A 54,484-nucleotide genomic window follows, 5' to 3' on the forward strand; every position below is an offset into this window, starting at 1 on the left:
GAGCGCAGCGATACCGCCCATCTCGAGGCGTTCCGGGGAGCGACGGCTCTGCTGGCTCCGTTTTCCCGCATGCTGGAAGCACCCGGCACGCCCGATTGGGTAAGCAAGAAGACCTGCTATTTCCCCGGCATCACCGCCGCGCCTGCCAGTGATGCACCGATGGCGCGCCGCGTTCTGGTCGTCTGCGGACGCGGCGGTGTGCCCGGGGACGGGAAGTGGATTGCCGCTGCGGCCCGCGCATGTCCAGCATGGGAATGGCGCGTGATCGGCCCGGCCCATGCCCGTGCGAATATGCCACCGAACCTGGCTTTCGCCGGATGGAGCGACGTACCCGAGCGCGAGATCGCCCGGGCCGCGATCGTCGTGGGCGCGGGCGGAGATGGCCTGGTCGGCGCGGTGGTGGCAGCCCGCCGGCCCTTCATCTGCATTCCCGAGAGCCGCCCTTTCGGCGAACAGCATGCCACCGCCACCGGCCTCGCCGCGATGCAGGCTGCACTCGTCCTTTCCGAATGGCCCCCCGCCCAACACTGGCCGAACCTCATCGAACAGGCCCTGCGCCTTCCGCCCGAAGCGCAAGGCGCGCTGCACGACGCGGCCGGTGCGCGAAAGGTCGCGTCCTGGCTGGCCGAACTGGCCGCTCCGCTTGAGCGCGCGGCATAGTGGCATCCACCCTCACCTCGTCCGATCCGCAAGGACCGGCAGTGCGGGCGGCGGCGATAGCGCTTCGCCTTGCAGATCTTGGTGCACGCTACGATGCGGCGCCGGTCTTTCCCGCCGGCAGCATGCGCTGCCTAGCCTCGGCAGGATTGCACCGCGATTTTGCATCGCCCGCCAGCGGCGGTAGCCGTTTCACCGATGCACCCGCGCGGCACCGTGCGCTGCTGGACGTCCTGCGAATCGTCGGCCGCGCCGACCTCAGTCTGGGCCGCCTCTACGAAGGCCATGTGAATGCCCTGGCCTTGTTCGAATGGTATGGCTCTCCCACTCAGGCTAAACGGCTAAAACAGGAATTGGAGCAAGGGACATTCTACGGCGTCTGGGCCACAGAACCAGCCCCCGGCGTGGCACTCGTCATCGACAGCGAGGGTGTGCGACGGCTTAGCGGCGCCAAGTCCTTCGCAAGCGGCGCAGGAGGGCTGGAGGCAGCCGTCGTCACGGCACAGCCGCCTGAAGGCCCTCGGCGGCTGGTGACTGTGACCGCCAACGATCCGGACCGCGCCGACTTGTCGGGATGGCGCGTTCGCGGCATGCGGGCCACCAACAGCGGCTTTTACGACCTGACGGGTGTCCGCGTCGAGGAGATCGACCTGCTGGGCCTGCCCGGCGACTACGACCGTGACCCGCGCTTCACCACCGGAGCCTGGCGTTTCACCGCCGTGCAGCTTGGCGGTATCGAGGCATTGCTTACCGAGACCCGGCTCGCCATGTCCGAGGCCGCGCGACGCGACCCGCTGCAACGCGCAAGGTTCGCAGACGGCGTCGCCGCTGCCCGCACCGCTTATCTCTGGGTGCGCGAATGCGCGATGCGCGCGGCTCGGGACGACAAGGACGGCCCGGCCTTCGCCCGCATGACCCGCGGCGTCGTTGAGCGCGCCGCGCTCGACGTGATGGAACTGTCCGCCCGGATCGTCGGCACCCGCAGCGCCATGGACGGGGGGCGGATCGACAAGATCACCCGCGACCTCGCCCTCTACCTTCGCCAGGCCGGTCCGGATCACGCCCGCGACCAGGCGGCGCTTGCCTGGCTCGATCGCGATGCCTGGGGCGACGGTGACGCCTTATGGTAACGCTCTCGCTCGTCGACCGGCCCTGGCGCCACTTGCGCTGGCTGGTTCTCGCGCCGCATGCCGACGATGAAACCCTGGGTGCCGGCGCTTTGATCAGCCAGACCGCAGCCGGCGGCCATTTCGCGGCGCTTGTCTACCTGACCGACGGATCGGGATCGCACGCCGATCGAGCCGGACTTGCGGCACTTCGGAAACGGGAAGCCGCTGCGGCTCTTTGTCTGCTGACAGGAAGCCGCGGTTCCCGGCCCATCCACCTCGGCTGGAAAGACGCCGCGCCCGCGGCGCCCGAAAGCAGAACCTTCGCCCGCACCACCTCGGTGCTCGGTGCCTTGTGCCGCCGCCTGCGGGTCGATGCCATCGCCGTGACCGCCCGGCACGAACCCCACTGCGATCATGCCGCCGCCGCCAGCCTCGCCTATGCCGTGCGTGCCACCGCAAAACGCAGGCTGATCGTGGCGGAGTACTGCGTTTGGGCCGAGATTCCGCAGGGGCGCAATTACCGAAAGCTCGGCACGCGGTCGATGCTCGCCGGAAGACGCCGACAGGCCTTGCGCGCGCATCGCAGCCAACTCACACCTTTTCGAGGTCCGGGCTTTCGCCTGCCCCCCGATCGCCGGCGAATGCCTGCCGCCGACACCCTGTTCCTGCGGAGATTCCCATGATCCGGCCATCCGCCAGCATCACTCCCGAGTATTTCGAAGAGATGTTCCGACAGACCGAAGACCCGTGGGAGCTAGAGACAAGCACCTATGAGCGTGAGAAGTACGCGCATACGATTGGCGTTCTTGCGAGCCGGACTTACGAGAACGCTTTAGAGATCGGCTGCGCCAAGGGCGTCCTCACGCAGATGCTGGCACCCCATTGCGACAAGCTGCTGGCCGTCGATGTCAGCCCTACTGCGCTGCGCGCGGCAAGGGCGCGCTGCGCGGCTCTCGGCCATGTGTCCTTTGCCAGGATGGCGTTCCCCGGACTGGCACCCGCCCCTTCGTTCGATCTCGTCGTGCTATCCGAAATCGCCTATTACTGGTCCGATCCCGACTTGCAGGAGGCGGTCCGGTGGCTGGGCTCGCATGTCGCCCCGAACGGAGAAGTGCTGCTGGTTCACTGGACTGGCGCAACCGACTATCCTCAAAGCGGGGACGAGGCCGTTCTCAAACTACGGACCATGTTGGGCACGCGGGTCGAGGTAATCGCGGCCGATCGCATGCCGCACTATCGGCTCGATCTATGGCGCCTGCTGCCATGACGATCAGCGTCCTGACCCTGGTCAAGGACCGGCCAACCCATCTGGCCCATCTGGTCGAAGGGCTGCGCCGCAGCGCCACCATGCCGGACGAACTTGTCGTCGTGGACATGGGGAGCGCCCCCCCGGTCGCCATGGACGACGTACCCTTTCCGGTGCGAATCCTGCGCTTTGCCCAGACAGGCCTTCCCCTGGCAGCCGCGCGCAATGCGGCGGCGCGGGAAGCAGGCGGAGAAGTGCTGCTGTTTCTCGACGTCGACTGTATTCCCATGCGGGGTCTGGTCGGGGCCATGGCGAAAGTGGTTGGAACGCAAGACGCGCTGGTATGCGCGCAAGTACGCTATCTCGGGCCGGATGACGCGCGGGGAGAGTGGCAGGAGGCCGACCTGCTGTCGCGTTCGTCGGGACATGCGGCGCGCAGTTTTCCCGCCAGCGGGCTGCGTGCGGTGCATGACGCGGGATTATTCTGGTCGCTGGTGTTCGGCATACAGCGCGGCACGTTCCATGACCTCGGCGGTTTCGACGAGGCCTTCACCGGCTATGGCGCGGAAGATACCGATTTTGGATTTCGTACAAGAGAGGCGGGCCTGCCGCTGCTGTTCATGGGAGGCCCCGGAGCTTTCCACCAGTTCCACGATACGTTCGAACCACCGTTCCAGCATTTCGAAGATATTGTGCGCAACGCGCGCGTGTTCCGGGAAAAGTGGGGGAGGTGGCCGATGGAGGGCTGGCTCTCCGCCTTCGATCGCGCGGGATTGATCGCCTGGACCGAGGACAGGATCGTGGTCCACAGAGCGCCTACGGTCACCGAACTCGCGTCAGCCCGGGTGTTCGCGGCGCTCTCCTAACGAGAAGGGCTGGCGGCCAAGCCGCCAGCCCTCTCCTCAAGAAAATGGCATTTAGCGTTCCATCGAATGCTTGATGTCGCGCATCTCATCGTGACCCGCCTTGACCGAGACGTAGCACGTCTCGATCAACTGGCGCACTCCGGGCGAGAGTTCGCGGTCTTCGAGAGCATCTTCGAACTTCGCCTTGATATGATCCTCGCCCGCTTCGACTTCGTTGACGATCGCCTTGTCGTCATGACCGGTCATTGACGCCTTGAGATTGAGGAACATGCGGTGAGCTCCGGCAAGAACAGTACCGTCGTCTTCCGCATTGCCGCCCAGACGCACAACTTCCTGCTGAAGCCGTGAGGCAACTTCTCGGCGTTCGGAAGCGCGGCTGGTGAACAATGATCCGAAGCGACCGGTTTCGCTGTCCTTCGCTGCCTCGGTATAACCGTCCACACTGTCGATTGTGGTCGCGATCAAAGAGTTGAGCGTCGAGATATCGTGGGAAGTCTCAGGCATTTTTCATTCCAATCAAAATGGTCGGAACGACTATCGTCCGGACTGTGGCAAAACGCCGACGCCGGTAAAAAGAAGCAGCCCTCGACCAAAAATTAACCTGAGTCAGTGCGATTTCGTGTTCCCCATTGAAATTCCGGCTCGGGCTCTGGCTAGGCACGGAGAATCTCTTCAACCCTCTCCATCAAGCTGAGCGGCTTCCAGGGTTTGCGAATGAATTGTCCAGGCTGCGGCAAGGCCTCGGTGCTCGGACAATGATCGCCGGATGTCAGCAGAAGCCGTATCAGCGGCCAACGCCAGTGCACGAGTTCAGCCAGTTCGAGCCCGCCCATTGTCCCCCCGATGTCGATATCCGAGAACATCAAACAGATATCTTCTTGATTATCAAGAATTTTTATCGCTTCGACGGCACTTCCGGCCTCGACAACTTCGAACCCAGCCTCGGTGAAGATGTCTGCGGCCAGCATTCGCACCAGAGCGTCATCTTCGACAACCAGCACCGTCATTCCAAAATAGTCACCATGCACGACCGCTCTCCTGCCGGGGAGCTGCCCGGTACCTGATCAATGCCGCTCCTGCGAAGAAGTTCTCGGCATCGGAGAATTTACCCGGCCGTGTTCATTAGTGGCATGGTGAAAGTGAAGCGGGTTTCGCCGTCGTCCGAGCGCACCGCGAGCATGCCGCCATGCGCGCGGGCAATCTCGGAAGCGATATGCAATCCGAGACCTAATCCTTGTCCCCGACCGGCGCCGCGCTGAAAGGGCTGAAACAACCGTGCCATGGTGTCCGCCGCGATGGGTTTTCCGCTGTTGGCGACTTCAATTGTCAGGTTTCCATCCGCCGTTCTTGCCTCCAGCCTGACCGGGGTGCCCGGGAGGCCATGCGTCAAAGCATTTCCGAGCAAGTTCGAAACCAATTGTCCGATGCGGAGGCGGTCGCAGTCGACCGGTTCATCAAGAAAATAGAGGACATCGACCTGCCGTTCCGGTGCGATTGAACGCAGTTCCTCGACCACTTGGCGTAGCACCGTCTCCAGGGGTTCGCGTGCATCGCGTGACAACGTAATGCCTCCGCCCAGGCGACCTCGGGCGAAATCCATGACATTGTCGATCAGCCCGAAAGCCCGCACAGCGCTGCCCTCCATCAAGCGCAGCACCATGCGCCCGCGGTCGCTCAGTTCTTCCTGATCGAGCATACGAATACCGCTGACGATTGAAGCCACCGGATTGCGCAGATCATGTCCGAGCACGGCGATGAACTGTTCGCGCAAATCCGAGTCTGCATGCGCTGCTTTAACTTCGGCCTGGGCTTCGTTGCGCTCGCGTAGCAAGTTGCGTTCGTAAGCGCATCGTTCGGTAGCGACGAATACCGTCAACCGAATGTACCAGATCCGCCCATCCCCATCCCGGCGTTCGATCGCGTCGACCAGGCTGGGGAGGATGCGACCATCGGCGGCGACGATGTCCAGTGCGACTTGGCTGAAGCTGCCTTGCATACGCAATATCGGCGCGAATTGAGTCTCGTAGAAAGTCCTGCATGCAGTTGATAGAAGTTCGGAAAAGCGTTTACCCACCAGATTGTCGGCAGCAATCCCGATCCAGCCGGCAAAGGTACCGTTCGCCCGGGTGATGCGACCGTTCCGATCCGTCGAAAGGTATCCGCAAGGCGCGGTCTCGAAAAGGTCCTCGAAATCAAGCTCTACGCCCGATCCTGGCGCTTCGAGAAGCGGGTTCTCAGACAAAGGCCCTGATCGCCTCGACCGTCGCGCGAGATTCCGGTTCGAAGCGCAGCGCGACATAACCCCATATGTACTGGTCACAGCCGGACCCATGCGCGGATATCACCGTCCGTTCTGGGCTGGCGCCTCTCAGGACGTTAAGCTGGCGCAAAACCTTGGTTTCGCTACCGCCTTCCGGTAAGCTACCGGCTGCTTGCGGGAATGAAGAACTTGACGACATGGTATGGGTACCCAGTGTCCAATGCATGAGGTGTGCGGATCACGTTGCTCCGGACATCATCGAACCGGTTCTACCAGAACATTCCGACCTTTCCTAATTCGGAACGGGGTTCCTGGTTCCATGGGCAGCCTGCCAGCCGGACCGCCGTGGAACTCTGGACTGCGAATATCCGCTATCAGAGCAGAAGCCTCTTGGCCTGGGTAGACAAATCGAGTGAAGAACGCGGGCTCGCTACACATCTCCTACCGCTGAAGAGGACCATTTCGCCGCCTCAACGATGAGCCGCTTGTCATTCTGCCACCCGCGTTGGATATCTCACCGTCCAGCAGGTGCAGACCGTTGGAGCGGCCAGAGCGTTCGAAAAAACCAGCCATTGCCCGGAGCGTCTACCGGGGAAAGCTGCTGTTGAAGCTGAATGACTGGCTCCGGAGCGGGCCGGCACTCGTCACCGCCAAGAAGAACTCCCAGTCGGCAAACCACCTAAACCACATGATCGTCCAAGGCTGGGCAACCCTGTCTCGTAATAGCCAGCGACAAGTTTGCGTCGAGCCGGTCCGCCTGATGCCATGCATCCAGCCAAGCGATGAGCGGTCCGGTGAAGCATGTGGGCTGGACGTGCACAAGAACGCAATAGCTGGACGGTTTGGATCTCAAGCTGAATATCTGGGGCGAGGCCGGGCCATCCCTGATCCCAATCAGCCATGCTGACCGGATTAAAAAGGCGTTCAACCATGGTAATTCGCCGCAAGGCCCCCCAAATAGGGGCTATCGCACTTCCATAGCCTCGGGCTCGGGTGCGGCTGAGAGACAATTCGCGCTCCCGCTCGCTGATGGAGGCGCTCTGTGTCTCTCACTTCCATTCTCGTCGCAATTGGAGAACTTACCCCTTCCGGCCCCGTTTGTCCGGTCGATCACGAATTGATCGCCGCGCGGCGGAGCGCTGTCCGAATCTTGCGCGAGGACAGCTGGGAAAATGAGGGTGGCGGCCTTGGCACAACACGCGTCTTGCCATTGCCTCGCACGTTCCAAGCACTGGAAATAGGCACGATCCACAGGGCAATCGCCCACACCGGAAATGACGCTGCGCGCTCGTGATATTGCCAGCCTGCTGGCAGTAACCGACACTTTCAAGGAAAGACCGATGGAACTCACTTCCACTTTCTGCAGGGAACAGGAAGCGTTTCAGCGCAACCGTGCTGCCAGCGCAGTTCTGGATAATGTCCGCGTGGTCGCCTCGCGCGCTGCCGCAGCATGGGCTTACGAAGCGCTCGCTGCTGACCGGCGCGAGGCAAGCAGGGAGCGCCTGCGCATGATCGCCTGCATCGCGGCTGTCGAGGTCGAGCGTCCTGGGGATCGGGAAGAGGCCGGTCAGAACGAAAACCCGGACCGTGGAGGCGCGGATGCCTGAAACCGGCCTTCACGAATAGCGCGGCGTTTCGCGCTAAAAAGGAAATTGCCATGTCAGAACGAAAGATACAGTTTGCCAGAAGCTCCAATGGAGACCGTTGGTCGCTCCTCGTCCGCCCAGGCATGAAGACGCCCATCGTACTGCACGAACCCAATCCGGCATCAGGCGGAAAAGCCAGCCGGATAGGGATCGAAAGTTTCCTGCAGCGCGATCCCGGCGCACCTCAATCAATTGCATTGATTGAAATGGCGACAGGACTCGTGGCCTCGACGCTCAAGAAGCCAACCGGCCGCACCGCTTTTCTCGAGCACCTCAGGAACATCTCGGAAGACGCAGTCGGGAACGCCTTAACGGGATCCAGGGTCGCTCTTCCCCTGACGACGCCCTACGAAGCCCTGGAATTCTTCAACTGCATGCTCGACACTCTTACAGATCAGCGCGAGGAAGACCTGGCCGCCAATGCGACGCGCATTCCCGCCGGTTTCGGCAGCACCCATCCAGGCGCGCCCCGTAATCCAGCGTCCGATTAACGGCTCCAGGGGGCTACACGCGGCGCACATGCGTCGTCAGGCTCGGCATCCGGTCGCCGCAACATTTGCCAAGGACATCCGCTACCGCCCCGAACCTTTCCTGATTGAACGGGCGATCGTCGCGGGCTGCGAATTTCTCTCCCCCATCGGCCACCTTTGCGATACGCTGGTGTCCGGCCGCAGCGGTACAGGTTGCGCAGCTATGCCCGGCTTGATCTTCCGCTCGCGCTGAGGGGCCGCCTTGATCGGAATCCCGCTGACAATCCGGACCAGGCCAATCCGTTAGCCTGTCGCTGCCGATTGGACCGAAGCGGCGTGCGAGGCAGCGATCGACCTTCACCTGAGGGGTACACAATGCCTCACGACACGCCTCTGATTGCCACGATCGTAACGAGCCTGGCCCTGGCTCTGGTCGGGGGATTCGTCGCCATTCGGCTGAAGCTGCCGCCGCTCGTCGGCTATCTCCTGGCAGGGGTCGCGGTTGGCCCGTTCACCCCGGGTTTCATCGGCGACGCAGGGCTGGCCAACCAGTTGGCCGAGATCGGCATTATCCTGCTCATGTTCGGTGTTGGCCTGCATTTCTCGATCAAGGATCTCATTTCCGTTCAGAAGATCGCCATTCCCGGCGCTTTCGCCCAGATCGTGATTGCGACCATTCTGGGAATGACTCTCGCCTTTTTCTGGGGTTGGACGCCCGGTGCCGGACTGGTCTTCGGACTCGCCCTCTCGGTGGCCTCGACGGTGGTGCTGCTGCGCGCGCTCGAACAGCGTAACGCGCTGGGTTCGAGCAATGGCCGGATCGCGATCGGCTGGCTGATCGTGGAGGATCTGGTCATGGTCCTGGCATTAGTGCTGTTGCCGGCGCTTGCCGGCGTGCTGGGGGGCAAGGGACATGCCGGCGGCGGCGCCGATATCGCCCTTGTCCTGTCGCTTACCCTGGGAAAGGTGGTACTTTTCCTCACCCTGGTGCTGATGATCGGCACTCGAGCGGTTCCGTGGATACTGGGACGGGTTGCGCGCACTGGCTCGCGGGAGCTTTTCACCCTGTCGGTCCTCGCGACAGCGCTCGGTATCGCCTACGGTTCAGCCGCCCTGTTCGGTGTATCCTTTGCCCTCGGGGCATTTTTCGCGGGCGTAGTGCTTAGTGAAAGCGACTTCAGCCATCAGGCGGCGGCCGATTCCCTTCCCCTGCAGGATGCCTTTGCTGTGCTGTTCTTCGTCTCGGTAGGCATGTTGTTCGATCCAGCTATCCTCGTACGGGAGCCCTTGTCGGTACTGGCTGTTCTCGCGGTGGTCCTGATCGGCAAGTCGGTTGCAACCTTCGGGATCGTACTCGCTTTCGGATATCCGGCCTCGACGGCGCTGACGGTTTCGGCGAGCTTGGCGCAAATCGGCGAGTTCTCCTTCATTCTGGTCGGCCTTGGCGCGGGGCTAGGGCTGGTCTCGACCGAAGCGCGAGATCTGGTGCTGGCCGGCGCCCTGCTCTCGATTGCTCTCAATCCGCTGGCCTTCCTCGGCTTCGACGCGCTGGACCGGTGGCTGCGCCGACGACCGGCCCTGCTATCACTGCTCGAGCGCGGCGGCGGACTGGGCTTGTCCACCCTTCCCGACGTGGCCGAGAACGCTCATCACGACCATGCGATCATCGTCGGTTATGGCCGGGTAGGCCGGGTCGTCGGCATGACCCTTGCGCGGGAGAATCTGCCGTTCGTCATAGTGGACAGGGATCGGAGACGGGTCGAGGCACTCCGCTCGCGCCGGGCCCCGGCCATTTATGGAGAAGCCTCGACGGCGGGTATTCTTGAAGCGGCAGGGATAGCCCACGCTCGCGTGCTCGTGATCGCGACGCCCGAAAGCTTCCAGACGCGCCGAATCATCGAAATCGCCCGGGAATGCAATCCAGCGCTCGATATCGCCGTCCGGACGCACAGCGATGCGGAAGTTGCCCGTCTGGAGAGCGAAGGTGTCGGCCTTGCGATCATGGGTGATCGCGAATTGTCGTTCGGCCTGACTGAATATGCATTGCGCGGCCTTGGTCTCTCCACTGAGCGAGCAGCATGGATCGTTCAAAAGGAGAGACTGTCCGGCGACGGCGGTGCGTTCGAGCGGCGGCCCGAAGTCCCTTCGTCGGAAGTGCCGGAACTACGGCACCGTCGCTCGGATGAAGAAGACTTTTGATGTCCGCACCGTCGGCATCTTCTTCGCCGAACGCCTTGTACCGCGTGCCGTTTTTTGCATCGGGATCCTGGCGTTCAGCGCCCACCGCGGCTCCCGGGCGAGATTCGGTAGGTAAACGAGAGAAATCCCGTGGGAAGCGTCTTGTGCCTGACGAGCGGACTGGAAGCTGTTCGGCCCAGCAGTGTCGTGGCGCCGAGCGAGCAGCTTACGCTGACGCGATTGTCGAGGCGATAGATTGCAGTCAGCAGCGCGGAGGCATCCTTGAAACCTGCCTTGCCCCGCCAGGTGCCGAGGCCTTGCCGCCATCCTTCTCGATGTATTTCGTCTGGTTCGCCAGCGCCTGCGCCGGGGTGAGATCCTGCGTGTTATAGGATCCCCAATTGTGCCGCCGGATTCAGAGGCTTCTGCCATCGCTCTATCCGGTTGACCGGAATAACGGGCAGAGCGGGAAATCTGGCTTTGAAGCCGGGCTACTTCCCGCAACGGAATGCCGTTTCGCGCCCGTTGTGGCCTTGCAGCTCAAGCATCCGGCCGTCCGGGGTAACGCCGATTTCCGCATAATCGCGGCGACCGTCCGGCAGGGTGTGGATCACCAGAACTTTCTGTGCGTCGCGGTAACGACGGGAGGGCAAAACCAACCGGCGCCCGGATTGCAGCATCTCCAACGTGAACGAGGAAGGCAGGGGAACGAAGGTCTTCACGACGGTCATCCGCATCCGCCCGAGCATCTCGGTGCCGGCGATCCTCAGAATACCGTCGGGCGGCAGCGCATCGTCCGCTTTGGCAGGGGCCGACGCGCAGAGGTCCTGCTTCCCCACCCATAGGCCGACAAGCGGTTTCGGCACGATCGGCTTGTCGAGCGGGATATAGACCCGCCTGCTGCCGAGCGGTCCGGTGATGAGGGCGCCGTTACCCTCGATCCGGATGCCCTGTATCGCATTGGGATCGCGGCGAGCGGGGGGCTTCGGCTTTTGCGTTGGCGATAGCGGCGGTGTGGGCGGCACGGTCACCGTCATCGGCTCGTCCTGCGCGGCAAGGCCCTGGGATGCCGCAAAGGCCATGGCGCCAGCGAGAGCCGCGGCGATGACGGCGCGGCTCCGGCCCGGCATCATCGCCCTTCGTCCGCGACCGGGAAATAGGTACCCGAAAGCGATCCGTTCAATCCGCAATATTCCGGCGGCATCGGACTCTCCGTGACTGTCAGCAACGGTCCCTCCCGCGTCAGCGCGATGCTGGCCGTGTCCGGGTCGTCGATTGCCACTTTCCAGGTGCTTTGGGCGGCCTGCTTCGCACGGCCCTGCGCTTCACAGACCCAGCGGCCTGTTGTCGGCTCCGCGGCGTTGGCTTCGAAAGTCAGGTTTCCCGAAGGACTGCGCCGGATCACGATCGCACCGGCAACGTTGCGCCAGGTGCCGACGACGCCTGCCGGAACCGATGACCGGATGGCGTTCAGGAACTTCAGGCGATACCGCAAGGTATCGGCAAGATCCCGGATCGTCGGGGCCACCGTGCCGGGATCGTCGCGTCCGGCGATGAACCACTTCTGATCCTGCTTGAGCCGTTCGGCGGCGGAGCCTCCCAACTGCGCGAGCAGAGCCTTGTAGCGCAATGAAATCTGCCGATCGAGCGTGGCCAGCTGCAGATTGGCGCAGATCATCTTCTCGCTTCGCGAGGACGCCTTGCTGCATTCGAAGGACGGCGAAGCCGCTGACGCCGGAGCAACCGATGCCAGCAGTCCCAGAGCCGCAGCAAGCACGCTCCATCCGAAACGAACACTCATGGGCACTCCTTTCACGATTGCGGCTGTCCCGCCGCAGTGGTGCGCAGCAAACCGGATGCCGTTCGCAAGGCTGGTAAAATCAGCAGCATGCTGATGCTCCCCTGCGCCAGACAACCAGTGATCGCTGTTCAATTATAGGATGTCAACCGCGCGCCGCCAAATAAATGATCGATGTAAAATTTAATTTGAACGACGATCATTTCTCGCTAGGGTCGCGCCTTCCCACGCAAGGCGGCGATCCCGGTCAGGAGGAGCATGATGAAACGTTTGGCCCTCACGCTCGCCGCGCTATCGTTTGCTGGCACCTCTTCCACGCATGCCGCGCCAAACAGCTTTGCGCAACGTGATCGATCCGGGCATCTGCTGGCCTATCTAACCGAAGGCGAGGACTTGCCAGACAGTCAGCCGAAAGACATTTTCGGGATTCCGGGAACCGACATCGTCTATTCCGTCCGGAAGGATGACACAGGAGCCCATCTCCGGTTCGGCAAGCCCGGGGAACCGGGACGCGACCTGCCGACAGGCCTGTTGCTGCGCGGCGGGACCACGGTGCGGGCGTGGCCGATGTATGTCGCCGTCAACGCAGTGACGCCCGAGAACGAGCCGGTCTTTCTGCTCGGCGTCGTGACAAGGGAAACCGGAGGCCGCTCCGGGGATGGCGCCAGCGAAGAGAGGCTGCACCTGTTCCGTGTGGACAATCCTGGCACCGACCACGCGCGGGCGGCGGAGATGGTGAGCCTGCCAATCGCCGCAATCCGGCAAATTCCCCTGTGTCATTCGCAGAAGGAAACGCAAGAGCACCCGGATGCCTGCCGGGGCGAACTGTCCTACGAAGCCTTCCTGCATCTCGATACCGAGCGCAACGACGCCTGGCCCGAACTTGTCTACGAAAGCCGGGCAAGTGCCCGCCCGGGCCTGCTGATGGCACAGGACAGTCTGCCGGATGGGCCGCTCGATGCCGCGAAGATGGTCAGGCAGCCGGACACCCAGTGCAGCGTCCAGCGCCCGATACGTTACGATCCGTTGACCCGCCGCTATGAACTGCAGCCGGCAGCCCACCGCCTCGCCGTACCAGCCGATTGCAGCGGCTATTTCCTGCCGCCCGCTCATCCTCTGCAAAGTCTGTGCAGTTCGTTTGCCGCACGTGTCCTCGTCGGCCAGTCCAGGATAAACGACAGGGCTGCCCGGCAGTTCAGTGGTGCCCGGATCATCCGTCAGATCAAGCCGGGCGACACGACGTCGCAGGACAAGCAGGCCGATCGCCTGACGATAGAAACGGAGCCGTCCTCCGGCCGGATCGTGAAGGCCTACTGCGGCTGACGGCATGTTTGCCGGAGATCCCAAGCACAAATTCCTGGGCCAGCCGCCCTGCATGCCAGTCCATCGTCCGGGAAGGTGTGACAAACGCCGGTAGCGGACGGCCTTTGGAAGCTCACCGATAAGGCAAAAGCAAGCCATTCGCCTGATCGTGCCCGCTTCGTGCCCCAACCGAGCCATTGCCGTCATGGCTACGGACAGCCTGCTTCCTTTCGATGGCGAACAACCAAAATCACCGCCGTCTCGCCATTGAGGCGATAAAGAGCGACATAGCCGCTGTGTCCTAAATCTATCAGGTTTTCTCGATAATCGGGATCCATATCTTCCACCGGACGACCGATAGGCGGTGATGCAACCAAGATCTTCACACCTGCCCGGATGGTCGCCGCCGCGCGGGTCGCTGCCTCGGCATCCTAGGGCAAAAGCCGACATGCTCTGGGACGAAACCGCAAAAAGCGGGCCCGACCGGCCTGACGGATGCGGACATCGATTTCCTGCTCGGCTATCAGGCTATGTCGCGATGGACGGTCAGCTTCAGAAGGCCAATGGGCGCAGCAAGGACGCGATGGCGATTCAGAAGAACTGTGAGACTATGGTGAATGCTGCCCGGCCGGAGAGGTGATGCAGGCCGGGCTTGATACCGGCTGGCAGGCGATCCCAATCACCTGCCCCACCGCCGAAGCGGTCACTTGGGTGGGCACGTCCATCCGCGCTGCCGCAACCGAGAAGTAAACTAACAGGCGCTTGCGCGAGAACAACTACCCTTTCGATAAGTTAATCCCCACCTTACAGCCCTCGAGAACCACCGCATCAGCTTTAAAAATTGCGGCGCTGCCGAATTAACAAAATGCAACTCGCGTTACTGTTTCGCTCGTCCCACAGTTCGGCTCATGGACCACTCGGGCGTGACCCTCCCTCCGAGCTGGCCCCTTACGCGCTGCGGCGCGTTGCGACCTAAACTCAGCCCCGGAGCCCAAAACGTGTTCCGGGGCTTTTTCCGCCGGAATGACGCTGGCGAAAGTAGTTGCCATGAATGCTCGTGCACGAAAAACCGGCCCGATGAGGATCCACTTACAGCGCAAGCTCGTATTCGAACTTGAACCGCCAGAGTTGGACGATCTCGACTTGTCTCCCTTCACGCATGCAGTCGACATCCGCGTCGGCGTAGTACCTGACGAGGAGGGGCTCTGGCTCACCATAATTCAAGAGCCCCCTCTCCCCTTGGAAGAGGTCCCGATCCTTCCAGGGTTCCACCGTATCTCGGTCCAGACCCCGCCGCCTCGGACATCGCCAACTCACTGAGTTGATGCGCAGCCAAAATCGAAGTGAGCCGGAAACGCGATGCCGCGGCGCGGGGTAGCTCCGCGACATCGCTCCGGTAGCTGCGGGCCGGGCTCGACACCGGCTGCCAGGCTATCTCAATTTCACCTGACCCGACCGCTAAAGCGGGCGCTTGAGAGGGCACGTCCATCCGCGCAGCCGCAGCCAAGCGAAGAGTATCATGACGAAAGCCGGGAACAATCGCCCTTTCAAGATGTTAACCCCGGACTGTCACAGGGACAGTGTTCTGTGCTGATTTCCCGAGACGCACCGGACTAGAGGCCGCCCGTGTCGCAAGGGGCGGCCTCTTTTTGTTTCGGCGCCCCTTTCAAGATGGGAAAACACTTAACAGCATTTGTCAAACAAATGACTTTGTTCAAATAACAAAACCATGACAGCCTAATCTCCTCAAAGTCTTTCAGGAGATCTCATGAAGCGTCTCGCATTATTCGTAGTAGCTAACGCATTAGCTGCCGTTGCGTCGAACGCCAATGCTCAAGAGGGCTCTCCGACACCGTATCAGCAGTGCCTGACGTGGGCCAGTTTCTGCGCGACCTACTATGAGGAGCGCGGCTTCACTTCAGGCGCCCAATGTTGGGACGAATCCTATCGGGATATTTGCACCGACACCACGGAACGGTGGGACCCGGTCACCAACTCCTACGCACTTTACTATGGGCCGATCAGAATGGTGTGGGGCCAGCCGTCGCGCATCGTTGAGAAAATGCCGGAGTAAGACGCCGCATTCGGACAGGCCAATTCAGGGGTCGCCCTTAGTGGATAGGGCGGCCTCTTTTCGTTTGCGCGTCACGCCGCCATGCGCGCAAGCCCACCGGCACGGCGAGGAACCACTCGCGTCGGCTGGCGTCCCACGAGGCGAGGCCCAGCGCGATCGCATCGTCCAGCGCCTCTTCCATGCTATCGCGCCACGGCGCGCGCGGTCGGCCGCAAGCGGTGACCCGGTAACGATTCGCCACCTTCAATAGCTGGCCCAGTCGAGTTCGGCCTCGTCGAGGGCCTCAAACATGTCGCCGTCCGGCTGGAGCATGCTCAGGCGCTTGCGCACCGCCTCCGGATCGCCGTCGCGCGGGAAACCGCGATCTGCCATGGCGCCCTTGGCCAGATCGCCGACTAGCCCGCCGCGCTCGGCCTGCATCAGGAGCCAGCGCCCGAAAGGCCCGCGCTCGGCTGGCGTGGCCGTCCGGCCCGCGGGGCGCAGGCGGCTGTCGGGCGCGGCTGGGGTGAAGGCTCTGTAGTCGGCGCCATGGCCGAAGTCGCTCGACATGCCCTTCCCGCCGAGAATGCGCGTGATCTCGCGCCTGAGATCGTCGGGGGCGCTGCTTGGTGCTTCGCTCATAGCGGTTTCCCTCCTACTTGGCCGACGCGGCGATCAGGCGCTGCCACGCGGCCGGATCGTTCAGGTCGATCTCTTGGACGCAGACCAGGTCGCGGGTTATTTCGACCTTCTCCTCCAGTCGCCGGAGCACGGCGGGGAAGATGTCCACGAGCTGGACGTAATCGTCGTTCGTCGCCCCTTCCCTGTCGGCCCGCGCGTACCGGTGCCGGGCCAGCCTGAGCAGGTCCTCGTCGGTCAGGGGGAGCGTCAATTGATCGTTTGCCATGGGGCGGCCCTCATACGAATCGAATGACTTGCTGTAGCATGTTCCCTATATGTTCGCATCATGGTTAGACGCAGCACACCCCAGCGGAAGGTCGACGATCGAGCCTTCCCCGTCCGCATCCTCTTCTATGAAAAGGATATTGCGGTCGTAAATTATGTGCGAATCCACGATTGGCTGATTGCTCACATGAGACGCGGCGATTACGCCGAGCATGGCGGTCCAGAGCAAGGTTGCAGGACCATTGCCTACTACTTCCGCACCACGGAAGACGCCCACCGGTTCCGCTCGGCATTCGCAGACATCGAGCTGGCGGACCACACAGCTCTCGACAGCTACAATTCGCCCTTCGTCATCGCAGGGAGGAGAAAGTGCCCACCTCCGAATGGCAAATGACATTGCTACGTGATCAGTGGGTTAAATAAGATATCTAAGCGAGGCTGCGAATTAATTTTGTCCGGCTGTAGAATCAACGTATGCTCACAAGATTGCTCAGAGAGACCAATATTATGAGCAATTATGCACACAATTACCTGCGCGCCTTATCGCAAAAGGAGCGAAGCTATGCCTCGCTTTACAATCATCCCCGTTGATAGAAATCAGCCGAACGCAAACTTAATCGCCACCGACGCCGGGCCGGTTCTTGCTTTTATCGATCGAGTCCGCTGCGGCGAAGCCGACGTCCTGGAAGACGGACGGTACCTGTTTTCCGCTAGCTTGGAATCCTGCGGCTTCTGGTCTGTGTTTCACCGATCCCAATGATCTTCAATCCCGGCCATCCCGCATAAATCCTTGAGCTGCGCAACTTTACGTCGCCTTATGCATTTGGCGAAATGTCGCAGCTCAAGTGTCCCCGAGTGGAGCTGCGACAAACCTCCCCTCCCGTTACGTTTGACCTTCCTCGACTGAAGGCGCAGCATCCGGGCGTGTGCAATCTTTACCGGCCGACAAAGCCCGCTGACGCGGTAGCTGGCCTGTTCCGCACCAGGAGCGCCGGGGCGCCGAACTTCGCCGCCGAGGTCTATCCGAAATACACAGGACTCGTCGTCGCCGAGGGCGAGGTGCGCGCCATGACGTGGGGCTTCCCCGGCATGCCGTGAGCAAGAAGACCGGCAAGCCCATGAAGCCCTCCTCGCCTCACGCTGCTAGCAACGGTTCGATTTCCTTGATGTCCTCGGCTTCACCTGACAGCAGATCGTAATGTGTCTGAAGATTCATCCAGAACTCGGGCGTGGTATTGAGAGCTCGAGCAAGACGCTTCGCCGTATCGACGGTCAGAGAGGTTTCTTCAGCGCACAGGCGCTCGACACGCGTACGCGGCACATGGATGTGCCTGGCGAACTTCCCGGCACTCATGCCCATGACGTCGAGGAACTCGTACTTGAGGATTTCACCGGGATGGACCGGCACTTGCAGCATGGTCATGGCAAATTCCTTTCAGTGATAGTCTACGATCTCGACCGCTTCCGGCCCCTGCTCGGTCCAAACAAAACATATCCGCCATTGATTGTTGACGCGGATCGAATGCTGCCCTTCACGGTCACCAGAAAGCACCTCAAGCATATTGCCTGGAGACGAGCGCAGATCATCCAACTCAACCGCAGCCTCCAACATGGCGACCTTGCGAACAGCGCTTCGGAACAGGTCTGAAGGAAATCCCTTACCTGACTTGCCGGCTAGCACTTGGTCGATCAGCTTGCCTTTGGTGCTCTGGATCATGAATGAAATGTATCATGTCGTGATACAGATTTCAAGTCAGAGTTGAGTCATCAATTTCTTGGCACATACGCAGTTCGGGTTGTGTAACCAGAGGTCTGGAAATTCGAACGTGTCGGACGCGCTGAGCTGGTGCCGGGGCATGCCCCGGCACCAGCTGCCCATCTTCAGCATTCCATGGAGTTACCACACACCTATGGAGCAAGAGAAATGGACAAGCGCGACGATACAGCGATCGAGGCGGTTCTGGAACAGTTGATCGAACACGGCCCCGAAGGGATTGCGACCGTATTCGCGCGCACCTTCGAGATGGCGATGCGCATCGAGCGTGAACGCTTCCTGGGCGCGCAGCGCTATGAGCGAACGCCCGACCGGCGCGGATATGCGAACGGCTACAAGCCCAAGCGGATCGATACGCCAGCGGGCACGGTGCATGTGGCCGTGCCCAAAACCGCCGGCCATGACGGTCAGCCCTTCTTCCCGCAGTCACTGGAGCGCGGCTGCCGGTCGGTGCGTGCGGTCATGCTGGCCGTGGCAGAGATGTACGTGAAGGGCGTCTCTACCCGGCAGACCGAAGCGGTGCTGCGCGAGTTTGGGATCGATGGCATATCCTCTTCACAGGTCAGCCGCGCGGCAGCGATGCTCGATGACGAACTGGAGGCGTGGCGGACCCGCCCGCTCGGCGAGATCCGCTACCTCATTCTCGATGCGCGGTACGAGAAAATGCGCCAAGGCGGCGTTGTGCGCGATGCCGCGGTATTATCTGCGATCGGCATCGGACCTGACGAGCGCCGCCGGGTGCTGGGCGTCAGCGTTGCTCTGTCGGAAGCGGAAGTCCACTGGCGCAGCTTCCTCGATGATCTGGTCGCGCGGGGCATGCGAGGCGTCGAATTCATCGTGTCCGATGATCATGCGGGCCTTCGTGCCGCTCGCCGGGCGGTACTGGGGGCGGCCACCTGGCAGCGCTGCCAATTCCACCTCGCCGCCAATGCCATCCATCACGCTCCGGGCGTCGCCATCCGCGCTCGCATCGGCTCAGAGCTGCGCAGCGTCTGGAACGCCGGCTCGCTGGCAAAGGCACAGACTGCGCTCGAAGAGCTCGTCACCGGCTATAGAAAAACCGCACCAAAGCTCGCCGCGTGGCTCGAAAACGCCATTCCCGAAGGTCTGGCTGTCTTCACCCTGCCGGAGCACCACCGCCGCCGCCTGCGCACCTCCAACCCGATCGAGCGCGCCGTCCAGCAGGAACTCAAGCGCCGTACCGTCAAGGTCAGGGTCTTCCCCAACGAACACGCGCTCCTGCGCCTCGTCTCCGCCGTTCTGGTCGAAATCGACGAAACATGGGCCTGCGACAACAAGGCCTACATCAAATGGGAATGCCGAGATGCTGCGTGATCCTGCCCAGATTCAATTTCCATACATCAGGTTGCTCAATCGCAGTTCGTTCGGGTGCGCGTTAAAGTTGGTCATTAATGCCATATCAGCGGCTATGATAGCCCCGGTTCCCATTGAGTGACGCACGCACCGACCGGCAACCGCGCTCCAGTGACTGTGGGAAGAAGGGCTTACCGTCATGGCCGGCGGTCTTAGGGACTGCCACATGTATCGTTCCCGCCGGCGTATCGATACGCTTGGTTTTGTAGCGGTTCGCATAGCCTCGCCAGTCTGGCGTTCGCTCATAGCGCGGCGCGCCCAGAATGCGTTCACGCTCGATGCGCATCGCCATTTTGAAAGTGCGTGCGAACACGGCCGCCCCCCTTCAGGGCCGTGTTCGATCACTGTTCCAGAGGCGGCTAGATCGCTGTATCGTCGCGCTTGTCCATTTCTCTTGCCCCATAGATGTGTGGGAACTTCACGGAATGCTGAAGATGGGCAGCTGGTGCTGGGGCATGCCCGGGCACCAGCTCAGCGTGTCCGCCCCGTTCAAATTTCCAGACCTTGGATTACACAACCTCCAATCCCGCCGCCCATCGGCTAGTTTCACGGCAGCCTTGAGCGCGCCGTCACCGCGACGCCCCCTTTTCCCTCCCTAGACCAACGTCAACTTCGGCTCCGTTCTCCCGAATTGCGGGCGAATGATCTCTGCACCGCCGCGGAGCTGATCCAGATAATCCGACCAGTGCTGCATCATGCGCACGCGCTCGTCCCAGTGCTGGCCCCGCGTATAAGCCCGGCGCACCGAGTTCGGCTCCGCGTGAGCCAATTGCCGTTCGATTGCATCGGGATTCCACTTGCCCATCTCGTTGAGCAGCGTCGCGGCCATCGCCCGGAAGCCATGCGCAGTCATCTGATCCTTCTCGTAGCCCATCCGGCGTAGTGCCGCATTGATCGTGTTGTCCGAGAGCGGCCGCTTGGTCGAGCGAACCGAGGGGAAGAGATAGGTGCTGAAGTTCTCGCCGTGGTCGATCTCCCCGACGATTGCCAAGGCCTGCCGCGAAAGGGGAATCGTGTGCGGGCGGCGCATCTTCATCTTGTGCGGCGGAATGATCCAAACCGCGCGCTCGAGATCGAACTCGTTCCATTCGGCATGTCGCAGTTCGCCAGGGCGAACGAAAGTGTGAGCAAGCAGGCGCAGCGCGATATTCGTGTAACGCGCCCCGTCGTAATCATGGATCGCGCGCATCAAGGCGCCGACATGCTTGGGCATTGTGATGGCCGCGCGATGCACGACCTTGGGCGTTACCAAAGCTCCGCGCAGATCGACGCACACGTCCCGCTCTGCCCGCGCCGTCGCGACGGCAAACCGGAAGATTTGTCCGCACAGCGCCCTGACGCTCATGGCAGTGTAGAATTTCCTGGTCCGCTCGATCTTCTTGAGGGATAGGAGCACTTCATGCGCAGTGATCTGCGAGATTGGCCGATTGCCGATATCGGGCAAGACCAGGCTGATCTGCCATTCGCATTTTCTGATCGACTTGGGCGACCGCTCTTCCAGCCGCATCTTTTCCAGCCATTCCTCCGCGATAAGCCGGAAGGTGTTCCCGGCAGCGATGGAGGCGGCAACTTTGTCCAGCTTGGCCTGATGGACAGGATCGATGCCCTGCTTGAGCAGGCGCCGCGCTTCCAGCAGCCGCTGGCGAGCCTCTGCAAGCGTGACTTCGGGGTAACGACCGAAGGAAGCCGTACGCTGAAGCTGGTGCAGCTTGAAATTCATCCGCCAGTATCGGGCCCCGGAAGGCTTCACGAGCAGGTAAAGCCCGTCGCGGTCGGAAAGTTTATACGCTTTTTCGCGCGGACGGGCTCGATCGACCGTCGTTGCGGAGAGACCGGATTTGGGTGATTCGCCTGTCATTGAACGTGGACCTTCTTCAGCTCTTGAGAACTGCAGGTCCACATACAGAGCCAACTCTGGCTGAGACGGCATGGAACATATCCGGAACTGCCCGGAAAGTGTATCAGTCAAAAACCGCAGAAAACAGCCATTCACGAGCGTTTCTGGGTGCGTATGAGACAGGCACTGGAGCGGGTAGCGGGAATCGAACCCGCATAGCCAGCTTGGAAGGCTGGAGCTTTACCACTAAGCTATACCCGCCCATCGAAGGGCCGTCCCGATCAGGGGACCGTGTCCAGCGTCGTGGCAGCCGCTTGCCACGATAGGGCAGGCCTCGTCAACGCCTTCCTTGCGACTTGTCCGCGATCAGACGTGGAAAGTGCCTCAATGCCCCGGATAATCGAGCAAAGCGTGGGGTGTGATGCCCGCTTTGCGCAGGCGTTCGGCGCCGCCGAGGTCGGGCAGGTCAATGGCGAAGAGCGCGTGTTCGACTGTCGCGCCCGCCCGGCGCAGCAGTTCGGCGGCGGCGAGCGCGGTGCCGCCGGTCGCCAGAAGGTCGTCGATCAGGATGACGCGATGGCCCTCGCCTACGGCCTCAGGGTCGACCTCAAGCGTATCCGTGCCGTATTCGAGGGCGTAGTCGATGGCGATCACCGGGATCGGCAGCTTGCCCGGCTTGCGGATCGAGACGAAGCCCAGTCCCAGCCGCGCCGCGATCGCCGCGCCGAAAATGAAGCCTCGTGCCTCGACCCCGGCAATAACATCGGCGCCCGAGGCCTTAACGGTTTCCGCCATCAGATCGACCGCAGCGGCAAAGCCGGGGCCGTTGCCGACCAGCGTGGTCACGTCGCGGAACAGGATGCCGGGCTTGGGGAAGTCCGGCACGGTGCGCACCAGCGCCTTGATCTCGTCGAGGGTCATGGTCGCCGTCCTTACGGGGTCGAACCCCTAAACGAAAGGGCCTCCGCCATCACGGGATGGCGGAGGCCCTTCGCTCGGTTCCGGAAAGGAAGCGTCAGTGCTTCTTGCCGGCCCAGATGTTGCGATAGGACATGTAGCCCAGGATCGTCGCGAAGAGCAGGAAGCCGAGCACCGGCCAGCCCGTCTGCTTGCGCTTTTCCAGCTTGGGTTCGGCGGTCCAGATCAGGAAGGCCGAGACGTCCTTCGACATCTGGTCCACCGTCGCCTTGGTGCCGTCGCCATAGGTCACCTGGCCCTCGCCGGTAAGCGGCGGCGGCATCGCGAGGTTGAGGTTCGCGAAATACGGGTTGTAGTGCAGGCCGTCCGGCGTCTTCGCATCCGGGAACTTCTTCAGAAGTTCCGCGGGCTGGTCCTGATAGCCGGTCAGCAGCGAGTAGACGTAGGCCGGGCCGTCATGACGCGCCTTGGTGATCAGCGAGAGATCGGGCGGAGTGCCCTGGCCGCCGTACATCACAGGTGGGAAGTAGTCGGTCGCCACGCCTTCGCGGGTTTCCACTTCGCCCGTGGCGTTGTTGTAGACCGGAACCTGGAAGCCCTTGGCGATCGCCTTCACTTCGGCGTCGTTGTAGCCCAGCGCCGCAAGGTCGCGGAAGGCGACGTGGCGGATCGCGTGGCAGGCAGCGCAGACTTCCTTGTAGACCTGGAAACCGCGCTGGAGCTGCTGGCGGTCAAACTTGCCGAAGGCCCCGTCGCTGGCGAAGCTGACTTCCTTGGGGTGGAGGTGGAATTCGTGCTCGGCAGTGGCGGCGGGCGGCTCGGTGATCTGCTGGTAGGCCCCTTTGCCAAAGGACCAGGCCAACGCCACCGTGAAGAACAGCCCGACGAGGATCGAGAGAATGCGTGCCATGTCTTTCGTCTTTCGTTCCAGCTGTTGTCAGGCGACCGTCGCCGAAGGCGCGGGGGCGAGCTTCGCCGCCTCATCCTCGCCGAGCACGGACTCGGTGATGGAGAAGGGCAGCGGATCGGGCTTCTCGATCGCCGAGACGATCGGGATGACGATCAGGAAGTGCGCGAAGTAGTAGAGCGCCGCGATCTGGCTGAGCATCACGTAAGGCTCCTCCGCCGGGGCGCCGCCGCAGTAGAACAGCACCGCCATGGCCGGGATCAGGCCGAAGAAGAAGAACTTCTTGTAGAGCGGGCGGTAAGACCCCGAACGGACCGGCGACCGGTCGAGCCAGGGCAGGAAGAACCACACGAGGATCGCCCCGAACATCGCCAGCACGCCCATGAGCTTGGCCGGGATGAAGAAGAAGTCCTGGGTGAAGGCGCGCAGGATCGCGTAGAACGGCCAGAAATACCATTCGGGCACGATGTGTGCGGGCGTGCTCATCGGGTTGGCCGGAATGTAGTTGTCCGGATGACCCAGCGCGTTCGGGAAGAAGAACAGCGCGGTGCAGAACAGGATCGCGAAGACGCCGATCGCCCAGCCGTCCTTGGCGACGTAGTAGGGGTAGAACGGAACGGTGTCGCTCTCGCTCTTCACCTCGACGCCGGTGGGGTTCGACGAGCCCGGAATGTGCAGCGCCCAGATGTGCAGGATCACCACGCCGACGATCACGAAGGGCAGCAGGTAGTGCAGCGAGAAGAAGCGGTTGAGCGCAGCATTATCCGGCGCGAAGCCGCCGAGCAGCCACTGCTGGAGCGGCTCGCCCACGAAGGGAATCGCGCCGAACAGGCCGGTGATGACCTTGGCGCCCCAGAAGCTCATCTGGCCCCAGGGCAAGACGTAGCCCATGAAGGCGGTGGCCATCATCAGCAGGAAAATCACGACGCCAAGCAGCCACACCATCTCGCGCGGAGCCTTGTACGAGCCGTAGAAGAAGCCGCGGAAGATATGGACATAGATGACGACGAAGAAGGCCGAGGCGCCGTTGGCGTGCGCATAGCGCATCATCCAGCCCCAGTTCACGTCACGCACGGTCTGTTCGACGGTGTCGAAGGCGACTTGCGTATTGGCCGCATAGTGCATGGCCATGACGATGCCGGTGACGATCTGCAGGACGAGGCAGAGCGCGGCGAGGAAACCGAAGTTCCAGAAATAGTTCAGGTTGCGCGGAACCGGATAGCCGCCACCGACCGAGTTGTAGACGAGGCGCGGCAGGGGCAACCTTTCGTCCATCCACTGCATGAAGGGGTGGCTCGGCTTGTATTCCTTGGCCCAGGGAAAGCTCATGTTCTTGATCCTCTCTCTCGGCCTCAACCGATCTTTACGACCGTGTCGGTGGTGAAGGCGTATTCCGGAACCTCGAGGTTCTTTGGCGCGGGGCCTTTGCGGATACGGGCTGCCGTGTCGTAGGAAGAGCCGTGACAGGGGCAGAAGTAGCCGCCGAACTCGCCCTTCGGCTCACCCTCTCCCGCACCGAGCGGAACGCAGCCCAGATGGGTGCAGACGCCCATGGTGATCAGCCAGTTTTCCTTGCCTTCCTTGGTGCGTTCCTCAAGCGTCTGCGGATCGCGGAGCGAGGAAACATCCACCTTGTTGGCTTCGGCGATTTCATGCGGCGTAAGGTTGCGAACGAAGACCGGCTGCTTACGGAAGATCGCCTTGATCGCCTGTCCGGGCTGGATCGAGGAAATGTCGACTTCCGTGGAAGACGCCGCAAGAACGTCCGCCGATGCGGACATCTGGCTGACCAGCGGGACGACGATGCCCACGCCGGCGACACCCGCCGCGCTTACCGCGGCGATATTGATGAAATCGCGCCGCCGCACGCCATCTGCTTCTGCCATGATTGCCCTTGCCTTGTTATTGACAACCTACTCCCGGGATTCCGGTAGCAAGCCCAGATTCCTGACCAATTCTATTTTTTTGTCTGGTATCCCCGTAACGGCCCCCCGTTGACGGTTAGATGCCCGGGATTTAGCCGAAGCGAATACCGACTTTGCCGAACTGATATACAGGGAAACCAGCCCTGCCAACCGTGTTTTTGGTCGGGCAGGGTTGGAGGGTCGCCAAGGAATTCAAGGAATAACCGCGCGGCAGACAGGCCGGACGGGCCTTTTTCAGCCCGCCGCGATCAAGGATATCTGGCGTCCGTAGGCGGCTTCGGCGCGGTGGGTGGCGCGGCGATAGGAATAGAAACGCTCGGGCGCGGAATAGGTATCGAGGCCGAGGCGCTCCACCCCGGCGATCCCTGCCGCTTCCAGCCGCGCAGCTACGTAGTGCTCCAAATCGAACTGCCAGTGGCCCTCGCGACCTTCCTCGAAGAACCCCGCGTTTTCGCCATTCTCTTCAAGGAAACGGTCGCGGAAACCGTGGTCCACCTCGTAGGATTCCTGGGCGATACAGGGGCCGACAGCCGCGACGATGCGCGATCGCTCGGCACCCAGCGCTATCATCCGGTCGATCGTGCTGTCGGTCACGCCGCCGACGGCGCCCTTCCACCCGGCATGGGCGGCGCCGACGATGCCCGCCTCGCGGTCCGCCAACAGGACCGGCGCGCAATCGGCGGTGACGACGCCGATCAGCACGCCGGGCCGGTCGGTGACGAGGGCATCGGCATGGGGGCGATCGGCATCGCTCCACATGTCGGCGCCGAGAATCACGCAATCGGGCGAATGGACCTGGTAGACCGAGACCAGTGGCGCCCCCCGCAGCACGGCATCCGCAGCACGGCGGCGATTTTCCGCCACGACCGCCGGTTCGTCGCCGGAGCCGAGGCCGACGTTGAGACCCTCGACCTCGCCGCTGCTGACCCCGCCGCGACGGCCTAGGAAACCGTGCGGCAGGCCTTCCAACAGGCGGGCGCGGTTGACCTCGACGGGTTCAGCCCCGAATTCAGCCAAGACTCTTGCTCACCTGCTCCCGCACGTCGCGCGAGAGATTGGGTTCGGCGGCGATCTTCTCCAGCTCGGCGCGCATCATCGCGGCGCGGACCGGCTCGATCCGCCGCCAGCGCCCGAGCTGCGGCACGAAGCGCGCGGTGGTCTGTGGATTGATCGGATCGAGCTTGCGGATCAGTTCGCCGATCATCCGGTAGCCCGCGCCGCTCGCATCGTGGAACGCCTTGGGGTTCACCGCCGCCGTCATGTAGAGCGCGCGGGCGCGGTTGGGGTTGTTCAGCGTGAACTCGGGGTGGCGGGACAGCGCCTCGATATGCTCCAGTACCTGCGGGTGGAACGAACCGGCCTGGAGCGCGAACCACTTGTCGATGACGAGGGCATTGCCCTGGTAGCGCTGCAGGAAGTCGGCCAGCGCTTCCTCGCGCTCGGGGCCTTCGAGGTTGCAGAGCACGGTGAGCGCCGACTGGCGATCGGTCATGTTATCCGCCGCGCGGTACTGCGCGATGGCGCGGCGGGCGCCCTCGGCGGCATCGCCCGCGGCGATCAGCACCAGCGCCTGGCCCTTGGTCTTGCGGGCACCGCGCGCGGCGGCATCGCGGCCATAAGCCACGGCGGAAACGCGGTCGTGGAGCAGGCCCAGCAGGTCTGCCAGTTCGCCGCCGAGCCAGGCCTTGAGCGCCTCGCGTTCCTCGTGGATCGCGGCCGGGTCGGCCACCAGCACCTGCTCGGCCAGATAGGCGACGCCCGGCAGGACCATGAGTTCGCCGCGCATCAGGTCGTCGAGCGCCTCGTCCGCCAGCACGGCGGCGAAAGCCTCGCCGATCGCCCGGCGTCCCTCTGCGCGCGCGGCGTCCGACAGACCGCCGCTTACAGCCGCCACGAGATGCTGGACGACAAGGCTCTGCATCGCCTCGTAACGGGCGAAGGGATCGTCGTCATGGGCGGCGAGGAACACGAGGTCCTCGTTCGAGCGCTCCATGTCGATGGCGACCGGGGCCGAGAATCCGCGATTGATCGAGACCACCGGCGGGCGCGCGAAGCCATGGAAGGTGAAGCTGTCACTGCCCTTGTCGAGCACGATCAGCTGTTCGCCCGCATGGTGGCCATTGTCGCGATCATAGAGCGCGACACGCAGCGGGATCGGCACCGGCTGCTTCTCGGGCTGGCCCGGCGTCGCCGGAACCGTCTGGGTCAGCGTGAGCGTCGCCGTCTCGCCCGCATGCGCCAGTTCCACGGCGACTTGCGGCGTGCCCGCCTGCGAGTACCAGAGGCGGAACTGCGTGAGGTCCAGCCCGGTGCCGTCCTCGATCGCCTTGATGAAATCCTCGCAAGTCGCGGCCTCGCCGTCGTGGCGGTCGAAATAGAGGTCGGTGCCAGCGCGGAACTTCTCGATTCCCGCCATGGTCCGCATCATGCGGATCACCTCGGCGCCCTTGTTGTAGACGGTGGCGGTGTAGAAGTTGCTGATCTCCTGATAGGAATCAGGGCGGATCGGATGGGCGAGCGGTCCCGAATCCTCGGGGAACTGGGCCGAGCGCAGGACCCGCACGTCCTCGATGCGCTTCACCGCCTCGCTGCCCATGTCGGCGCTGAACAGCTGGTCGCGCAGGACGGTGAAACCCTCCTTCAGCGAAAGCTGGAACCAGTCGCGGCAGGTCACCCGGTTGCCCGACCAGTTGTGGAAATATTCGTGGCCGATCACGCTCTCGATGCCGTCGTAATCGGCGTCGGTGGCGGTTTCCGGCTCGGCGAGGACGTAGCGGGTGTTGAAGACGTTGAGGCCCTTGTTCTCCATCGCCCCCATGTTGAAGTCCGACACGGCGACGACGTTGAACAGATCGAGGTCGTATTCGCGCCCGAAAGTGTCCTCGTCCCACTTCATCGAGTGGATCAGCGAATCCATCGCGTGGCTGGTGCGCTGCTCGTCGCCCGAGCGGACCCAGATGTTGAGGTCCACCTTGCGGCCCGAGCGCGTGGTGAACGCGGCGTGGTTGGCCACGAGATCGCCCGCGACGAGCGCGAAGAGGTAGCTCGGCTTGGGCCAGGGATCGTGCCATTCGGCCCAGTGGGTGCCGCCCTCGCCCTCTCCGGTCGCGGTGCAGTTGCCGTTGGAGAGCAGGATCGGGAAGCGGGCCTTGTCGCCCGTCATCCGCACCGAATAAGTCGAGAGCACGTCCGGGCGGTCCGGGAAGAAAGTGATGCGGCGGAAGCCCTCGGCCTCGCACTGGGTGCAGAGCATGCCGTTCGAGGCATAGAGACCCATGAGCTGGCTGTTCGCCGCCGGGTTCATCGCAGTCTCGATTTCGACCTCATGGGCATCGCCGGTCAGTTCGACGAGCAGGTCGGCGCCTTCCATGCGCCAGTCGTTGACCGCCTCGCCATCGACGCGGATCGCCAGCGGGGTGAGCTGGTCGCCGTTCAGGCGCAGCGTTGAGGCACCGCTTCCGGCGGGATTGCGGCGCGCCGAAAGCGCGGCCGTGACGTGGGTCTCGTCCACGCCCAGCCGGAAATCGAGCGCGATCTGCGGCACCAGCCAGACCGGCGGCTGATAGTCCTCGCGGCGAATGACCGGCGGCGCGTGCGGTGCGGGGGCGCCATCGGCGATCTGCGCTTCGGTGTCGGGCGAGGCGGGGGTGCTGGCAATGTCCATGCCGCTAAATTAGAGCCTTGTCCCTCGAATGCCAGACTTGGCGCGACGAATTCACAGCCGAATCGCGAGGAATGCCCGATGTCCGTCCGCACACCCAAACGCCTGTTCATCTTCGGGCTGGGCTATACCGCGAAAGTGATCGCCCGGCAGGCCGTGGCGCGCGGCTGGGAAGTGCTCTCCACTGGCAGCGACGGCACGCTTTCGTTCGAGGACGAGGGCAACGTCCGCCTCGCGCTGGCCGATGCCGATCATGTGCTTTCCTCGGTCCCGCCGGGCAAGGAAGGCCGGGGCGAGCCGCTCGATCCGGTGCTGGAGCGCTACGGCGATGCGCTGAAGGGCATGCCGCTGTCCTACCTCTCCTCCACCGGGGTCTATGGCGATACCGGCGGCGCCTGGGTGGACGAGAGCGCGCCGGTCGGCACCGGACGGCGCACCGCGCGGGCCGAGGCAGACGGCGAGTGGCTCACGCTGGGTGCGCGGGTCTATCGGCTGCCCGGCATCTACGGCCCCGGTCGCTCGGTGCTGGACCGGGTGCTGGACGGACGCGCCCATCGCATCGCCTTGTCCGGGCAGGTGTTCAGTCGCGCCCATGTCGAGGATATTGCCGCGGGCGTGATCGCCGGACTCGAAGCGCCGGGCGGTGCCTACAACCTCGCGGACGACTTGCCCTGCGGCCAGAACACGCTGGTCGAGGAGGCCTGCCGCCTGCTCGGCCTGCCGCTGCCGCCGCTCCAGTCGATCGAGGAGGCCCGGCTTTCGGCCATGGCGCGGGGCTTCTATGCCGAGAATCGCCGGGTGGCGAACGGCAAGGCCCGCCGCGTGCTCGGCTGGCGCCCGCGTTTCCCGACCTACCGCGAGGGGCTGCGCGCCCTCAGCGCCACGACCAGCCCGACCGTCGCCAGCGCCGCTCCAGCCAGCGCCAGCAGCGACCAGCGATAGCCCTCGAACACGGTCGAGATCAGCATCGCGACGATGATGACCGTGACCCCGTTGTAGGCCGCCTTGCCCGCGCCGAGCTGGCGGATCAGCGTGTAGTAAAGCGGGAACGTCACCACCGAGCCGAGAATCGCGAGGTAGGCGGTGCCGAGCCAGTACATCCCGTCCCGCGGAATCACCGGCGGCCCGGACGTCGCCCAGGCCACGGCGACATCGGCCAGCGTGCCGTAGAGCATCGCCCAGGCCAGCAGGCTGACCATCGGCAGCGCCTTGCCGGTCTCGTTGGCCTGAATCACGTTCGAGACCGAAGCGCAGATCATCGCGATCAGCGCGAAGACGGTACCGAGCAGAACCTTGCCGCCCAGTGGTGCCTCATGCGCCTCGTGGAGCAGCAGCAGGGCGAGACCGGCAATGGCAATCGCACTCCCGATCGCGAAGCGCCAGGTGATCGGCTGGCCCAACAGCAGCCGCGCCAGCACCGCGTTCGGCACCAGCAGCAGCCCGATCATCACCGCGACGATGCCCGAAGTCAGGTGCATCTCGGCGCGGTAGACGAAGTTGTAGTTGCCGCAGAACTGCGCCACGCCCACGGCCAGCGCCAGCCACTGGCCCGCCGCGCCGAGCCTCAGGCTCTTCTTCATCACCACCGCGACGAGGAACATCGCCGGGGTCGCCAGCACGAAGCGCCAGGCGACCGACCAGCTTGCGGGCACCTCGCCGATCTGGCCGGTGATGACGAACCAGGTCGATCCCCAGATCAGCGCCACCAGCAGGAACGGCAGCGCGACGGCGGGCGTCAGGAAGCCCGGTGCCGGAGCGGAACTTTCGCTCACAGTTGGGAAATCGCGCGGGCGAGCGCCGAAACGTGATCCTCGCGCGAATCCCAGGCGGTGACGAGGCGCGCGGCATCGTCGCCCCAGTCGTAGAATTCGAAGCCCTGTTCGCGCAGCGCCAGCCGCTCGGCGGCGGTGGAGGTGAGGAATATCTCGTTCGCCTCGACCGGATGGAGCAGGCGGTCCTTCGCCGCCCGCGCGATCTCGGCAGCGGCGGAATTGGCGGCGCGGGCATTGCCCAGCCAGAGATCGCCTTCCAGCATCGCGAGGATCTGCGCGGCGAGATAGCGGCCCTTCGATTGCAGGTGCCCGGCCCGCTTGCGGCGGAAGCGGACCTTGTCGGCCATGGCGGGATCGAAGAACACGATCGCCTCCGCGCTCATCCCACCGTTCTTGACCATGCCGAAGCTCAGGGCGTCGACATCGCCCGCCGCCTGCGCCGCCCCCCCTGCCACATCGCCGCCCAGGAACGCCGCCGCATTGGCGAAACGCGCGCCGTCCATGTGCAGGCCGAGGCGCTTTTCCTTCGCGAAGCGGGCGAGCGCGGCCAGTTCCTCGGGCCGGTAGACGCGCCCATATTCGCTCGCCTGGGTGATCGAGATCGCATGGGGCTGGACCTGATGGACGCCGTCGCGGATCGGGTCGATCACCTGCGCGATGGCCTCCGGCGTGATCTTCGCGCCCTCGCCATCGGCCAGCAGCAGCTTGGCGCCGTGGAGGTAGAAGCCCGGCGCGCCGCCCTCGTCCATCTCGATATGCGCCTCGCGGTGGCAGATCACCGCGCCGTGCGGCTCGACCATGGCGGACAGGGCAAGGCAGTTCGCCGCCGTCCCGGTCGCCACCCAGAGCGCCGCGCAATCGCGCCCGAACAGCGCCGAGAAGCGGTCGTCGAGCGAACGGCTCAGCGCATCGCCGTCATAAGGCGAATCGGGCGCGTCGGCCGCCTTCATGGCGTCCCATACCTTCGGATGGACCCTGGCGGCGTTGTCGGAGAGGAATTTCATGACCATATGCACTGCGAGCGGACATAAGCGCCGTCAAGAAGGAGCAGCCAAGAAGGAGACTGGCTCATGGTCGGCGTGACCATCACCAAGCACGAGACCGCCACCGGCGGCGAATACCAGGCCCACCTCGCCGACAGCGATGTGACCGGCCACCTGACCTGGCAGACCCGCGACGGCGTGCACTATGCCGACCACACGCTCGTCCCCACCGAGATCGGCAATCGCGGCGTAGCGGCACGGCTGGTCGAGGCCATGGTCGCCGACGCGCGGGAAAACCACTTCAAGATCGCGCCCTTGTGCAGCTACGTCGTCGCCGCGTTCCGGCGCCACCCGGAATGGGACGACGTGAAGGCTTAAATTCTCTCAGCCGAACCCGCGCTGCAACCAGTCCTGCGCCAGTCCGGCCAGGAAGGCGGCGCCGCGCGGCAGGGCCTTTTCATCGACCATCATCTTCGTCGAGTGGATGCCGCAGCAGTGTTTCCAATCGGCACCGTCTTCCGCGACGCCGAGGAAGAACATCGCGCCGGGCACCTTTTCGAGCACATAGGCGAAATCCTCCGCGCCCATGATCGGGTCCTTGAGCCGCTGGAACGCGGCCTCACCGTAGAGACCTTGGGCCACGCGCTCGCCGAAGTCGACCGCGCGCGGATCGCAAACCGTCACCGGGAAGCCTTCGAGGATCGTCACTTCGCCCTTGAGGCCATGCGCCCCGGCAATCCCGGCGACGAGCACCGGCAGCTCCTCCTTCAGCCGCGCGCGATTGGTCGCCGACAGGGTGCGCATCGTGCCGGTGAGGCGGGCGGTGTCGGGGATCACATTGTGCGCGCTCCCCGCCTCGACTTTGGCGATCGTCACCACCACCGGGTCGAACACGCTGTAGCGGCGCGCGACCATCCTCTGGATGGCCATGACGATCTCGCAGGCGACCGGCACCGGATCGACCGTATCGTGCGGCATCGAGGCATGGCCTCCGCGTCCGGTCACGACGATCCGCAGCTCGTCCGCCGCCGCCATGAGCGGCCCGGCCCGGCCGCCGATCACTCCGTGCGGCGCATTGGGCATGATGTGGAGCGCGAAGGCGGCACCCGGCAGCGGTCGGTCGAAGCCCTCGCCGCCGAGCAAGCCGTCCTCCAGCATGAATCGGGCGCCGTGATGGCCTTCCTCGCCCGGCTGGAACATGAAGCGCACTTCGCCGCGGAGGCTCTTCGCCCGGCTCGCGAGAATCTCCGCCGCCCCTGCCAGCATGGCGACGTGGGTATCGTGCCCGCAGGCGTGCATCGCGCCGGGAACGGTCGAGGCGAAAGCCAGCCCGGTTTCCTCGGGCATCGGCAGGGCGTCGGTATCGCCGCGCAGGAGCACGCTGCCGCCCTCGCCCGCGCCGCCTTTCAGCGTGGCGATCAGGCCGGTGGTCGAGGGCCCCTCGCGCCATTCCAGCGGCAGATGGGCCAGAGCCGCGCGGATCTTGTCACGCGTCTTCGGGTTGTGGAGGCCGATCTCGGGCTCGGCATGAATGGCGCGGCGCAGCGCGACGATGCGGTCGGCAAGGCCGTGGGCCTGCTCGATCAGGGTCTCGGGAGAGGACATACCGGCATGATAGCCCTCGATCCGCGCCTGTCGAGTTTCAGGTAGCCGAATCGGCCACCGGCAGATCGTCTTCCGGATCGGGCGCGATGCTGATCTCGTTGCGGTCGATCTGCTGGAGCGTGCGCCAGGCCATGAGGCCCATGGCCACGTAGGATACTGCACCGCCCAGGGCCACCGCCCAAGCCGCACCGCTCGGGCCGACCGGGAGCAGGAACACCAGCCCGATCGCCAACGCGACCAGCGCGATCAGCCGTGCGACGAGCGAATGACGCGCGCGGCCCGTGGCGTGAAGCACCGGCTCGAAAGCGACGCTCGCGAGGTCGAAGCTGGCCGCCAGGGTAAGCGGCACGAGGATCGCCGCGCCCTGCTCGAAGTCCTCGCCGCCGATGAATTCCAACATCTGCTTGCCCAGCAGCACCGCCACCGTGATCACCACGATCCCGGCGAGACCGGCAATCTTGCTGGTCTGGAGCGCCAGCTTGCGGAACTCCGCCGCCGCCGAGGACACGCGCGCGCGGGCCACTTCGGCATAGACCGAGCGGGTCAGCAGCGAGGACAGCTTGCTCAGCGCCTGCGAAAGCTGCGAGGCGAGGCGGTAGAGACCCGCCGCCTTGGTGCCGACCCAGGCGCCGACGATCAGCAGCGGGCCGTTCCGCATCGCCGCATCGAGCGTGGAGGCAGCGTAAGTCTGCATGAAGAAGCGCGTGACGCCGGGGTTTTCCTCGATCGCCTTGCGCCAGTTGCGCAAGTTCGAGAGGTTCACCGCCTCGGGGCAAAGCCGCCGCGCCATGATCCAGTAGAGCAGGGCTTCGAGGATATCGATCGCCGCCCAGGCGAACAGGAAACGGCCGACGCTCGGCCCGGTCAGCCAGATGACGAGCGAGGCGGCAAGGCGTCCGCTCGGCACGATCGCCTCGACATAGACCGCCATGTCGAAGCGGTTGAGCGCGCGCACGATCCCCGTCGGCGCCGAGACCAGCGCCCAGAGCGAACCGACGCAGAACCAGAAGGCCACGTCCACGAAGTGGGGGTTGAGTTCCAGCTTATGGGCGAACCCGTAGATCAGGACCGCCGCCAGCCCGCAGCCGATCACCGCGCCCACCGCGTCCAGCAGGCCGCAGAGCATGCCGAGACGGCCGAGCTTGCCCCAGTCCTTCTGGTGGACGTGCTCGCTTCCGTAGCGCACCACGACGCGCCAGGTCTGGAAGCTGGCAAGCGCGATCAGCGCCTGCGCCGTCCCGAAGATCAGCGAGAAGTGGCCGAAATCCTTCAGGCCCAGCGATCGCGTCTGGATGGCAAGATAGGCCAGGCCGCAGACGGCGCCGAAGCCCTTGCCACCCAGCAGCCAGGCCGTGTTCTGAATGATCCGCCCTAGCGGAGATTTGCTCTCGCGGCGGTGAAATTTGGCGGACATTGGGGCTGCATGTGAACGAGGGGGACAGGACTTGCAAGCTGTGCAGATGGCGAATGTCCCCATGCTGAACAGTTCTGTCCCCGGCCGATTTGTCGCAGCCGCTCCAGTCCCGCCCTTGCGGTCGCACCTTTTCCTTTTGCCCGGCATTCCCTAGATGCGGGGCGACCTCCCCCTATCGCGAAGCACGAAAGCCATGATCGAACACGCCATTCTCCTCAGCGCCGGCCAGGGCTCGCGCCTGCTTCCGCTCACCGCAGAGCGGCCCAAGTGCATGATCGACTTCTCCGGCAAGTCGCTGATCGAATGGCAGATCGAGATGCTGGCGCGCGGCGGCGTGAAGCGGATCGACGTCGTCACCGGCTTCATGACCGACATGCTGGAAGAGCACCTCAGCGCGATTCACGACCCCCGCGTCGAGATAAACATCCGTTTCAACCCCTTCTTCAAGGTGGCCGACAACCTCGGCTCCTGCTGGATCGCGCGCGAAGCCATGCGCGGGGACTTCCTGATCCTCAACGGCGACACGCTCGTTTCCGAGGATATCGTCCGCAAGGTCCAGCAGGGCGCGACCGATGCGGAGGGCAAGACCTGGCCGATCACCGTCACCGTGGACGTGAAGGCGGAAGGCTATGACAGCGACGACATGAAGGTCGAGCGCGAGGCGGACGGCCGCCTCGTGCATATCGGCAAGACGCTGACGGCGGCACAGTCCAATTCCGAATCGATCGGCTTCCTCGCCTTCCGCGGCGAAGGGGCCGACCTGTTCCGCGAAACCGTCCGCCAGGCGATGCGCACGCCCGAGGGCGTCCAGCACTGGTACCTGAAGGTGATCGATTCGATCGCGCCGACCGGCAAAGTCGGCACCGTCTCAATCGAGGGGCTTGACTGGGCGGAAGTCGACTTCCTCAACGACATCGAGATCGCGACGAAGCTGACCGACACCTGGTGAGAGGGTCCAAGCCGTCCCGGACTCGTTCCGGGACGGCTTGGACCCCGCCGAGGGGGCTTCGACAGGCTCAGCCTGAGCGGTGTTGAAAGCAGGTTTCCGAAATCGTTCAGGCTGAGCGATTATAAAAAAGCAGGTTGCCCGATCCCGCTCAGGCTGAGCCTGTCGAAGCCCCCTCGGCGAGGCACCGCATATCAGGCAAACGCGCCTTTCAACCAAGCCACCAGCCCGGCCAGCTCCTCACCCTCCAACGCAACCGCGTGCCCGAGATCGGGCACCTTGGGCCAGCCGCAGTCGACGAACTCGCGGCCCTGCCACTCGCGCGCGCCTTCGTAGCGGGGGATGACGTGGAAGTGGACGTGAGGGTCCACCATCATCAGCATCAGGTAATTGAGCCGCGCATAGCCGACCGCACCAGTCAGCGCCGCCTCGATCGCGGCGGTGACGGTCTTCAGCTCGGCATGAGCCTCCAAGGGAAGGTCCCCGAAGGCCGTCGCATCGGACTTCGCGGCCAGAACCAGCGAACCCAGCGTCGGCTGCGCGGGCCGGGCGAGCACCACCCAATGCGCGAATTCCGCGACGAGCGTATGCGGATAGCCGAACTTTTCGATCGTCGCGTTCATCGTCGTTTCTCCCTAGAAATCTGTTTGAAAAATGCCCGTTTGGGCATTTTTGGGGCGGCACCGGCCCTCTCCCCCACCCGACCTCCCACGAGTGTATCCTGATGGGAGGTCGGGTGGGGGAGAGGGCCGGTGCCGCCATAATCCGCCTGCGGCGGATTATTAAACAGCCACGTCCGAGAGCCAGGACGTGATCGTACCGCCCTGCGCACGCACGATCCATGCCTGAACCAGCCGCACCGCATGGATGAGGCATGAAATCGCCGTCCACCACGCCACCGCGATCAGGCCGAGGTCGGGGCGCGCGAACAGCGTCGCCACGAACAGGATCACCATGTTCGGGTTGCGGCGCGCGGTGATGAGGCGGAACTGGCTGTCGAACTTGCGCCAGACGTGGATGTGCATCAACCCGTTCTGCTTCATGAACAGGCCCTCGATCAGACGCTGCACGATATAGCCGCCCTGAATCGCGCCCTGCACCCACCAGAACGTGGTCTGGTCATAGGCGAGGCCCCATGTCGCGAGGCCCGTCGCCCAGAACCACCACCAGAACGGCGGATGGACGAGGTCCATGCCGTGATCGGCGACATTGCCCCATTCCGAAGAGGTGATCGTGCAGCGCGCCAGCTTGCCGTCCACGGTGTCGAGCACCATGAAGACCAGACCCAGCGCCATGCCCAGCCAGTAATGGCCGTAAGCGAAGAGCACGGTGGCGGCGACGCAGAACACCGCGCCCACGGCGGTCACCATGTTCGGGGTGATATGCAGCTTCGCGCAGATCCGCGTCAGCACCAGCGCCCATTCGGGCCAGAGGTACTTGGTCAGCACGTCGGTCACGCCCTTGTAGGCGCCGAAATAGCTCGCGCGCTCGATGGTGCGGACGCTCTGCGGCGTCAGCGCCATGAGGAACGGCGTCTCGCGCTTGCGCAGTTGTTTGTTCTCGATCGTCGGGCCGCTCTCGTAGGCGACGATCTCAAGACCGGCGCTACCTGAAAGCGCCGTCCCAGCATTCATGGCCTCGGCGATTCGGGCGGCCTGAACGCCGTCGGCCGCATGTGCCAGGGCGGGAATGCCGCCCAGCGTCAGGACCATGCCGGGATGCGATGTGACGTATTTGAACCAGGCCGGATCCCACGCAAAAGCAGCGTTCGAGAGGATGGCAGGGCCTTGGGCGGCGATCGCGGCGCCCTCCGCAGCGGCAGGGGCGCCATTGGCGCGGGCGATCCGCGCCACGCGCTCGGCCATCGTCAAACCCCAGAGCTTGACGGGGTTCGCGCCGAGAGTGAGCACGGGGGGAAGCTTGTCTTGTTCGACCATGATTCGGGCCGTAATCCGTCCCCTTGCCCGAGGCAACTTCGCGACTTGCGGAAAATGCTATCGATTTTGCCGGTCTTGCAAGTGGCGCAAAAGCGCCATACAACTGTAACCTTAATGTGTCAGTGCATGTTTCCTGATGATTTTCCCATGCGGCATCCCTACATAGGGGCCCGTGTACGGAACCATTTACGAATTCGAAACGCTGCCGACCTTCGGTGAGCAAGGCAAGCGCAAGGCCACCGGCCCTGTGCGCGTGGCCCGTCGTGGCCGTGCCGTTCCCCTCGTCGGCATCATCCGCAATCCGCGCAGCCATCGCAACAAGGGCCACGCGCCCGAGATGGAAGATTGCTCCAACATCCTGACCGAAACCCCGCGCACCCGCGCGGAGCTGTTCGGCGTGCTTGACGGCTTCGCGCGTCGCGGCATCGACTACCTGGTGGTCGATGGCGGCGACGGCACCGTCCGCGATGTGCTGACCTGCGGCGCCGATATCTTCGGCGACCAGTGGCCCACCTTCATCGTCCTGCCCAAGGGCAAGACCAACGCGCTCGCCATCGACATCGGCCTTCCGACCCACTGGTCACTGGCCGAGGCACTGGCCGCCGCGCACAAGGGCAAGACCGTGAACCGCCGTCCGCTGCGCATCTCGTCGCAGGATCGCGGCAGCGGCTGCGTGCAGGGCTTCATCCTCGGCACCGGCGCCTTCTCGCTGGCCACCGAAGCCGGACAGGAAGCCCATCGCCGCGGCGCCTTCAACAGCTTCGCGGTCGGCCTGAGCGTGCTCTGGGGCATCATCCAGACCCTGTTCGGCCGCACCGGCAACCCCTGGCGTTCCTGCACCCCGATGCGCCTGATCGACCGTCACACCGGTCGCGACCTGCCCTACGCAGGCCCCGGCAATGCCGACGAGCGCTTCATGGCCGTCGCCACCACCTTCGAGAAGTTCCCGCTCGGCGCCCGCCCCTTCGGCCGCGACGTCGCGCCGGGCATGAAGCTGGGCGTGATCGACTGGCCGGTGCGCTGGATCGTCGCGCTACTGCCCGCGATCCTGTTCGGCCTGACCGGCAAGTTCCTCGAACGCCGCGGCACCCACCGCCTGAGCGCCAGCGCAGTCGACCTCGAACTCGGCGGCTCGTTCATCCTCGACGGCGAGGCTTTCCCCGGCGGCAACTATGTCCTCGAAGAAGGTCCGCAGCTGACCTTCGTGGTTCCCTAAGCTTTTCCGGCATTTTTCAGACCACTGCACCGGCGCGCTTGATTTCGCGCGGCCGGTGCCCGAGCATATCCCTATGACCCAAGACCTCGAAGGGCGCGTGAACCAGGCGCTTCAGCGCACCGTCGTGCCCGAAGTCCGCGCCTTTGCGGAGCGGCTAGCGTTAGCTGCCGGAAACGCCGTGGCGGTGCTGTTCTACGGCTCGAACTTGCGCACCGGCTCGCTGGAGGGGGTGCTGGACTTCTACGTCCTCACCGAGGGCCCGCAAGTCGAGAAGATCTGGCCGCGCGTCAGCTATCACGAATGGACCCGCGAAGGCGTGCCCCTGCGCGCCAAAGTCGCGACGATGGCGCTGGAGACCTTCCGCGCCGCTGCTGCCGGCGAACTGCTCGATACCACGATCTGGGCGCGGTTCGTCCAGCCGAGCGGGCTGGCCTGGCAGCGGGACGCAGCCGCGCTCGCCCCGGTTGCCGCCGCCGTTTCCGGCGCCGCCCGCACTGCCGCGCGGCTCGCCGTCGCGCTCGGTGCCGAGACCGGCACTGCCGAGGACTACTGGCGCGCGCTGTTCCGCGCGACTTACGCCGCCGAGTTCCGGGTGGAGAAGGCAGGCCGCGAGGATTCGATCCTCTCCGTGAACCGCGAGCATTTCGACGGCCTGCTGCCGCTGGCGCTCGCCGCCGACGATATCCGCTTCGAGCGCCTGCCAAACGGCACGCTGCGCCCGCAGCTTTCCCCGCGCGACCGCAGCCGCACGCTGGACTGGTGGAAGCGCCGCCAACGGCTCGGCAAACCCTACAACGTGCTGCGCCTGCTCAAGGCCTCGACGACGTTCGAAGGCGCCGCGCGCTATGCCGCCTGGAAGATCGAGCGCCACACGGGGGTTCCAGTGGCGATAACCCCCTGGCGCGAGCGCCATCCGGTGCTTTCCGCTCCCGGCGTGCTCTGGCACGTCTGGCGCGCGAAAAAGGCCATGGAGCGGAAGCCCGCATGACTTCTCCGACACCCTCGGCCCTGATTCTCGCAGGCTCGCGCCCCGGTGCGCCCGATCCGGTCGCCGCGGCGGAAGGCCTCAGCCACAAGGCGCTGGTCGAACTGGAGGGCAAGCCGATGCTCGCCCATGTCGTGGAGGCCCTGCGCGATGCCAGGATCGCGCGGCTTGCGGTCGTCGCCAGTGATCCGGCGGTCGTCGCGCTGGCCGAGCTGCTCGGCTGCGAGACCGTTCCCGCCGAGGCCGGACCCAGCGCCAGCGTCGCGGCGGGCTTTGCCCTGCTCGGCGCGCCGATGCTGGTCACGACCTCCGACCATGCCCTGCTGCGCGGCCAGTGGGTGCGCGATTTCCTGAGCGATACGCCCGAGGACGCCGACGTTTCCGTGCTGCTGGCCCGGCGCGAGGCGATCGAGACGGCGATGCCGGGATCGCGGCGCACCTACTTGCGCTTCGCCGACGGCCACTGGTCCGGCTGCAACCTGTTCCTGCTGAAGACACCCCGCGCCGAGGCCGCGATCGAGACCTGGAAGCTGGTCGAAGCCGACCGCAAGCGCCCCTGGCGCATCGCCGCGCGGCTGGGTCTCGGCATGTTGGCGAGCTATGCGTTCGGCCGCCTCACCCTCTCCTCCGCACTGGCAAGGCTGGGCGCGAAGATCGGTGTCGCCGCCCGCCTCGTCGCCGCACGAGACGGGCTGGCGGCAGTCGATGTGGACAAGCCCTCGGACCTCGTGGACGCCCGCACGATTCTGGCAGAGCGCCGCGAGAACCCGCCCGAGGCATGACGGCAGGCCCGGCGGTAAACCGGGCAGTCCGACTTACATGTATCGCATCTGGATGCGGATCGACTTCACTTCCTTGCCCACCGGCACACCGACCTTGGTGTAGCTCGGCTTGCCGAGGTTGAAGATGTTGATCGAGGGGTTGTTCGACATCGCCCCGCCGTCCGAGCCAAGGTCGGTCTTGCCGTTCCCGTTCACATCGTGACGGACGGCGATGCCGTAAGTGCCCGAGGTGGGAACCGGCACGCAGAAGGTCATCGTCCCGGCCTTGGCAGGCGCCTCGATCCGCTTCAGCCACTTGCCCTTGGCGAGCCATTCCGCCGAAGTGGCGCGGTAGGACTGGACGCGCATGCGCCCCTCGGACGACTTGATCCCGTCCACGGTAACCATGATCGCCGGTCCGCCGCCGGAGCGGCACTGGCTCATGTCGTTGCGGATTTCCTCGCGATATTCAGCGGCCGCCGGGACCGAAACCGCCAGCGCGGCAAGCCCGGTCGCGACTACCACGGGCACCTTGGGGAACTTCAACATCATCTCCGGTTCCATCATGCGGACACGGGCGACAGGCCCATGAAATATCTGGCGCCGCACTGCCATCGAGGCCGTGAATGCACTCTGAATTGGCAATTCACAATGGCTCAACCGCCCGCCCGTTCCGGCCCCTCGGCGCAATTGTACGGCTTACGCCATATGGCGTGTGGAAAACGGCGGCGACGCGCTTGTACCCCCAATATCTGGTGCCCTATCCTTCGCATCGAGGAGTACCGTTCTTTACCATGACCACGCCGCTGATCTCGCCCTCCATCCTGTCCGCCGACTTCGCCCGCCTGGGTGAGGAAGTCCGCGCGATCGACGAAGCCGGAGCCGACTGGATCCACGTCGACGTCATGGACGGCCACTTCGTGCCCAACATCACCATCGGCCCCGCCGTGGTGAAGGCGCTGCGCCCCCATTCGGCCAAAGTCTTCGATGTCCACCTGATGATCTCCCCGGTCGACGCCTATCTCGAAGCCTTCGCCGAAGCCGGCGCGGACTACATCACCGTTCATCCCGAGGCCGGTCCCCACGTCCACCGCACGGTGCAGACGATCCGCAATCTCGGCAAGAAGGCGGGCATTTCGCTCAACCCCGCCACCCCGGCCAAGATGCTGGACTACCTGATCGACGAGATCGACCTGGTCCTGATCATGAGCGTGAACCCCGGCTTCGGCGGCCAGAGCTTCATTTCCAGCCAGCTTCGCAAGATCGAGGCCGTGCGCAAGATGATCGACAAGTCGGGCCGCGACATCCGCCTCGAAGTGGACGGCGGCGTCGATGCCAAGACCGCGCCGCTCTGCGTGGCGGCGGGCGCCGACGTGCTGGTGGCCGGTTCCGCGACCTTCCGCGGCGGCCCTTCGCAATATGCCGCCAATATCCGCGCCCTGAAGGGCATCGTTTGAAACGAGAGGGCCTGAAACGATGAAGCTGGACGCCCATCCGCGTTTCCCGATCGGGAACCCCGGCGGGCATCCGGCGATTCCTGCGGAGGATGAATCACCGAACGGGAGCGAGGAGGCTGCCTTGAATCAAAGCGTTAGCGGATCTTCGGCCCTCCAGAGCGCAGCCGTTCGCGCGACCGAACCCGATGTGACCGACATCACCGCTTTCGCGCCCGATCTCCACGATTCCGGCTTCCACGATGCCGACTTCCTGCCCCCCCGCGCGGAGCCGCAAGTCGAGATCGCCCAGATCGACGGTGGCCGCGCGCTGGCGCTCGCCGATTTCTCCGCCCCTTCGGTCGGCGCGGGCGAGCGGCTGATCCGCTTCGCCTATCGGCTCGGCATTCCCGGCTCGATGCTCTCGGCGCCGATGGGCAAGAAGGCCCGCACCCGCCTGCTCGCCACGGTGAACAACACCCTGCCCGGCCATGCCGCCGCCGGGACGGCCCTGCGCGCCGGGCACTTCCTGATCCACGGGGCGAAGACCCCGATCGCCCAGGTCGACTATGCCGGGCCTTCCCGCGTGACTCCGCCGCTGGAGCGCGTGGTCCACAGCTTCTCCTGGCTCACCGACCTCGAAGCCTGCGCCCCGCGCGAACAGGGCGTCGGCGTCGCCGAGCGTATCCTCACCGCCTGGCTCCAGGCCAATCCCAAGCCCCCCGCCAAGCCCGGCAAGGGCCCGGCCTGGGATGTCGGCAATACCGGCGCGCGGTTGATGAACTGGCTGGCCCATGCCCCGCTGATCCTCTCGGGCGAGAAGGCACTGCGCAACCGCACCCTCGCCCACATTTCCGAGACCGCCCGCTGGCTGGACCGCCATGTCGGCCGCGCCGAGGACGAACTGGCCACCGTCGCTGGATGGAGCGCCATCGTCGCTGCCGGACTGCTGCTGCCCGAAGGTCGCCCGCGCCGCCTCTACGGCGAGGCCGGACTCATCAAGGCGCTGGGCGAGCTGATCGGCGACGACGGCGGCGTGCTTTCGCGCAGTCCGCTCGCGCAGATGGAAGCGATCGCGCTGCTGGTGCGGCTGCGCAATTGCTACCACGCCACCCGCCGCGACGCGCCCAAGGCGGTCGAGCGGGTAATCGAGCTGCTGGTCCCGCCGCTGCTTGCCCTCACCCACGGCGACGGTTCGCTGGGTTCCTGGCAGGGCGGTTGGGCGGTGAGCGGCGAGGATGTCGATGCCCTCGTCAAGGCGACCGGCGTGCGCACCCGACCGCTGCGCGACGTGCGCCAGTGGGGCTACCAGCGCGTGCTCTCGCACAAGACGATCCTCCAGTTCGACACCGCCCCGCCGCCGCTGCCCGCCCATGCGCGCTACGGCTGCGCTTCCACGCTGGCCTTCGAGATGTCGCATTCCGGCCACCGGCTGGTGGTCAACTGCGGCGGCTCGGCCAGCGGCGGCGGCCTCGTGCCCGTCCGCCTCGAACAGGGGCTGCGCGCCACCGCCGCCCATTCGACGCTGACGCTCGACGATGCCAATTCCACCGCCGTCCTCATCAACGGCGCGATCGGCGGCGGCGTCAGCGAAGTCGATATCGACCGCAAGACGCTGGTGCAGGAAAACGGCGGCAACGCCACCCGGATCGAGGCCAGCCACAACGGCTACGAGGCGCGCTACGGCCTCACCCACCGCCGCATCCTGATCCTGCGCGACGACGGCAGCGAACTGCGCGGCGAGGACGTGCTGATCCCCGCCGGGCGCAAGGGCCATCGCGGCAAGGTCGGCTTCGCGATCCGCTTCCACCTCGGCGCCGATGTGGAAGTGCTGCTCACCGAGGACGGACAGGGCGCGGGCATGGCGCTGCCCGACGGCAGCCTCTGGCAGTTCCGCAGCAGCGCAGGCGAAGTGACGCTGGAGGATTCGCTCTGGGTGGACGGACAGGGCCGCCCGCAGGCGACCCAGCAGCTCGTGATCCAGGGACTCGTCTCGCGCGGAGGCGGTAATTTCGGGTGGCTTATCAAGAAAATGGGGTGAAATGCCGCGACGAGCCCCATGGCTTGTGGCACCCTGACCTTGCGGCTTGGACCATGGCGACCTAGAGGGCGCGCAAAATCCCTCTCCGCACGTTCCAGAACGAGGCCGTTTTCATGACCGATACCGTCCAGATCCGCCGCGCATTGCTTTCGGTTTCCGACAAGACCGGCCTCGCCGATCTGGGCAAGGCCCTTGCCGCGCGCGGTGTCGAACTGGTCTCGACCGGCGGCACCGCCAAGGCGCTGCGCGACGCCGGTCTTGAGGTGAAGGACATTTCGGACCTCACCGATTTCCCCGAAATGATGGACGGCCGCGTCAAGACGCTGCACCCCAAGGTCCACGGCGGCCTGCTGGCCGTGCGCGACAACCCGGAACACGCCAAGGCCATGGCCGATCACGAGATCGGCGCGATCGACCTCGTCGTCGTCAATCTCTATCCCTTCGAAGCGACCGTCGCCAAGGGCGCCGACCGTGACGAGATCATCGAGAACATCGACATCGGCGGCCCGTCGATGGTGCGCTCGGCCGCGAAGAACCACGCCTTCGTTGCCATCGTCACCGATCCCAAGGACTATGCGGGCCTGCTCTCCGAACTGGAGACGACCGACGGCGGCACCACCCTCGCCTTCCGCAAGCTGCTGGCCGCACGCGCCTATGCGCAGACCGCCGCTTACGATTCGATGATCTCGCAGTGGTTCGCCTTCGCCGATCAGGGCCTTGAGTTCCCCGAGATGCTCAGCGTCAACGGCCGCCTCGCCACCACGCTACGCTATGGCGAGAACCCGCATCAGAAGGCCGCGCTCTATACGCCGGTCGGCCCGTTCACCAAGGGCCTGGCCCAGGGCGAGCAGGTGCAGGGCAAGGAACTGTCCTACAACAACTACAACGACGCGGACGCCGCCTTCGAACTCGCTGCCGAGTTCAAGGGCCAGGACCCGGCCGTGGTCATCGTCAAGCACGCCAATCCCTGCGGCGTGGCGCAGGGCTCCAGCCTGCTGGAAGCCTGGCAGGGCGCGCTGGCCTGTGACGACGTTTCGGCCTTCGGCGGCATCGTGGCGGTGAACACCACGCTCGACGGCCCGACCGCCGAAGCGATCTGCCAGATCTTCACCGAAGTCGTCGTCGCCCCCGACGCCGACGAGGAAGCCCGCGCCTTCTTCGCCAAGAAGAAGAACCTGCGCCTGCTGCTGACCGGTAGCCTCCCCGATCCGCGCCGCCCCGGCCTGACCGTGAAGCCGATCACCGGCGGCCTGCTGGTGCAGGGCCGCGATGCCGGTGCCATCGGCCTCGATGACCTCAAGGTCGTCACCAAGCGCGCGCCGACCGAACAGGAACTGAAGGACTGCCTGTTCGCCTGGACCGTGGCCCGCCACGTCAAGTCGAACGCGATCGTCTATGCCAAGGACGGCGTCACCGCCGGGATCGGTGCGGGCCAGATGAACCGCCGCGATTCCTCGCGCATCGCCGCGATGAAGGCTGCCGAAGCTGCAGAGAAGTTCGGCTGGGCGCAGGCACGGACGGTCGGCTCGGCGGTCGCTTCCGATGCGTTCTTCCCCTTCGCCGACGGCCTGCTGGCCGCTGCCGAGGCAGGCGCCACCGCGGTGATCCAGCCGGGCGGCTCGATCCGTGACGACGAAGTCATCGCCGCCGCCGACGAGGCCGGTCTGGCAATGGTCTTCACCGGCATGCGCCACTTCAAGCACTGAGGCCCATAGCCTTTTGCAACCAGACCCGACGAAGCGAAGGAGACGGATATGTGGCTGATGTGGCTGGGACCGCTCGTCACCGTCGCCTTCCTCGTCGGGCTGGCGACGGCAGCGGTGCTGGTGCGCCTCGGCCGCATCCGCAAGCCGCATCATGTGATTGGCGCGCTGGCGCTTCCCTTTGGTTGCGCAGCGCTGCCGGTGGCGGGTCTCGCAGTCATTTCGGTTGCCTCCGCGCTGCTCGCGGGCACGGCTCATTGACCGAATTGTGACGGTTCCACCGCTCCATCGCTGAGAATCAACGCTTCGTCGCAGAACGGGGCGCGGCTCGTCGCCATTCACTGGACGGCAAGGCGATTCGCTCCAAGTGAGCGCCACGCAATCGTACCACACCAACAGAGCTGATTTTCGTCATGGGACTCTTCAAGGCCGACTTTTACCGCTTCTTCGCTCTCGGCTTCGCCGGTGGTGCGCTGCTGGTGCTCGGCGTGATGGGTATTGGCACGCATTCGATCGGCAATGGCATCGTGCCGCCTGCCGAGGCTGCCGCGCAAGTCGACTGACCCGGACGGCCGGTCGGGCCGCCCTTCCAGCTTTCAATTGCGCAGCGCAGCGCCAATCCCCATATGGGCGACATGGCTAATGCGCATCATCATCACGAACATTCCGGCGACAACCTCGTGGAAGCCGCCCGCACCGCCCTTGAAAAGGCCGGTGAGCAGTGGACCGAGATGCGCGCAGATGTCTTCGGCGCGCTGGCCGAACGGGACCGCCCGGCCTCGGCCTACGACCTGGCCGAAAGCGTCTCGGCCCTGCGCGGCAAGCGCGTGGCGCCCAACAGCGTCTACCGCATTCTCGACCTCTTCGTGCGCACCAACCTCGCCCGCCGGGTGGAGAGCGCCAATGCCTATCTCGCCAACAGCCATCCCGGCTGCCAGCACGACTGCATCTTCCTGATCTGCGATGTCTGCGGCCAGGCCGTCCACATCGACGACGACAAGCTGACCGGCGCCCTCATCGCCGCCGCCAAGCAGGCAGGGTTCGCCGGTGTCCGCCCGGTAGTGGAACTGCGCGGTACTTGCGCGGCCTGTAGCTGAGCGGCAGAGCCGGACATCAATCCGGCCACCCCATACATCCCGCAAAGAACATCGTCGCCCCCGCGTAGGCGGGGGCCCCGCTTCCTTCTGCAACCTTTCGTCATGCGCAAGAGAAGCGGGATCCCCGCCTTCGCGGGGATGACGGCAAAGGGGCGCGGAGCTGTCGTGACTGGCCTCCCTTTCGGTTCCCGGCTGATTTTCCCATGAAGTTCCAACGCTTATCACGCATCACAGCGATCGAAACGTCGCACCGGAGCCACGGGTCCCACGTTTTTCCTGTCCTTTCCGACCGCACCCGCATATTGCCCACTGCTTAATTCGACACCAGAACACGTAAAGTGTACAAGCAGACCATGACAGCCAACCCGGCCACGCCGCTCCTCGACACCGTCGACACCCCTGACGATCTCCGCAAGCTGAAGCCTGCCGATCTGCGTCAACTGGCCGACGAACTTCGCACCGAGATGATTTCCGCCGTCGGCCAGACCGGCGGCCACCTTGGCTCGGGCCTCGGCGTCGTCGAACTGACCGTCGCGCTTCACTACGTGTTCGACACCCCGGCAGACCGGCTGATCTGGGACGTGGGCCACCAGGCCTATCCCCACAAGATCCTCACCGGCCGCCGCGACCGTATCCGCACCCTGCGCCAGGGCGGCGGGCTTTCCGGCTTCACCAAGCGTTCGGAAAGCGAATACGACCCCTTCGGCACCGCCCATAGCTCCACCTCGATCTCCGCCGCGCTCGGTTTCGCCGTCGCCAACAAGATCAAGGGCCAGCCGGGCCGCGGCATTGCCGTGATCGGCGACGGCGCGATGAGCGCGGGCATGGCCTATGAGGCGATGAACAACGCCGCGGACGCCGGAAACCGCCTGATCGTCGTCCTCAACGACAACGACATGTCGATCGCTCCGCCGGTCGGAGGGCTTTCCGCCTATCTCGCGCGCCTCGTCTCCTCGGGCCGCTTCCTCGGCCTGCGCGATCTCGCCCGCAAATTCGCCCGCCGCCTGCCGCGCCCGCTCCACGCCGCCGCCCGCAAGACCGACGAATTCGCCCGCGGCATGGCCATGGGCGGCACCCTGTTCGAGGAACTTGGCTTCTACTACGTCGGCCCGATCGACGGCCATGACCTCGACGCGCTGGTCCCGGTGCTCGAAAACGTGCGCGACGCCGCCGAAGGCCCGATCCTGGTCCATGTCGTGACCCAGAAGGGCAAGGGCTACGCTCCTGCCGAGGAAGCCGCCGACAAGTACCACGGCGTCCAGAAATTCAACGTCGTCACCGGCGAGCAGGCCAAGGCCCCCGCCGGGCCGCCGAGCTACACCGGCGTCTTCGCCAAGGCGCTGGTCGCCGAAGCGGAAAAGGACGACCGCATCTGCGCCATCACCGCCGCCATGCCCTCGGGCACCGGGCTGGACCGATTCGCGCAGCTTTTCCCCAATCGCAGCTTCGACGTCGGCATTGCCGAGCAGCACGCAGTCACGTTCGCAGCCGGTCTGGCCGCGCAGGGCATGCGTCCGTTCTGCGCGATCTACTCCACTTTCCTCCAGCGCGCCTTCGACCAGGTCGTCCATGACGTGGCGATCCAGAACCTGCCGGTGCGCTTCGCGATCGACCGCGCCGGTCTGGTCGGCGCCGACGGCGCCACCCACGCCGGTTCGTTCGACGTGACCTATCTGGCCACCCTGCCCAACCTGGTGGTCATGGCTGCCGCCGACGAGGCGGAACTGGTCCACATGGTCCACACTGCCGCCCAGTACGACGACGGCCCGATCGCCTTCCGCTATCCGCGCGGCAACGGCGTGGGCGTGGAGCTGCCGGAAGAGCCGCAGCTGCTGGAAATCGGCAAGGGCCGTATCGTTCGTGAAGGCACCAAGGTCGCCCTGCTCTCGCTCGGCACCCGCCTCGGCGAAGCGCTCAGGGCCGCCGACGTGCTGGAGGCCAAGGGTCTCTCCACCACCGTCGCCGACCTGCGTTTCGCCAAGCCGCTCGACACCGACCTCATCCGCAAGCTGATGCTGAGCCACGAAGTCGTCGTCACCGTCGAGGAAGGCGCGATCGGCGGCCTCGGCGCCCATGTCCTGACGATGGCCAGCGACGAAGGCCTGACCGACGCGGGCCTCAAGATTCGCACCATGCGCCTGCCGGACGTGTTCCAGGATCACGACAAGCCCGAGGCGCAGTACGACGAAGCCGGACTCAATGCCCCGCAGATCGTCGATACCGTACTCAAGGCCTTGCGCCACAACAGCGCCGGAGTGAACGAGGCGCGGGCCTGAAGCGCAACGATTTAACGTTGCGCCGCTGACAGAAAACAATCACGCCCTCAACGGCATGCACTACGTCATCCTGAACTTGTTTCAGGATCCATTTCTGGCCATCGGCGGCAGCTTGATCGGCACGATGGATCCTGAAACAAGTTCAGGATGACGTTTGAGTTTGGCGACGCTCCGCAGCGCCAAACCCCTGCCGAACTAGGCTCGCGCGGCCTCGAAGGCGTCCATCGTCAGTTCCAGCGAGCGAACTTGCGCATCGGGATCGAAGATCGCGCCCGAGACGATCAGTTCGTCCGCCTGGGTGCGGGCGATGAAGGCATTGATTTCATCCCGCACCCGCGCTGGCGTGCCGATCGCGCTGACCGAGCGGACCTGCTCCAGCATAGCCCGAGCAGCGCCGGGAAGGCCCGCACGATAGTCGCGAACCGGCGGCGGCAGGCGGCCGGGGCTGCCGGTGCGCAGGGCCACGAAGCTCTGGTCGGTGGAGGAGGCGAGATAGCGGGCTTCCTCGTCGCTATCCGCCGCGACGACGTTGATCGCCGCCATGAAGTGCGGTTTGTCCAGCACTTTGCCCGGCTCGAACCGCTCGCGGTAGATGCGCGCGGCCTCGTCGAGCTGGGCGGGCGCGAAGTGCGAAGCGAAAGCATAAGGCAGCCCGAGCATCGCGGCGAGCTGGGCGCCGAACAGGCTCGATCCGAGAATCCACATCTGCACGTCGGCGCCGTTCGCTTGGGGCGAGGACACGCCGCCCACCGCCTGCCCGGCGAAACGCGCCTGAAGCTCGACGACATCCTGCGGGAAACGCTCCGAAGCGCCGACGATATCCTTGCGCAGGGCATTGGCGAGCCGCCCATCGGCGCCCGCCGCCCGGCCGAGGCCGAGATCGACGCGGCCGGGGAACAGCGCCGCCAGCGTACCGAACTGCTCGGCGATCACGTAAGGGTTGTGGTTGGGCAGCATGATCCCGCCCGAGCCGATGCGGATGGTGGAGGTGGCCGCGCCGATATGCGCGAGCACGACCGAAGTGGCGCCGCCCGCGATCCCGTCCATGCCGTGGTGTTCCGCCACCCAGTAGCGCGCATAACCGGCCTTTTCGGCGACTTGCGCAGTGCGGGCGGAAATGGCGAGCGCTTCGGCGACAGTGCCGCCTTCGCGCACGGAAACGAGATCGAGGACGGAAAATGGGATCATGGTTTCGGCGTTCCTTCCGGCCCGAGCTGGGCGAGATAGTCCTTGGCGGTAACGGCGGCGGGGCTGTCCGGGCTGGTGCTCACCACCGAGTTCCAGCTGCGCCGCGCGGCTTCGTCGCGCCCGCCGAGAATCGCGATGACACCGGCTTCGAGGCCGACTTCGGGGTCTTGCGGGGCCAGCTGGGCGGCCTTTTCGATCTGGGTCTGCGCCTCGATCAGGTTCTTCTGACGGCGCGAGAGCGTCGCCGAGAGCAGCCAGGCCTGGGCATTGCTGGGATCGGCGGTGCGGGCATCGGCCAGCGCTGTCGCCGCCTCGCCGTTCTGGCCGAGCGAGACGAGCGCGCGGGCGCGGTCGAGTGCGATCGAGGCGCCGAGCACGCCGTCGCTGGCGGTCTTGGCTTCGGTGGCGGCAGGGCCGAGCAGCATCAGCGCATCGCCCGCCTTGCCGTCCGCCAGCGCGGCATTGCCGGCCATGGCGCCCAGCCGGGCGCGGCTGAGGTGGTCGCTCGGATCGGCGGTATCGCGGGCCTGGGTGAAGGCCGTGCGCGCCTCGCCCCAGCGGTCGAGGTCGGCCAGCGCCACGCCGAGGCAAAGCCCGGCCCGCACCCGCTCACGCCCCTGCGCGCTCTCAAGCGCCTTGCGGGCGACTTCGGCGGAGCGCTCGGGATCGGATTCGACCGCGAGCAGACAGCCGTTCTCCGGCCGTAGCGGCAAGGGGCCGGCGAACTGCTGCGATTCGGTCCGGCGCTTGCGCGCCTCGTCTTCCTTCTTCTCGACGATCTCACGCGGGAGCGCGGAAGCATATGGGCTGGAAATGCCCCCCGCATCGAGAGTGGACTGCATCAGCATGAGCGGAAGAAGGAAGGGCATGGGCAGGTGATCCTTGGAAAATCAGGCCACCGGCTCGCGGGCGAGGACCAGTTCCGCAACACTGCGCAGCAGCAAGTGAATGTCGGAATCGCGCGAGAGGCGGTGGTCACCGTCCTTGATGAGCGTGACCTGCACGTCGGCTGAACGCAGGTGTTCGGCCAGTTTCACCGAGATATCCCAGGGCACGTCGTCGTCGCGCTGGCCGTGGAGCAGGCGCACCGGGCCGTCGAAGGCGATTTCCTTTTCCAGCATGCGGTTGGCCTGGCCATCCGCCCAGAATCCTGGATGCGTCGGCGTGGGTTCGGGGCCGTAGGGGTTGTCTTCCCAGATCGTCTCGCCGTCCGCGAGCACGTTCTTGTCCATCTGGGCGATGCCCCATTCGGTGAAGTCCGGCGCGGCGGCCACGCCGATCAGGCCGCGCACTTTGGTGCCCAGCGCCTCGGCCACCAGCAGCATGAGCCAGCCGCCCATCGACGAGCCGACCAGCACGACCTGCTCCAGCCCGGCTGCCGCGATCACCGCCAGCACTTCGTCGCGCCAGCGGCTGAGCGTGCCGTCCGCGAAGTCGCCGGAGCTTTCGCCGCAGCCGGAATAGTCGAGCAGGAGGCAGGGGCGACCGGCGGCCTGGGCCATGTCGAACAGCGCCGTGGCCTTGCTGCCCGCCATGTCGGACATGTAGCCGGGCAGGAACACGATCGTCGCGCCGGTGCCGGGGGTGAAACGATGGGCGATGCGGCGCCCGTCGGGCAGCTCCAGATAACGCGTGTCGGTCATGGCCGCCCATCTGGGGTTGGGACGCGACAAGCACAAGTGCCAAGGCGGCGCGGATGACAGTTGCGGGAAGGTGGATTCGCGGCCTAAGAGTCTGATTTGAAATTCGCGGAAGCGCGAATTTCAGTTCGGTACCGGCCCACGCCCCCACCCGACCTCCCACTAGTGTATCCTCGATGGGAGGTCGGGTGGGGGCGTGGGCCGGTGCCGAACGATCCGAAACGATAGTTTCGGATCAAACAAGGGCTTTGAAGTCCTATCAGGAAGCCGCTTCAGAATGTCCGCGCAGATCCTCGACTTTCCAACCCGCCCGAGTCGCCTCGCGCTGCGCCTGGAGTGGTTCGCCACCGACCGCTCGGTGCTGGTGGCGATCTGGGCGCTCTATTTCGCGCTGCGGGTGGCGGTGCTACTGATCGACGTCCATCCCACTTCCGACGCCGAATCCTACTTCGCGCGTGCGGCAGGCCTCGCAAACGGGCTAGGTTATCGGGACAAGGGCCTCGCGACCGCGTTCTGGCCGCCCGGCCTGCCGCTGGCGCTTTCGGTAATGTTCCACCAGTTCGGCGTGTCGCAAGTCTCGCTCGGCCTGTTCAACCTCCTGGCCTCGATGGTGACCGGGCTGCTGACTCTGGCGCTGGGCCGCAACATCTTCGGCAACGAAGCCGCCGCGCGCGGTGGGCTGCTGCTTCTGGCGGTCTATCCCAATGCCATCGGCTACGTCCCGTTGGCGCTCACCGAAGTCTTCTACACCACCCTGCTGCTGGCGGGCTGCTGGGCGCTGATGACCCGGACCAATCGCTGGCAACTGGTCGGCGCCGGGCTGATCTTCGGCTTCGCGACGCTGGTGAAAGCGCAGACCCTGGTGGTCGTGCCGCTGATCTTCGCGATCGACTGGCTGCGCGCCCGCCCGGTCTGGCAGCGGCTGCCGGGCTTGCTCGCGGAGGGCCTCATCGTGGTCGGCGTCGCGACGCTGGTGGTCATGCCGTGGACGCTGCGCAACCATGCCCAGCTCGGCCACTGGGTCGTGGTCTCGACCAACGGCGGCTATACCCTGCTCACCGGCAACCACGACACCGCCACCGGCGATTTCACCCCGAACGCTCCGGTGGTGAAAGAGTTCATGGCCCGCACCGACCTCGACGAAGTCTCCAGCGACATCGAGGCGGCGCGCATGGGCATCACCTGGATTCGCGACAATCCGGACAAGTTCCTTGCCCTCGCGCCGAAGAAGCTGATGCGGCTCTGGCTCCCTGATGGCGAGGCGGAATGGGCCTATCAGGGCGGCGCGCCGGGCTATCCGCGCTTCGAGGCGCTATACCGCGCGGTGCGCTATGCGAACCAGGGATACTATGCGCTGCTGATGCTGGGCTTCGCGGCGGCCTTCGCGGTCATGACACTGCGGCGACGGCACGAGCGGCTGCGCTGGACCGGCTGGTGGCTGCTGCCTTACGCCGCGGCGCTCTATCCGACGCTGATCTGCCTGCTGTTCTCCGGCCAGTCGCGCTTCCACTACCCGGTCATGCCGTTCGTCTGCATGACCGTGGGCTGGCTACTGGCGGTAATGGTAGAGCGGCTCGCGTGGCGAAAGCGCAAGCCGACACTTCATTAACACGCCGCGGAAAAAGTCAGTTTCGGACCGTTTGAGCGCCTGATTTTGATTAGGTTTAGCGCCAACGGGGTGGTGTCATCGGTATCTGTTGACTGCCGCGCTTGCCAGGACCCTTCTTTCTGCGGATTTCGGGCACAGTTATGCTGCCACCAGCAGCTTTGGTAGCCTGATGAGATTGTAAGCCGCAGCGGTCAATGTGAAGTTCCACCCCACGCGGGCTTGCCCTCGATGTCGGGTCTTGCGCAGGTTTCCGCTGGTCTTGGCCCAGCCAAAGACCTCTTCGATCCGTTTCCTGATCCGCTGAGAAACGGCGTAACCAGGGTGGCGGGTGGTGCGCCCATCAATGGCGGAGCGCCTGCCATTGACGTTCTGTGCCACGTGCGGGGTAACTCCGATCTCGCGCAACGCGGCGACGAAGTGGACGGTATCGTAGGCTTTGTCTGCCGCCAGCGTGATGCGATGACGCCCCTTCATACGGCTAAGCATGGTCAGCGCGGCCTCCCGTTCGGCCGTGCCCGTGGCATGGGTGAGCGTTGCATCCACAACCAGACCGTGCCGGTTTTCCATGAGGACATGGGCCATGTGGCACAGCTTCGCGGCCTGACCGCGTGCCTTCTTGAATAGCCGGGCATCAGGATCGGTGGTTGAGGCGTGGGTGAGGTTGCTCCACTTCTCGCCATGGAAATCGCGCTCAGCATTGCGCCCCTTGGCCTTGGCGTGACCGTTTTGTCCGGTACCCGAAGCGCTGTCGTCGTCGTCACCGTCCGAGGCGGTGTCATCCTTGGGCCTGAAGCTCTTTATGCTCGCCCAGGCTTCGATCAGCGTACCGTCCACCGAGAAGTGGTCGTCTGACAGCAGCGCCTGCACGCGCGATTGCCCTACGATCGCGGACAGAAACTTGGCGGCGATATCGCCGCCAAGCAGCCTCTCGCGGTTCTTGGTGAAGACCGTCACATCCCAGATCGGCGCATCCATCGCCAGCCCTACGAAC

Annotated in this window: 58 protein-coding genes, 1 tRNA gene and 1 pseudogene (2 of these 60 cut by a window edge); 28 read left to right on the top strand and 32 right to left on the bottom strand. The window is 64.7% G+C overall.

Features of this window, described 5'->3' with window-relative positions; translation table 11 throughout:
• The 5 genes in view from ACZ1II_RS22800 to ACZ1II_RS22820 are tightly spaced (each overlapping or abutting the next) and all read left to right on the top strand, a layout consistent with a single transcriptional unit that may run on beyond the window.
• Positions 1-660, top strand: partial view of a glycosyltransferase gene (locus tag ACZ1II_RS22800; RefSeq protein ID WP_465145818.1) — the 3' portion only. Its footprint begins 372 nt before the window's first position; only the last 660 of its 1,032 coding nucleotides appear in the window; its start codon lies off the left edge, out of view; it ends in the stop codon at positions 658-660.
• Entirely contained in the window at positions 660-1,787 is a 1,128-nt protein-coding gene (locus ACZ1II_RS22805) for an acyl-CoA dehydrogenase family protein (protein WP_465145819.1), read from the top strand. The genes ACZ1II_RS22800 and ACZ1II_RS22805 overlap by 1 nt, the downstream gene beginning before the upstream one ends.
• Positions 1,781-2,449, top strand: a complete 669-nt coding sequence (locus ACZ1II_RS22810) for a PIG-L deacetylase family protein (RefSeq protein WP_465145820.1) — start codon at positions 1,781-1,783, stop codon at positions 2,447-2,449. The genes ACZ1II_RS22805 and ACZ1II_RS22810 overlap by 7 nt, the downstream gene beginning before the upstream one ends.
• Positions 2,446-3,033, top strand: coding sequence for an SAM-dependent methyltransferase (locus tag ACZ1II_RS22815; RefSeq protein WP_465145821.1), 588 nt, complete (start codon positions 2,446-2,448; stop codon positions 3,031-3,033). Before ACZ1II_RS22810 ends, ACZ1II_RS22815 begins: the two co-directional genes overlap by 4 nt.
• Positions 3,030-3,878 (top strand): glycosyltransferase family 2 protein, encoded by an 849-nt coding sequence (locus tag ACZ1II_RS22820; RefSeq protein ID WP_465145822.1) that lies wholly within the window; start codon positions 3,030-3,032, stop codon positions 3,876-3,878. Before ACZ1II_RS22815 ends, ACZ1II_RS22820 begins: the two co-directional genes overlap by 4 nt.
• A gap of 51 nt (positions 3,879-3,929) precedes the next feature.
• Here the strand turns inward: ACZ1II_RS22820 and ACZ1II_RS22825 are convergent, their stop codons facing one another.
• The 3 genes from ACZ1II_RS22825 to ACZ1II_RS22835 form a co-directional block, all read right to left on the bottom strand.
• Positions 3,930-4,382, bottom strand: a complete 453-nt coding sequence (locus tag ACZ1II_RS22825; protein WP_465145823.1) for a PA2169 family four-helix-bundle protein — start codon at positions 4,380-4,382, stop codon at positions 3,930-3,932.
• Positions 4,383-4,531: 149 nt separating this feature from the next.
• Positions 4,532-4,906: a response regulator gene (locus tag ACZ1II_RS22830; RefSeq protein ID WP_465145824.1), complete on the bottom strand. Its 375-nt coding sequence runs from the start codon at positions 4,904-4,906 to the stop codon at positions 4,532-4,534.
• A gap of 77 nt (positions 4,907-4,983) precedes the next feature.
• Positions 4,984-6,120, bottom strand: a complete 1,137-nt coding sequence (locus ACZ1II_RS22835) for a PAS domain-containing sensor histidine kinase (protein ID WP_465145825.1) — start codon at positions 6,118-6,120, stop codon at positions 4,984-4,986.
• 1,292 nt (positions 6,121-7,412) lie between these two features.
• On the opposite strand from ACZ1II_RS22835, the gene ACZ1II_RS22840 reads away from it, so the two are divergent.
• The 4 genes from ACZ1II_RS22840 (at position 7,413) to ACZ1II_RS22855 (ending at position 10,453) form a co-directional block, all read left to right on the top strand.
• On the top strand, positions 7,413-7,745 hold the full coding sequence (locus ACZ1II_RS22840) for a hypothetical protein (protein ID WP_465145826.1): 333 nt from the start codon (positions 7,413-7,415) through the stop codon (positions 7,743-7,745).
• 122 nt (positions 7,746-7,867) lie between these two features.
• A complete protein-coding gene (locus ACZ1II_RS22845; RefSeq protein WP_465145827.1) occupies positions 7,868-8,275 on the top strand; it encodes a hypothetical protein in 408 nt (135 codons plus the stop codon).
• Positions 8,276-8,303: 28 nt separating this feature from the next.
• Positions 8,304-8,507 (top strand): hypothetical protein, encoded by a 204-nt coding sequence (locus ACZ1II_RS22850; protein ID WP_465145828.1) that lies wholly within the window; start codon positions 8,304-8,306, stop codon positions 8,505-8,507.
• A 122-nt stretch (positions 8,508-8,629) separates the two neighbouring features.
• Positions 8,630-10,453: a cation:proton antiporter domain-containing protein gene (locus tag ACZ1II_RS22855; RefSeq protein WP_465145829.1), complete on the top strand. Its 1,824-nt coding sequence runs from the start codon at positions 8,630-8,632 to the stop codon at positions 10,451-10,453.
• A 74-nt stretch (positions 10,454-10,527) separates the two neighbouring features.
• Here the strand turns inward: ACZ1II_RS22855 and ACZ1II_RS22860 are convergent, their stop codons facing one another.
• The 3 genes from ACZ1II_RS22860 to ACZ1II_RS22870 form a co-directional block, all read right to left on the bottom strand.
• The gene (locus tag ACZ1II_RS22860; protein WP_465147373.1) at positions 10,528-10,773 is read right to left on the bottom strand and encodes a MipA/OmpV family protein; all 246 of its coding nucleotides are present in this window, start codon (positions 10,771-10,773) and stop codon (positions 10,528-10,530) included.
• A gap of 150 nt (positions 10,774-10,923) precedes the next feature.
• Positions 10,924-11,469 carry a hypothetical protein gene (locus ACZ1II_RS22865; protein WP_465145830.1) on the bottom strand — a complete coding sequence of 182 codons (546 nt, stop codon included), beginning with the start codon at positions 11,467-11,469 and terminating at the stop codon, positions 10,924-10,926.
• Between the two features lie 92 nt (positions 11,470-11,561).
• The gene (locus tag ACZ1II_RS22870) at positions 11,562-12,233 is read right to left on the bottom strand and encodes a lysozyme inhibitor LprI family protein (protein ID WP_465145831.1); all 672 of its coding nucleotides are present in this window, start codon (positions 12,231-12,233) and stop codon (positions 11,562-11,564) included.
• Between the two features lie 258 nt (positions 12,234-12,491).
• Here ACZ1II_RS22870 and ACZ1II_RS22875 point away from each other — a divergent pair, with 258 nt between their 5' ends.
• Positions 12,492-13,553, top strand: coding sequence for an I78 family peptidase inhibitor (locus ACZ1II_RS22875; protein WP_465145832.1), 1,062 nt, complete (start codon positions 12,492-12,494; stop codon positions 13,551-13,553).
• Positions 13,554-13,741: 188 nt separating this feature from the next.
• On the opposite strand, the pseudogene ACZ1II_RS22880 reads toward ACZ1II_RS22875, so the two are convergent.
• Positions 13,742-13,942, bottom strand: a pseudogene (locus ACZ1II_RS22880) (type II toxin-antitoxin system RelE/ParE family toxin); the annotation flags it as partial.
• Between the two features lie 1,358 nt (positions 13,943-15,300).
• On the opposite strand from ACZ1II_RS22880, the gene ACZ1II_RS22885 reads away from it, so the two are divergent.
• Positions 15,301-15,606 (top strand): hypothetical protein, encoded by a 306-nt coding sequence (locus ACZ1II_RS22885; protein ID WP_465145833.1) that lies wholly within the window; start codon positions 15,301-15,303, stop codon positions 15,604-15,606.
• 37 nt (positions 15,607-15,643) lie between these two features.
• On the opposite strand, the gene ACZ1II_RS22890 is transcribed toward ACZ1II_RS22885, so the two are convergent.
• Genes ACZ1II_RS22890 through ACZ1II_RS22900 form a run of 3 tightly spaced genes read right to left on the bottom strand, consistent with a single transcriptional unit; the run spans position 15,644 to position 16,492 of the window.
• A complete protein-coding gene (locus ACZ1II_RS22890) occupies positions 15,644-15,847 on the bottom strand; it encodes a hypothetical protein (RefSeq protein WP_465145834.1) in 204 nt (67 codons plus the stop codon).
• 2 nt (positions 15,848-15,849) lie between these two features.
• The gene (locus ACZ1II_RS22895) at positions 15,850-16,227 is read right to left on the bottom strand and encodes a hypothetical protein (RefSeq protein ID WP_465145835.1); all 378 of its coding nucleotides are present in this window, start codon (positions 16,225-16,227) and stop codon (positions 15,850-15,852) included.
• A 13-nt stretch (positions 16,228-16,240) separates the two neighbouring features.
• Complete coding sequence (locus ACZ1II_RS22900; RefSeq protein ID WP_465145836.1) at positions 16,241-16,492, bottom strand: hypothetical protein; 252 nt, start codon at positions 16,490-16,492, stop codon at positions 16,241-16,243.
• 60 nt (positions 16,493-16,552) lie between these two features.
• On the opposite strand from ACZ1II_RS22900, the gene ACZ1II_RS22905 reads away from it, so the two are divergent.
• Both ACZ1II_RS22905 and ACZ1II_RS22910 read left to right on the top strand, forming a co-directional pair.
• Positions 16,553-16,885 carry a hypothetical protein gene (locus ACZ1II_RS22905; RefSeq protein ID WP_465145837.1) on the top strand — a complete coding sequence of 111 codons (333 nt, stop codon included), beginning with the start codon at positions 16,553-16,555 and terminating at the stop codon, positions 16,883-16,885.
• Between the two features lie 437 nt (positions 16,886-17,322).
• Complete coding sequence (locus ACZ1II_RS22910; protein ID WP_465145838.1) at positions 17,323-17,589, top strand: hypothetical protein; 267 nt, start codon at positions 17,323-17,325, stop codon at positions 17,587-17,589.
• A 37-nt stretch (positions 17,590-17,626) separates the two neighbouring features.
• Here ACZ1II_RS22910 and ACZ1II_RS22915 read toward each other — a convergent pair whose 3' ends face one another.
• Complete coding sequence (locus tag ACZ1II_RS22915; RefSeq protein ID WP_465145839.1) at positions 17,627-17,914, bottom strand: HigA family addiction module antitoxin; 288 nt, start codon at positions 17,912-17,914, stop codon at positions 17,627-17,629.
• Between the two features lie 12 nt (positions 17,915-17,926).
• The gene (locus ACZ1II_RS22920) at positions 17,927-18,208 is read right to left on the bottom strand and encodes a type II toxin-antitoxin system RelE/ParE family toxin (RefSeq protein WP_465145840.1); all 282 of its coding nucleotides are present in this window, start codon (positions 18,206-18,208) and stop codon (positions 17,927-17,929) included.
• A gap of 207 nt (positions 18,209-18,415) precedes the next feature.
• Between ACZ1II_RS22920 and ACZ1II_RS22925 the strand changes: the two genes are divergently transcribed.
• Positions 18,416-19,600 carry an IS256 family transposase gene (locus ACZ1II_RS22925; RefSeq protein WP_465143339.1) on the top strand — a complete coding sequence of 395 codons (1,185 nt, stop codon included), beginning with the start codon at positions 18,416-18,418 and terminating at the stop codon, positions 19,598-19,600.
• Between the two features lie 85 nt (positions 19,601-19,685).
• Here the strand turns inward: ACZ1II_RS22925 and ACZ1II_RS22930 are convergent, their stop codons facing one another.
• From ACZ1II_RS22930 to pepN, 9 genes are all read right to left on the bottom strand, one after another.
• A complete protein-coding gene (locus ACZ1II_RS22930) occupies positions 19,686-19,931 on the bottom strand; it encodes a transposase (RefSeq protein ID WP_465145841.1) in 246 nt (81 codons plus the stop codon).
• Between the two features lie 303 nt (positions 19,932-20,234).
• On the bottom strand, positions 20,235-21,497 hold the full coding sequence (locus ACZ1II_RS22935) for a tyrosine-type recombinase/integrase (RefSeq protein ID WP_465145842.1): 1,263 nt from the start codon (positions 21,495-21,497) through the stop codon (positions 20,235-20,237).
• 166 nt (positions 21,498-21,663) lie between these two features.
• Positions 21,664-21,737, bottom strand: a tRNA-Gly gene (locus ACZ1II_RS22940).
• Between the two features lie 123 nt (positions 21,738-21,860).
• Entirely contained in the window at positions 21,861-22,397 is a 537-nt protein-coding gene (locus tag ACZ1II_RS22945; protein WP_465145843.1) for an adenine phosphoribosyltransferase, read from the bottom strand.
• 94 nt (positions 22,398-22,491) lie between these two features.
• Complete coding sequence (locus tag ACZ1II_RS22950; protein WP_465145844.1) at positions 22,492-23,304, bottom strand: cytochrome c1; 813 nt, start codon at positions 23,302-23,304, stop codon at positions 22,492-22,494.
• Positions 23,305-23,331: 27 nt separating this feature from the next.
• The gene (locus tag ACZ1II_RS22955) at positions 23,332-24,630 is read right to left on the bottom strand and encodes a cytochrome b (protein WP_465145845.1); all 1,299 of its coding nucleotides are present in this window, start codon (positions 24,628-24,630) and stop codon (positions 23,332-23,334) included.
• A 23-nt stretch (positions 24,631-24,653) separates the two neighbouring features.
• The gene (petA, locus tag ACZ1II_RS22960; RefSeq protein ID WP_334185572.1) at positions 24,654-25,187 is read right to left on the bottom strand and encodes a ubiquinol-cytochrome c reductase iron-sulfur subunit; all 534 of its coding nucleotides are present in this window, start codon (positions 25,185-25,187) and stop codon (positions 24,654-24,656) included.
• Between the two features lie 273 nt (positions 25,188-25,460).
• Positions 25,461-26,243 (bottom strand): peptidoglycan editing factor PgeF, encoded by a 783-nt coding sequence (pgeF, locus tag ACZ1II_RS22965; RefSeq protein ID WP_465145846.1) that lies wholly within the window; start codon positions 26,241-26,243, stop codon positions 25,461-25,463.
• The gene (gene pepN / locus ACZ1II_RS22970) at positions 26,236-28,890 is read right to left on the bottom strand and encodes an aminopeptidase N (protein ID WP_465145847.1); all 2,655 of its coding nucleotides are present in this window, start codon (positions 28,888-28,890) and stop codon (positions 26,236-26,238) included. The genes pgeF and pepN overlap by 8 nt, the downstream gene beginning before the upstream one ends.
• Positions 28,891-28,968: 78 nt before the next feature.
• Here pepN and ACZ1II_RS22975 point away from each other — a divergent pair, with 78 nt between their 5' ends.
• A complete protein-coding gene (locus tag ACZ1II_RS22975) occupies positions 28,969-29,829 on the top strand; it encodes a Rossmann-fold NAD(P)-binding domain-containing protein (protein WP_465145848.1) in 861 nt (286 codons plus the stop codon).
• Here ACZ1II_RS22975 and ACZ1II_RS22980 read toward each other — a convergent pair.
• Both ACZ1II_RS22980 and ACZ1II_RS22985 read right to left on the bottom strand, forming a co-directional pair.
• Complete coding sequence (locus ACZ1II_RS22980) at positions 29,739-30,659, bottom strand: DMT family transporter (RefSeq protein ID WP_465145849.1); 921 nt, start codon at positions 30,657-30,659, stop codon at positions 29,739-29,741. The two genes, ACZ1II_RS22975 and ACZ1II_RS22980, sit on opposite strands and share 91 nt — an antisense overlap.
• Positions 30,656-31,663 (bottom strand): threonine aldolase family protein, encoded by a 1,008-nt coding sequence (locus ACZ1II_RS22985; RefSeq protein WP_465145850.1) that lies wholly within the window; start codon positions 31,661-31,663, stop codon positions 30,656-30,658. Before ACZ1II_RS22985 ends, ACZ1II_RS22980 begins: the two co-directional genes overlap by 4 nt.
• A gap of 66 nt (positions 31,664-31,729) precedes the next feature.
• Here ACZ1II_RS22985 and ACZ1II_RS22990 point away from each other — a divergent pair, with 66 nt between their 5' ends.
• On the top strand, positions 31,730-32,020 hold the full coding sequence (locus tag ACZ1II_RS22990; protein ID WP_465145851.1) for a GNAT family N-acetyltransferase: 291 nt from the start codon (positions 31,730-31,732) through the stop codon (positions 32,018-32,020).
• A gap of 6 nt (positions 32,021-32,026) precedes the next feature.
• Here the strand turns inward: ACZ1II_RS22990 and ACZ1II_RS22995 are convergent, their stop codons facing one another.
• Positions 32,027-33,247, bottom strand: a complete 1,221-nt coding sequence (locus ACZ1II_RS22995) for a M20 metallopeptidase family protein (protein ID WP_465145852.1) — start codon at positions 33,245-33,247, stop codon at positions 32,027-32,029.
• 37 nt (positions 33,248-33,284) lie between these two features.
• A complete protein-coding gene (locus ACZ1II_RS23000; RefSeq protein ID WP_465145853.1) occupies positions 33,285-34,661 on the bottom strand; it encodes a lipopolysaccharide biosynthesis protein in 1,377 nt (458 codons plus the stop codon).
• A 193-nt stretch (positions 34,662-34,854) separates the two neighbouring features.
• Between ACZ1II_RS23000 and ACZ1II_RS23005 the strand changes: the two genes are divergently transcribed.
• A complete protein-coding gene (locus ACZ1II_RS23005) occupies positions 34,855-35,610 on the top strand; it encodes a phosphocholine cytidylyltransferase family protein (protein ID WP_465145854.1) in 756 nt (251 codons plus the stop codon).
• 191 nt (positions 35,611-35,801) lie between these two features.
• On the opposite strand, the gene ACZ1II_RS23010 is transcribed toward ACZ1II_RS23005, so the two are convergent.
• Positions 35,802-36,230 carry an HIT family protein gene (locus ACZ1II_RS23010; RefSeq protein ID WP_465145855.1) on the bottom strand — a complete coding sequence of 143 codons (429 nt, stop codon included), beginning with the start codon at positions 36,228-36,230 and terminating at the stop codon, positions 35,802-35,804.
• Positions 36,231-36,389: 159 nt separating this feature from the next.
• The gene (locus ACZ1II_RS23015; protein ID WP_465145856.1) at positions 36,390-37,544 is read right to left on the bottom strand and encodes a CDP-alcohol phosphatidyltransferase family protein; all 1,155 of its coding nucleotides are present in this window, start codon (positions 37,542-37,544) and stop codon (positions 36,390-36,392) included.
• A gap of 172 nt (positions 37,545-37,716) precedes the next feature.
• Between ACZ1II_RS23015 and ACZ1II_RS23020 the strand changes: the two genes are divergently transcribed.
• The 3 genes from ACZ1II_RS23020 (at position 37,717) to ACZ1II_RS23030 (ending at position 40,527) form a co-directional block, all read left to right on the top strand.
• On the top strand, positions 37,717-38,760 hold the full coding sequence (locus ACZ1II_RS23020; RefSeq protein ID WP_465145857.1) for a diacylglycerol/lipid kinase family protein: 1,044 nt from the start codon (positions 37,717-37,719) through the stop codon (positions 38,758-38,760).
• 73 nt (positions 38,761-38,833) lie between these two features.
• Positions 38,834-39,748: a hypothetical protein gene (locus ACZ1II_RS23025; protein ID WP_465145858.1), complete on the top strand. Its 915-nt coding sequence runs from the start codon at positions 38,834-38,836 to the stop codon at positions 39,746-39,748.
• On the top strand, positions 39,745-40,527 hold the full coding sequence (locus ACZ1II_RS23030; protein WP_465145859.1) for a nucleotidyltransferase family protein: 783 nt from the start codon (positions 39,745-39,747) through the stop codon (positions 40,525-40,527). Before ACZ1II_RS23025 ends, ACZ1II_RS23030 begins: the two co-directional genes overlap by 4 nt.
• Positions 40,528-40,560: 33 nt before the next feature.
• On the opposite strand, the gene ACZ1II_RS23035 is transcribed toward ACZ1II_RS23030, so the two are convergent.
• Complete coding sequence (locus ACZ1II_RS23035) at positions 40,561-41,058, bottom strand: DUF2141 domain-containing protein (RefSeq protein WP_465145860.1); 498 nt, start codon at positions 41,056-41,058, stop codon at positions 40,561-40,563.
• Between the two features lie 242 nt (positions 41,059-41,300).
• Here ACZ1II_RS23035 and rpe point away from each other — a divergent pair, with 242 nt between their 5' ends.
• From rpe to dxs, 7 genes are all read left to right on the top strand, one after another.
• Positions 41,301-41,963, top strand: coding sequence for a ribulose-phosphate 3-epimerase (gene rpe / locus ACZ1II_RS23040; RefSeq protein ID WP_465145861.1), 663 nt, complete (start codon positions 41,301-41,303; stop codon positions 41,961-41,963).
• Between the two features lie 19 nt (positions 41,964-41,982).
• Positions 41,983-43,980 carry a heparinase II/III family protein gene (locus ACZ1II_RS23045; RefSeq protein ID WP_465145862.1) on the top strand — a complete coding sequence of 666 codons (1,998 nt, stop codon included), beginning with the start codon at positions 41,983-41,985 and terminating at the stop codon, positions 43,978-43,980.
• A 113-nt stretch (positions 43,981-44,093) separates the two neighbouring features.
• Positions 44,094-45,686, top strand: a complete 1,593-nt coding sequence (purH, locus tag ACZ1II_RS23050; RefSeq protein WP_465145863.1) for a bifunctional phosphoribosylaminoimidazolecarboxamide formyltransferase/IMP cyclohydrolase — start codon at positions 44,094-44,096, stop codon at positions 45,684-45,686.
• A gap of 48 nt (positions 45,687-45,734) precedes the next feature.
• Positions 45,735-45,944, top strand: coding sequence for a hypothetical protein (locus ACZ1II_RS23055; RefSeq protein ID WP_465145864.1), 210 nt, complete (start codon positions 45,735-45,737; stop codon positions 45,942-45,944).
• A 152-nt stretch (positions 45,945-46,096) separates the two neighbouring features.
• Entirely contained in the window at positions 46,097-46,246 is a 150-nt protein-coding gene (locus ACZ1II_RS23060) for a hypothetical protein (protein WP_465145865.1), read from the top strand.
• Between the two features lie 72 nt (positions 46,247-46,318).
• On the top strand, positions 46,319-46,780 hold the full coding sequence (locus ACZ1II_RS23065; protein ID WP_465145866.1) for a Fur family transcriptional regulator: 462 nt from the start codon (positions 46,319-46,321) through the stop codon (positions 46,778-46,780).
• Between the two features lie 353 nt (positions 46,781-47,133).
• Positions 47,134-49,056 (top strand): 1-deoxy-D-xylulose-5-phosphate synthase, encoded by a 1,923-nt coding sequence (dxs, locus tag ACZ1II_RS23070; RefSeq protein ID WP_465145867.1) that lies wholly within the window; start codon positions 47,134-47,136, stop codon positions 49,054-49,056.
• 195 nt (positions 49,057-49,251) lie between these two features.
• Here dxs and ACZ1II_RS23075 read toward each other — a convergent pair whose 3' ends face one another.
• From ACZ1II_RS23075 to ACZ1II_RS23085, 3 genes are read right to left on the bottom strand one after another with little or no spacing between them, the layout of a single operon-like run.
• Positions 49,252-50,244 carry an LLM class flavin-dependent oxidoreductase gene (locus ACZ1II_RS23075; RefSeq protein ID WP_465145868.1) on the bottom strand — a complete coding sequence of 331 codons (993 nt, stop codon included), beginning with the start codon at positions 50,242-50,244 and terminating at the stop codon, positions 49,252-49,254.
• Positions 50,241-51,113, bottom strand: coding sequence for a tetratricopeptide repeat protein (locus ACZ1II_RS23080; RefSeq protein ID WP_465145869.1), 873 nt, complete (start codon positions 51,111-51,113; stop codon positions 50,241-50,243). Before ACZ1II_RS23080 ends, ACZ1II_RS23075 begins: the two co-directional genes overlap by 4 nt.
• 21 nt (positions 51,114-51,134) lie before the next feature.
• The gene (locus ACZ1II_RS23085) at positions 51,135-51,887 is read right to left on the bottom strand and encodes an alpha/beta fold hydrolase (RefSeq protein WP_465145870.1); all 753 of its coding nucleotides are present in this window, start codon (positions 51,885-51,887) and stop codon (positions 51,135-51,137) included.
• Between the two features lie 274 nt (positions 51,888-52,161).
• Here ACZ1II_RS23085 and ACZ1II_RS23090 point away from each other — a divergent pair, with 274 nt between their 5' ends.
• Positions 52,162-53,493 carry an ArnT family glycosyltransferase gene (locus ACZ1II_RS23090; protein WP_465145871.1) on the top strand — a complete coding sequence of 444 codons (1,332 nt, stop codon included), beginning with the start codon at positions 52,162-52,164 and terminating at the stop codon, positions 53,491-53,493.
• Between the two features lie 138 nt (positions 53,494-53,631).
• On the opposite strand, the gene ACZ1II_RS23095 is transcribed toward ACZ1II_RS23090, so the two are convergent.
• Positions 53,632-54,484, bottom strand: the 3' portion of a protein-coding gene (locus ACZ1II_RS23095) for an IS5 family transposase (protein WP_465144525.1). 275 nt of this gene lie beyond the right edge of the window; the window shows 853 of its 1,128 coding nt (coding positions 276-1,128); its start codon lies beyond the right edge, outside the window; it ends in the stop codon at positions 53,632-53,634.

This window comes from Novosphingobium sp. BL-S-20 (genome assembly GCF_055521635.1).

Excerpts from the sequence above, each read along its gene's own strand:
- ACZ1II_RS22845 (WP_465145827.1), top strand. The coding sequence starts at position 7,868 with ATGAAGACGCCCATCGTACTGCACGAACCCAATCCGGCATCAGGCGGA.
- ACZ1II_RS22815 (WP_465145821.1), top strand. The coding sequence starts at position 2,446 with ATGATCCGGCCATCCGCCAGCATCACTCCCGAGTATTTCGAAGAGATG.
- ACZ1II_RS22990 (WP_465145851.1), top strand. The coding sequence starts at position 31,730 with ATGGTCGGCGTGACCATCACCAAGCACGAGACCGCCACCGGCGGCGAA.
- ACZ1II_RS23025 (WP_465145858.1), top strand. The coding sequence starts at position 38,834 with ATGACCCAAGACCTCGAAGGGCGCGTGAACCAGGCGCTTCAGCGCACC.
- ACZ1II_RS23000 (WP_465145853.1), bottom strand. The coding sequence starts at position 34,661 with ATGTCCGCCAAATTTCACCGCCGCGAGAGCAAATCTCCGCTAGGGCGG.
- ACZ1II_RS22945 (WP_465145843.1), bottom strand. The coding sequence starts at position 22,397 with ATGACCCTCGACGAGATCAAGGCGCTGGTGCGCACCGTGCCGGACTTC.
- ACZ1II_RS22865 (WP_465145830.1), bottom strand. The coding sequence starts at position 11,469 with ATGACGGTGACCGTGCCGCCCACACCGCCGCTATCGCCAACGCAAAAG.
- ACZ1II_RS22985 (WP_465145850.1), bottom strand. The coding sequence starts at position 31,663 with ATGAAATTCCTCTCCGACAACGCCGCCAGGGTCCATCCGAAGGTATGG.
- rpe (WP_465145861.1), top strand. The coding sequence starts at position 41,301 with ATGACCACGCCGCTGATCTCGCCCTCCATCCTGTCCGCCGACTTCGCC.
- ACZ1II_RS22850 (WP_465145828.1), top strand. The coding sequence starts at position 8,304 with ATGCGTCGTCAGGCTCGGCATCCGGTCGCCGCAACATTTGCCAAGGAC.
- ACZ1II_RS23010 (WP_465145855.1), bottom strand. The coding sequence starts at position 36,230 with ATGAACGCGACGATCGAAAAGTTCGGCTATCCGCATACGCTCGTCGCG.
- ACZ1II_RS22920 (WP_465145840.1), bottom strand. The coding sequence starts at position 18,208 with ATGATCCAGAGCACCAAAGGCAAGCTGATCGACCAAGTGCTAGCCGGC.
- ACZ1II_RS22855 (WP_465145829.1), top strand. The coding sequence starts at position 8,630 with ATGCCTCACGACACGCCTCTGATTGCCACGATCGTAACGAGCCTGGCC.
- ACZ1II_RS22820 (WP_465145822.1), top strand. The coding sequence starts at position 3,030 with ATGACGATCAGCGTCCTGACCCTGGTCAAGGACCGGCCAACCCATCTG.
- ACZ1II_RS23015 (WP_465145856.1), bottom strand. The coding sequence starts at position 37,544 with ATGGTCGAACAAGACAAGCTTCCCCCCGTGCTCACTCTCGGCGCGAAC.
- ACZ1II_RS23065 (WP_465145866.1), top strand. The coding sequence starts at position 46,319 with ATGGCTAATGCGCATCATCATCACGAACATTCCGGCGACAACCTCGTG.
- ACZ1II_RS22995 (WP_465145852.1), bottom strand. The coding sequence starts at position 33,247 with ATGTCCTCTCCCGAGACCCTGATCGAGCAGGCCCACGGCCTTGCCGAC.
- ACZ1II_RS22910 (WP_465145838.1), top strand. The coding sequence starts at position 17,323 with ATGTCGCAGCTCAAGTGTCCCCGAGTGGAGCTGCGACAAACCTCCCCT.
- ACZ1II_RS23035 (WP_465145860.1), bottom strand. The coding sequence starts at position 41,058 with ATGATGTTGAAGTTCCCCAAGGTGCCCGTGGTAGTCGCGACCGGGCTT.
- pepN (WP_465145847.1), bottom strand. The coding sequence starts at position 28,890 with ATGGACATTGCCAGCACCCCCGCCTCGCCCGACACCGAAGCGCAGATC.
- ACZ1II_RS23085 (WP_465145870.1), bottom strand. The coding sequence starts at position 51,887 with ATGACCGACACGCGTTATCTGGAGCTGCCCGACGGGCGCCGCATCGCC.
- ACZ1II_RS22925 (WP_465143339.1), top strand. The coding sequence starts at position 18,416 with ATGGACAAGCGCGACGATACAGCGATCGAGGCGGTTCTGGAACAGTTG.
- ACZ1II_RS23045 (WP_465145862.1), top strand. The coding sequence starts at position 41,983 with ATGAAGCTGGACGCCCATCCGCGTTTCCCGATCGGGAACCCCGGCGGG.
- ACZ1II_RS22870 (WP_465145831.1), bottom strand. The coding sequence starts at position 12,233 with ATGAGTGTTCGTTTCGGATGGAGCGTGCTTGCTGCGGCTCTGGGACTG.
- ACZ1II_RS22875 (WP_465145832.1), top strand. The coding sequence starts at position 12,492 with ATGAAACGTTTGGCCCTCACGCTCGCCGCGCTATCGTTTGCTGGCACC.
- ACZ1II_RS23060 (WP_465145865.1), top strand. The coding sequence starts at position 46,097 with ATGGGACTCTTCAAGGCCGACTTTTACCGCTTCTTCGCTCTCGGCTTC.
- ACZ1II_RS23055 (WP_465145864.1), top strand. The coding sequence starts at position 45,735 with ATGTGGCTGATGTGGCTGGGACCGCTCGTCACCGTCGCCTTCCTCGTC.
- ACZ1II_RS22810 (WP_465145820.1), top strand. The coding sequence starts at position 1,781 with ATGGTAACGCTCTCGCTCGTCGACCGGCCCTGGCGCCACTTGCGCTGG.
- ACZ1II_RS22895 (WP_465145835.1), bottom strand. The coding sequence starts at position 16,227 with ATGAGCGAAGCACCAAGCAGCGCCCCCGACGATCTCAGGCGCGAGATC.
- ACZ1II_RS22825 (WP_465145823.1), bottom strand. The coding sequence starts at position 4,382 with ATGCCTGAGACTTCCCACGATATCTCGACGCTCAACTCTTTGATCGCG.
- ACZ1II_RS23080 (WP_465145869.1), bottom strand. The coding sequence starts at position 51,113 with ATGCCCTTCCTTCTTCCGCTCATGCTGATGCAGTCCACTCTCGATGCG.
- ACZ1II_RS22885 (WP_465145833.1), top strand. The coding sequence starts at position 15,301 with ATGAAGCGTCTCGCATTATTCGTAGTAGCTAACGCATTAGCTGCCGTT.
- petA (WP_334185572.1), bottom strand. The coding sequence starts at position 25,187 with ATGGCAGAAGCAGATGGCGTGCGGCGGCGCGATTTCATCAATATCGCC.
- purH (WP_465145863.1), top strand. The coding sequence starts at position 44,094 with ATGACCGATACCGTCCAGATCCGCCGCGCATTGCTTTCGGTTTCCGAC.
- ACZ1II_RS23005 (WP_465145854.1), top strand. The coding sequence starts at position 34,855 with ATGATCGAACACGCCATTCTCCTCAGCGCCGGCCAGGGCTCGCGCCTG.
- ACZ1II_RS22950 (WP_465145844.1), bottom strand. The coding sequence starts at position 23,304 with ATGGCACGCATTCTCTCGATCCTCGTCGGGCTGTTCTTCACGGTGGCG.
- ACZ1II_RS22935 (WP_465145842.1), bottom strand. The coding sequence starts at position 21,497 with ATGACAGGCGAATCACCCAAATCCGGTCTCTCCGCAACGACGGTCGAT.
- ACZ1II_RS22930 (WP_465145841.1), bottom strand. The coding sequence starts at position 19,931 with ATGGCGATGCGCATCGAGCGTGAACGCATTCTGGGCGCGCCGCGCTAT.
- ACZ1II_RS22905 (WP_465145837.1), top strand. The coding sequence starts at position 16,553 with ATGGTTAGACGCAGCACACCCCAGCGGAAGGTCGACGATCGAGCCTTC.
- dxs (WP_465145867.1), top strand. The coding sequence starts at position 47,134 with ATGACAGCCAACCCGGCCACGCCGCTCCTCGACACCGTCGACACCCCT.
- ACZ1II_RS22975 (WP_465145848.1), top strand. The coding sequence starts at position 28,969 with ATGTCCGTCCGCACACCCAAACGCCTGTTCATCTTCGGGCTGGGCTAT.
- ACZ1II_RS22955 (WP_465145845.1), bottom strand. The coding sequence starts at position 24,630 with ATGAGCTTTCCCTGGGCCAAGGAATACAAGCCGAGCCACCCCTTCATG.
- ACZ1II_RS23030 (WP_465145859.1), top strand. The coding sequence starts at position 39,745 with ATGACTTCTCCGACACCCTCGGCCCTGATTCTCGCAGGCTCGCGCCCC.
- ACZ1II_RS22900 (WP_465145836.1), bottom strand. The coding sequence starts at position 16,492 with ATGGCAAACGATCAATTGACGCTCCCCCTGACCGACGAGGACCTGCTC.
- ACZ1II_RS23090 (WP_465145871.1), top strand. The coding sequence starts at position 52,162 with ATGTCCGCGCAGATCCTCGACTTTCCAACCCGCCCGAGTCGCCTCGCG.
- ACZ1II_RS22915 (WP_465145839.1), bottom strand. The coding sequence starts at position 17,914 with ATGACCATGCTGCAAGTGCCGGTCCATCCCGGTGAAATCCTCAAGTAC.
- ACZ1II_RS22840 (WP_465145826.1), top strand. The coding sequence starts at position 7,413 with ATGACGCTGCGCGCTCGTGATATTGCCAGCCTGCTGGCAGTAACCGAC.
- ACZ1II_RS23075 (WP_465145868.1), bottom strand. The coding sequence starts at position 50,244 with ATGATCCCATTTTCCGTCCTCGATCTCGTTTCCGTGCGCGAAGGCGGC.